The 52,061-nt window shown below is 70.7% G+C and carries 47 protein-coding genes and 2 pseudogenes; 17 read left to right on the top strand and 32 right to left on the bottom strand.

The features are described from left to right. Positions 1–22 precede the first annotated feature (22 nt). The 3 genes and pseudogenes from QZ772_RS02000 to QZ772_RS01990 form a co-directional block, all read left to right on the top strand. Positions 23–952 carry a tripartite tricarboxylate transporter substrate binding protein gene (locus QZ772_RS02000; RefSeq protein ID WP_295522534.1) on the top strand — a complete coding sequence of 310 codons (930 nt, stop codon included), beginning with the start codon at positions 23–25 and terminating at the stop codon, positions 950–952. A gap of 38 nt (positions 953–990) precedes the next feature. Next, positions 991–2,283, top strand: coding sequence for a porin (locus QZ772_RS01995; protein ID WP_295522530.1), 1,293 nt, complete (start codon positions 991–993; stop codon positions 2,281–2,283). Positions 2,284–2,358: 75 nt separating this feature from the next. Further along, a pseudogene (locus QZ772_RS01990) lies at positions 2,359–2,550 on the top strand (gluconate transporter); the annotation flags it as partial. A 36-nt stretch (positions 2,551–2,586) separates the two neighbouring features. Here QZ772_RS01990 and QZ772_RS01985 read toward each other — a convergent pair. Together QZ772_RS01985 and QZ772_RS01980 are read right to left on the bottom strand one after the other, a co-directional pair. After that, complete coding sequence (locus tag QZ772_RS01985; RefSeq protein WP_295522529.1) at positions 2,587–3,222, bottom strand: response regulator transcription factor; 636 nt, start codon at positions 3,220–3,222, stop codon at positions 2,587–2,589. Then, on the bottom strand, positions 3,219–4,277 hold the full coding sequence (locus QZ772_RS01980; RefSeq protein ID WP_295522528.1) for an ATP-binding protein: 1,059 nt from the start codon (positions 4,275–4,277) through the stop codon (positions 3,219–3,221). Before QZ772_RS01980 ends, QZ772_RS01985 begins: the two co-directional genes overlap by 4 nt. 260 nt (positions 4,278–4,537) lie before the next feature. On the opposite strand from QZ772_RS01980, the gene QZ772_RS01975 reads away from it, so the two are divergent. After that, the gene (locus QZ772_RS01975) at positions 4,538–6,724 is read left to right on the top strand and encodes an ATP-binding protein (RefSeq protein ID WP_295522527.1); all 2,187 of its coding nucleotides are present in this window, start codon (positions 4,538–4,540) and stop codon (positions 6,722–6,724) included. A gap of 53 nt (positions 6,725–6,777) precedes the next feature. On the opposite strand, the gene QZ772_RS01970 is transcribed toward QZ772_RS01975, so the two are convergent. From QZ772_RS01970 to QZ772_RS01935, 8 genes are all read right to left on the bottom strand, one after another. Continuing rightward, positions 6,778–8,082 carry a carbohydrate porin gene (locus tag QZ772_RS01970; protein ID WP_295522526.1) on the bottom strand — a complete coding sequence of 435 codons (1,305 nt, stop codon included), beginning with the start codon at positions 8,080–8,082 and terminating at the stop codon, positions 6,778–6,780. Between the two features lie 89 nt (positions 8,083–8,171). Then, a complete protein-coding gene (locus QZ772_RS01965; RefSeq protein WP_295522525.1) occupies positions 8,172–8,744 on the bottom strand; it encodes a hypothetical protein in 573 nt (190 codons plus the stop codon). Positions 8,745–8,825: 81 nt separating this feature from the next. Further along, positions 8,826–10,274, bottom strand: a complete 1,449-nt coding sequence (locus tag QZ772_RS01960) for an efflux transporter outer membrane subunit (RefSeq protein ID WP_295522533.1) — start codon at positions 10,272–10,274, stop codon at positions 8,826–8,828. A 26-nt stretch (positions 10,275–10,300) separates the two neighbouring features. Next, positions 10,301–13,417 carry a CusA/CzcA family heavy metal efflux RND transporter gene (locus QZ772_RS01955; protein ID WP_295522524.1) on the bottom strand — a complete coding sequence of 1,039 codons (3,117 nt, stop codon included), beginning with the start codon at positions 13,415–13,417 and terminating at the stop codon, positions 10,301–10,303. Next, positions 13,410–14,558: an efflux RND transporter periplasmic adaptor subunit gene (locus QZ772_RS01950; RefSeq protein WP_295522522.1), complete on the bottom strand. Its 1,149-nt coding sequence runs from the start codon at positions 14,556–14,558 to the stop codon at positions 13,410–13,412. Before QZ772_RS01950 ends, QZ772_RS01955 begins: the two co-directional genes overlap by 8 nt. A 479-nt stretch (positions 14,559–15,037) precedes the next feature. Beyond that, positions 15,038–16,015 (bottom strand): tripartite tricarboxylate transporter substrate binding protein, encoded by a 978-nt coding sequence (locus QZ772_RS01945; RefSeq protein WP_295522520.1) that lies wholly within the window; start codon positions 16,013–16,015, stop codon positions 15,038–15,040. A gap of 39 nt (positions 16,016–16,054) precedes the next feature. Next, positions 16,055–16,879, bottom strand: a complete 825-nt coding sequence (locus QZ772_RS01940; RefSeq protein ID WP_295522518.1) for a 3-keto-5-aminohexanoate cleavage protein — start codon at positions 16,877–16,879, stop codon at positions 16,055–16,057. Further along, complete coding sequence (locus QZ772_RS01935) at positions 16,876–17,862, bottom strand: 3-hydroxyacyl-CoA dehydrogenase NAD-binding domain-containing protein (RefSeq protein ID WP_295522516.1); 987 nt, start codon at positions 17,860–17,862, stop codon at positions 16,876–16,878. The genes QZ772_RS01940 and QZ772_RS01935 overlap by 4 nt, the downstream gene beginning before the upstream one ends. Positions 17,863–17,927: 65 nt before the next feature. Between QZ772_RS01935 and QZ772_RS01930 the strand changes: the two genes are divergently transcribed. Beyond that, positions 17,928–18,896 (top strand): LysR family transcriptional regulator, encoded by a 969-nt coding sequence (locus QZ772_RS01930; RefSeq protein ID WP_295522532.1) that lies wholly within the window; start codon positions 17,928–17,930, stop codon positions 18,894–18,896. A 73-nt stretch (positions 18,897–18,969) separates the two neighbouring features. On the opposite strand, the gene QZ772_RS01925 is transcribed toward QZ772_RS01930, so the two are convergent. From QZ772_RS01925 to QZ772_RS01900, 6 genes are read right to left on the bottom strand one after another with little or no spacing between them, the layout of a single operon-like run. Beyond that, complete coding sequence (locus QZ772_RS01925) at positions 18,970–19,758, bottom strand: crotonase/enoyl-CoA hydratase family protein (protein WP_295522514.1); 789 nt, start codon at positions 19,756–19,758, stop codon at positions 18,970–18,972. A 15-nt stretch (positions 19,759–19,773) separates the two neighbouring features. Next, positions 19,774–20,802 (bottom strand): acyl-CoA dehydrogenase family protein, encoded by a 1,029-nt coding sequence (locus tag QZ772_RS01920; protein WP_295522512.1) that lies wholly within the window; start codon positions 20,800–20,802, stop codon positions 19,774–19,776. Positions 20,803–20,813: 11 nt separating this feature from the next. Continuing rightward, positions 20,814–21,974: an acyl-CoA dehydrogenase family protein gene (locus QZ772_RS01915; RefSeq protein WP_295522509.1), complete on the bottom strand. Its 1,161-nt coding sequence runs from the start codon at positions 21,972–21,974 to the stop codon at positions 20,814–20,816. Between the two features lie 8 nt (positions 21,975–21,982). Next, on the bottom strand, positions 21,983–23,005 hold the full coding sequence (locus QZ772_RS01910; RefSeq protein WP_295522507.1) for a tripartite tricarboxylate transporter substrate binding protein: 1,023 nt from the start codon (positions 23,003–23,005) through the stop codon (positions 21,983–21,985). Between the two features lie 55 nt (positions 23,006–23,060). Next, positions 23,061–23,558, bottom strand: a complete 498-nt coding sequence (locus tag QZ772_RS01905; RefSeq protein ID WP_295522505.1) for a MaoC family dehydratase — start codon at positions 23,556–23,558, stop codon at positions 23,061–23,063. Further along, complete coding sequence (locus QZ772_RS01900) at positions 23,555–24,793, bottom strand: CoA transferase (protein ID WP_295522503.1); 1,239 nt, start codon at positions 24,791–24,793, stop codon at positions 23,555–23,557. The genes QZ772_RS01905 and QZ772_RS01900 overlap by 4 nt, the downstream gene beginning before the upstream one ends. 97 nt (positions 24,794–24,890) lie before the next feature. On the opposite strand from QZ772_RS01900, the gene QZ772_RS01895 reads away from it, so the two are divergent. After that, the gene (locus QZ772_RS01895; RefSeq protein WP_295522500.1) at positions 24,891–25,790 is read left to right on the top strand and encodes a LysR family transcriptional regulator; all 900 of its coding nucleotides are present in this window, start codon (positions 24,891–24,893) and stop codon (positions 25,788–25,790) included. 186 nt (positions 25,791–25,976) lie between these two features. Here QZ772_RS01895 and QZ772_RS01890 read toward each other — a convergent pair whose 3' ends face one another. Then, a complete protein-coding gene (locus QZ772_RS01890) occupies positions 25,977–27,629 on the bottom strand; it encodes an FAD-dependent oxidoreductase (protein WP_295522498.1) in 1,653 nt (550 codons plus the stop codon). Further along, complete coding sequence (locus tag QZ772_RS01885) at positions 27,626–28,615, bottom strand: tripartite tricarboxylate transporter substrate binding protein (protein WP_295522495.1); 990 nt, start codon at positions 28,613–28,615, stop codon at positions 27,626–27,628. Before QZ772_RS01885 ends, QZ772_RS01890 begins: the two co-directional genes overlap by 4 nt. Positions 28,616–28,766: 151 nt before the next feature. Here QZ772_RS01885 and QZ772_RS01880 point away from each other — a divergent pair, with 151 nt between their 5' ends. Beyond that, entirely contained in the window at positions 28,767–29,663 is an 897-nt protein-coding gene (locus tag QZ772_RS01880; RefSeq protein WP_295522493.1) for a LysR substrate-binding domain-containing protein, read from the top strand. Positions 29,664–29,781: 118 nt separating this feature from the next. On the opposite strand, the gene QZ772_RS01875 is transcribed toward QZ772_RS01880, so the two are convergent. Next, a complete protein-coding gene (locus QZ772_RS01875; RefSeq protein ID WP_295522492.1) occupies positions 29,782–30,246 on the bottom strand; it encodes an antitoxin Xre/MbcA/ParS toxin-binding domain-containing protein in 465 nt (154 codons plus the stop codon). Positions 30,247–30,474: 228 nt separating this feature from the next. Here QZ772_RS01875 and QZ772_RS01870 point away from each other — a divergent pair, with 228 nt between their 5' ends. Continuing rightward, positions 30,475–30,828: a hypothetical protein gene (locus tag QZ772_RS01870; RefSeq protein WP_295522490.1), complete on the top strand. Its 354-nt coding sequence runs from the start codon at positions 30,475–30,477 to the stop codon at positions 30,826–30,828. A 16-nt stretch (positions 30,829–30,844) separates the two neighbouring features. Here QZ772_RS01870 and QZ772_RS01865 read toward each other — a convergent pair whose 3' ends face one another. The 11 genes and pseudogenes from QZ772_RS01865 to QZ772_RS01815 form a co-directional block, all read right to left on the bottom strand. Next, the gene (locus QZ772_RS01865) at positions 30,845–32,311 is read right to left on the bottom strand and encodes an efflux transporter outer membrane subunit (RefSeq protein ID WP_295522488.1); all 1,467 of its coding nucleotides are present in this window, start codon (positions 32,309–32,311) and stop codon (positions 30,845–30,847) included. Further along, the gene (locus tag QZ772_RS01860) at positions 32,308–33,357 is read right to left on the bottom strand and encodes an efflux RND transporter periplasmic adaptor subunit (protein WP_295522531.1); all 1,050 of its coding nucleotides are present in this window, start codon (positions 33,355–33,357) and stop codon (positions 32,308–32,310) included. Before QZ772_RS01860 ends, QZ772_RS01865 begins: the two co-directional genes overlap by 4 nt. 14 nt (positions 33,358–33,371) lie before the next feature. After that, complete coding sequence (locus QZ772_RS01855) at positions 33,372–33,587, bottom strand: DUF1656 domain-containing protein (protein WP_295522486.1); 216 nt, start codon at positions 33,585–33,587, stop codon at positions 33,372–33,374. After that, entirely contained in the window at positions 33,584–35,749 is a 2,166-nt protein-coding gene (locus QZ772_RS01850; protein WP_295522484.1) for an FUSC family protein, read from the bottom strand. Before QZ772_RS01850 ends, QZ772_RS01855 begins: the two co-directional genes overlap by 4 nt. A 1-nt stretch (position 35,750) precedes the next feature. Further along, a complete protein-coding gene (locus tag QZ772_RS01845; protein WP_295522482.1) occupies positions 35,751–36,242 on the bottom strand; it encodes a MarR family transcriptional regulator in 492 nt (163 codons plus the stop codon). A gap of 266 nt (positions 36,243–36,508) precedes the next feature. Further along, a complete protein-coding gene (locus QZ772_RS01840; protein WP_295522480.1) occupies positions 36,509–37,387 on the bottom strand; it encodes an ABC transporter permease in 879 nt (292 codons plus the stop codon). Next, on the bottom strand, positions 37,384–38,280 hold the full coding sequence (locus tag QZ772_RS01835; protein WP_295522478.1) for an ABC transporter ATP-binding protein: 897 nt from the start codon (positions 38,278–38,280) through the stop codon (positions 37,384–37,386). Before QZ772_RS01835 ends, QZ772_RS01840 begins: the two co-directional genes overlap by 4 nt. A gap of 67 nt (positions 38,281–38,347) precedes the next feature. Further along, positions 38,348–38,668 (bottom strand): hypothetical protein, encoded by a 321-nt coding sequence (locus QZ772_RS01830; protein ID WP_366510519.1) that lies wholly within the window; start codon positions 38,666–38,668, stop codon positions 38,348–38,350. A 283-nt stretch (positions 38,669–38,951) separates the two neighbouring features. Next, positions 38,952–39,572, bottom strand: a pseudogene (locus QZ772_RS01825) (sulfonate ABC transporter substrate-binding protein); the annotation flags it as partial. Between the two features lie 58 nt (positions 39,573–39,630). Beyond that, positions 39,631–40,641 (bottom strand): ABC transporter substrate-binding protein, encoded by a 1,011-nt coding sequence (locus QZ772_RS01820; RefSeq protein WP_295522477.1) that lies wholly within the window; start codon positions 40,639–40,641, stop codon positions 39,631–39,633. 116 nt (positions 40,642–40,757) lie between these two features. Next, complete coding sequence (locus tag QZ772_RS01815; RefSeq protein WP_295522475.1) at positions 40,758–41,651, bottom strand: TauD/TfdA family dioxygenase; 894 nt, start codon at positions 41,649–41,651, stop codon at positions 40,758–40,760. A 296-nt stretch (positions 41,652–41,947) separates the two neighbouring features. Here QZ772_RS01815 and QZ772_RS01810 point away from each other — a divergent pair, with 296 nt between their 5' ends. The 9 genes from QZ772_RS01810 to QZ772_RS01770 all read left to right on the top strand — a co-directional run bounded on the left by QZ772_RS01810 (position 41,948) and on the right by QZ772_RS01770 (position 50,552). After that, positions 41,948–42,916, top strand: coding sequence for a sulfonate ABC transporter substrate-binding protein (locus QZ772_RS01810; protein WP_295522472.1), 969 nt, complete (start codon positions 41,948–41,950; stop codon positions 42,914–42,916). A gap of 29 nt (positions 42,917–42,945) precedes the next feature. Continuing rightward, positions 42,946–43,779, top strand: coding sequence for an ABC transporter permease (locus QZ772_RS01805; RefSeq protein ID WP_295522470.1), 834 nt, complete (start codon positions 42,946–42,948; stop codon positions 43,777–43,779). Positions 43,780–43,782: 3 nt separating this feature from the next. Further along, on the top strand, positions 43,783–44,604 hold the full coding sequence (locus QZ772_RS01800; RefSeq protein ID WP_295522468.1) for an ABC transporter permease: 822 nt from the start codon (positions 43,783–43,785) through the stop codon (positions 44,602–44,604). 48 nt (positions 44,605–44,652) lie between these two features. Further along, complete coding sequence (locus QZ772_RS01795; RefSeq protein ID WP_295522466.1) at positions 44,653–45,447, top strand: ABC transporter ATP-binding protein; 795 nt, start codon at positions 44,653–44,655, stop codon at positions 45,445–45,447. A gap of 30 nt (positions 45,448–45,477) precedes the next feature. Continuing rightward, positions 45,478–46,419 (top strand): TauD/TfdA family dioxygenase, encoded by a 942-nt coding sequence (locus tag QZ772_RS01790; protein WP_295522463.1) that lies wholly within the window; start codon positions 45,478–45,480, stop codon positions 46,417–46,419. Between the two features lie 48 nt (positions 46,420–46,467). Then, complete coding sequence (locus QZ772_RS01785) at positions 46,468–47,577, top strand: ABC transporter substrate-binding protein (RefSeq protein ID WP_295522461.1); 1,110 nt, start codon at positions 46,468–46,470, stop codon at positions 47,575–47,577. Beyond that, positions 47,574–48,905: a sulfatase-like hydrolase/transferase gene (locus QZ772_RS01780; RefSeq protein WP_295522459.1), complete on the top strand. Its 1,332-nt coding sequence runs from the start codon at positions 47,574–47,576 to the stop codon at positions 48,903–48,905. The genes QZ772_RS01785 and QZ772_RS01780 overlap by 4 nt, the downstream gene beginning before the upstream one ends. Before the next feature lie 89 nt (positions 48,906–48,994). After that, complete coding sequence (locus tag QZ772_RS01775; RefSeq protein WP_295522457.1) at positions 48,995–49,318, top strand: XRE family transcriptional regulator; 324 nt, start codon at positions 48,995–48,997, stop codon at positions 49,316–49,318. After that, positions 49,311–50,552: a type II toxin-antitoxin system HipA family toxin gene (locus QZ772_RS01770; RefSeq protein ID WP_295522455.1), complete on the top strand. Its 1,242-nt coding sequence runs from the start codon at positions 49,311–49,313 to the stop codon at positions 50,550–50,552. Before QZ772_RS01775 ends, QZ772_RS01770 begins: the two co-directional genes overlap by 8 nt. A gap of 98 nt (positions 50,553–50,650) precedes the next feature. Here the strand turns inward: QZ772_RS01770 and QZ772_RS01765 are convergent, their stop codons facing one another. Beyond that, entirely contained in the window at positions 50,651–51,466 is an 816-nt protein-coding gene (locus QZ772_RS01765; RefSeq protein ID WP_295522453.1) for a MetQ/NlpA family ABC transporter substrate-binding protein, read from the bottom strand. A gap of 116 nt (positions 51,467–51,582) precedes the next feature. Beyond that, on the bottom strand, positions 51,583–52,061 hold a 479-nt coding region (locus QZ772_RS01760), incomplete at its 5' end, for a tripartite tricarboxylate transporter substrate-binding protein (protein WP_295522451.1).

Below are 52,061 nucleotides of genomic sequence, written 5' to 3'. Positions count from 1 at the left end.
CCTCGCGGCCGCCGCCGCCGCTCTGACCGTGCTGCCGGCATGGGCCCAGAACGGCAAGTTCCCCGACAAGATGATGCGCATCGTCGTGCCCTTCGCGGCCGGGGGCGGTGTGGACCAGACGGCGCGCGTGCTCGCCACGCAGCTGGGGCACCAACTGGGCGTGTCGGTGATCGTCGAGAACAAGCCCGGTGCCAGTGGCGTGCTGGGCGGGCGGTTCGTGCAGACCGCCCCGGCCGATGGCTACACCCTGCTGTTCTCGGCCGCGACCCATGTGCTGGCGCGCGAGGTCCTCAGCAATGCGCCCTACGACCCGCAGACCGACTTCGCGCCGGTCGCGCGCGTGGGTGAGGCGCCGCTCATGCTGGTCATCGCGCCCACGCTCGCGCCACAGAAGCTGCAGGACCTGACCGCGGCGATCCGCAAGGAGCCCGAAAAATGGTCGACAGGCATCCCGGGCGCGGGCGCGCCCAGCCATCTGGCCACCCTGCTGCTGGCCCAGCAGGCCAAGCTCAAGCTCACCTACGTGGCCTACAAGGGCACCCAGCCGGCGCTGGTCGACGTGGCCGGTGGCCACATCCAGATGCTGCTGGATTCGATGATCTCGCTGCTGCCGCTGGCCAAGTCGGGCAAGGTCAAGCCCATCGTCATCACCTCCACCGCGCGCAGTCCGCTGATGCCCGACGTGCCCACGGCGCAGGAAAGCGGCATGCCCCAGTTCAGCTATGCCTCGTGGTACGGCGTCTGGGCGCCCAAGGACACGCCGCCCGAGCGGGTGAAGCTGCTGTCGGCCGCCATCGCGCAGGCCGTCGCCGAGCTGGGCAAGCAGGGCGCGCTCGCCAATCTGGGCGTCGATCCGGCACCCCTGGAGCCGGAGGCCTTCCGCCGCTACATCGCCGGCTATGTGACCCAGAGCGCCGAGCTGCTCAAGGGTGCGGGCTTCCGCCCCGAGTGATTCCTTCCCCCATCCACAACAACGAGGAGACGAAATCCATGAAGACCCCCCATCGCCTGCTGGTGCTGGCCGCCGCCGGCTGCGCGGCCGGCGCCCATGCGCAGTCCAGCGTGACCGTGTTCGGCGCGCTCGACGCATCGGTGAGCCACTACAGCAGCAAGAGCAGCTTCTACAACAACACCACGGCCCTGGTGGTGCCGCAGCTGACCCAGCACCGCAGCCAGACGGCCCTGGCCAACAGCGCCACCACGCCGAGCCGGCTGGGCTTTCGGGGCACGGAGGACCTGGGCGGCGGCCTGGCGGCCAGCTTCTGGCTGGAGGCGGGCCTGAACAACGACACCGGCCTGGGCGCGGTGGGCGGCAACCTGGCCTTCAACCGGCGCTCCACCGTGAGCCTGTCCGGGCCCTTCGGCGAGCTCCGGCTGGGCCGCGACTACACGCCGACCTGGTGGAACGATGCCCTGTTCAGCCCCTTCAGCACGCTGGGCGTGGGCACCAACGTGGTCTCTTCGGTGGGCAGCAACCTGCAGACGGCCAAGGGGCCCGGCTCGGCCGTCTCGGCCAGCGACAACTACATGCGCACCAACAACAGCATCGGCTATTTCCTGCCGAAGCTGGGCGGCTTCTATGGCCAGCTGCAGTACGCCTTCCACGAAAACGCCGGTCAGGACAACCTCCCGGGCACGCCCAGCAGCAAGGGCCGCCAGGTGGGGGGGCGGCTGGGCTATGCCAGCGGCCCGCTGGACGTGGCGCTGGCCTATGCCGACAGCACCGCGGCCGACGCCACCACGCTCAACGCCCAGAATCTTCCGACCGGCGCGCGCTTCAAGGAGCACATCCGCACGCTCAACCTGGGTGCCAGCTACGACTTCGGCAGCTTCCGGCTGATGGGGGAGCTGTCGCAGATCCAGGACGTGAGCCGCACCACGCGGCCGGCGGCGGGTCTGGGCCTGGTGACCACGCCCGAGAAGGACAAGTATCTCGGCGGCCTTCTGGGCGTGACCGTGCCGGTCGGGGTCGGCCTGATCAAGGCGGCCTACTCGTGGGTGAAGTTCGACAACGACCTGGGCGCGGCCGCCACGCCCTTCTCGCCCGCCCGCGACGCCTCGGTGGCCAAGCTGGCCCTGGGCTACGAGTACAACCTGTCCAAGCGCACCGCGCTGTACGCCACCGTCGCTCGCATCCGGATCAAGGACGGGCAGAACAACCCGGCCATCATGGGCGCGATCGCAGGCGGCACCGCCAACTACGCCTCGACCGGCGCGGGCACTTTCGGGCTCGCGCCGCGCAGCGCTGCCGGCTACGACATCGGGCTGCGGCACACGTTCTGAGCGTCCCACCAGGCAGGGCCCGGTCCTGGCTCACTGGGCTTCCAGCATGCCCGACAGCATGCGGCGCTTTGACGGGTGGCGCTGGCCATCGGCTGCGGCTCGCCGTTCTTCAACTATGCCAACCATGCGGGCTTCTGGCTGGTCAAGGAATCCTTCGGCATGAGCATGGGCGAGGCCACCAGGACCATCTCGGTGGTGCAGTCCATCGTCGCCGTGGTGGGCCTGGTGATGGTGCTGCTGCTCAACCTGTTGCCGCCCCTGGGCTGAACGGCTCCACCCGCGGCAGCGGCACGGACGGGGCGTTCACGCCGCGTCGCCCAGCCGGTCCACCATGCGCACCAGCTCCGGCAGAGAGGACGCCTGCATCTTGCGCATGGCCTGGCCGCGGCGCACCTTCACCGTCACCTCGCTCAGCTGCAGCTGCCAGGCGATCTGCTTGTTGAGCTGGCCCTGTACCACCAGGCGCACGACCTCCTGCTCGCCCGGCGTGAGCGTGGCCCAGCGCGCGCGCAGCTCGGCGCCGGCGGCCTCCTGCGCCAGCCGCTGACGGTCGCGGGCGATGCCGTTCTGGATGGCGTCGAGCAGGTCCTGGTCGCGGAAGGGCTTGGCCAGGAACTCGATGGCGCCGGCCTTCATGGCGCCCACCGCCATGGCCATGTCGCCATGGCCGGTGATGAAGACCACCGGCAGCGGGATGCCGAGCGCGCCCAGCTGGCGGTGGAAGTCCAGGCCGCTCTGGCCCGGCATGCGCACATCCAGCACCAGGCAGCCCGGCGCGTTGTCGCGCGGATGGGCCAGGAAGTCGCGCGTGGCGCCGAAGCATTGCGCGCGCAGTCCCACGGAGGCGAGCAGGTCTTCCAGCGCGGCCCGCACGGACGGGTCGTCGTCGACGACGTAGACGATGGGGTCGGCGGTGGCCGGCGTAGTCGGGCAGGTCAAGAATGCTTCTCCTGGGAGGCCATGGGCAGGCTGAACCGGAACACCGCCCCCAGCCCCGCGCCGGGCTCGGCCCAGATGCGGCCGCCGTTGGCCTCGACGATGGTGCGGCTGATGCTCAGGCCGATGCCGATGCCCTGCGGCTTGGTGGTCCAGAAGGCATCGAACAGGTGCGCCTGCACCTCGGGCGCGAGGCCGACGCCCGAGTCGCGGATGGTGAAGACCAGGGTGTCGCCCTCACGCGCGGTGCCGATGTGCACCTCGCGGCGCGCCTCGCGTGCCGCGGGCATGGCGTCCAGGGCGTTGAGCAGCAGGTTGCCGATCACCTGCTGCACCTGTACCGGATCGGCCCAGACGGCGGGCAGGTCTGCCGGCAGCTGCAGTTGCAGGTCGATGTCCTCGTCCTCCAGCCGGGCCTGCGACAGCGCCACGATCTCGCGCACGCTCGCGTTCAGGTCGAAGCGGCTGGCCTGGGGCGGTTCGCCGCGGGTGAGGCTGCGCACGCGCGCGATGATGCTGCCGGCGCGCTCGGCGTCGCCCAGCATGCGCTGCAGGGCCTGGCGCGCCTTGTCGATCTGCGGCGGATCCTGCGCCAGCCAGCGCTGGCCGGCGTGGCCGCTGGTCACGATGGCGGCCAGCGGCTGGTTCACCTCGTGGGCGATGGAGGTGGTCAGGCCGGACAGGTTCTGCGCGCGGGCGATGCGCTCGAGCCGTGCCTGGGCGGCCTGCGCGGCGGCGCGGGCGCGCTGCATGCGCAGCACCAGCCAGGTGACCATGGCGATGGCGGCGGTGCTCAGGCCCATGTTGATCAGGCCCGCGTGGTAGTGGCCGCGCGGCGTGAGCACGAAGCTCAGAACGGTCATTGCGATGCAGGCGAGGCCCAGTGCGCGCAGGGCCGGCGGCTTGAGCGTCCGCTCGGCCGACAACACCACCACGGCATAGAGCACCGCAGCCGCCACCTCGTAGTTGGTCAGCGTGTCGGCCACGAAGATGGCCACCATCGCGGTGGCCACCAGGGCAGCGCGGAGGACGGATCGGGTTCTGACCGAAAGCAGCATGGCGTGGGGCGCAGCGGAGACAGGCATGCATCTCCGTGGAGTGGCATGCGCCAGGCTGCATTGTGCGCGAGGCACCGTGGCGCCTTCGAACCACGACACCGCGCTGGCGCCCGGCGCCCGATGCGCGGGCGGGTTCGTGATGCGCGCGTTTCTCGACCTCGCTCGTCTGTGAAATGACGTGTCCAGCAACGTTGCGGTCTGACACGCAACGTGATAATTGCTGGTTTCCGCCCCGTGCAACAAAACCCGTCGAGCAGGCCTTGTCTTCTGTCGCAGTTACCCTGGAGAACTGTGATCGCGAGCCGATCCACATTCCCGGCTCCATCCAGTCGCACGGTGCGTTGCTCGCCTTCGATTCGGCCCGGCGCCTTGTCCATTGCAGCGCCAACGCCAGGCAGTTCATCGGTGCCGGCCTGCCTCTGACCGGAAAGGCGCCGGCCGCCGACTGGGCCGCCGCCTTCCCGGCCCTCGGCAAGGCCCTCGATGACGCCCTCCACGATGCGGACCCCCAGTTCTCGTTGCAACATGAAATGCACTGGGACGGTCGCACGGCGGACCTGCTCGTCCACCGCAGCGGTGACCTTGTCGTGCTCGAGCTGGAGGCCCGTAATGCGGCGGATGAGCAGGTCCTCGGCTATGCGCTCAAGGCGCACCGCACCATCGATCGCCTGAAGCGACAGCCGGACATCGACGCCCTGCTGCAGATGGCGGCCACCGCGGTGCGCGAGCTCGCCGGCTTCGACCGCGTGATGGCCTATCGCTTCCTGCCGGACGGCAGCGGCGAAGTCGTGGCCGAGGACCGGCAGGAGACGCTGGAGCCCTTCGCGGGCCGCCGCTATCCCGCCAGCGACATCCCGGCCCAGGCCCGGCGGCTCTACCTCGTGAACACGCTGCGCCTCATCGCGGACGTCGACGCGCCCGCCATACCCGTCGAGCGCTGGGCCAACAGGGCAGGCGACCTCGATATGAGCCATTGCGTGCTGCGCAGCGTTTCGCCCATCCACATCGAATACCTGCGCAACATGGGCGTGCGGGCATCGATGAGCATCTCCATCGTGGTCGAGGGCGAACTCTGGGGCATGATCGCCTGCCACCACCAGCAGCCCCGGCTGGTGCCCTATGCCATCCGGATGGCGTGCGACGTTCTTGCGCAGGTGCTTGCCGCCAATGTCCAGAGCCTGCTGGCCCGCCAACGCGCACGCGCGGCCGAGATGGGCGCCCAGTTGCGCGCCCAGGTGACCCAGGCTGTTCTGCATGGCGACGAACTGTTGGCGGCGCTGGCCCCGCTGGTCGAGCCGATCGCGCGTGCATTCGACGCCCAGGCGGTCGTGCTGGCGCAAGAGGGCAAGCTCGTGGTGCACGGCGAGCTTCATCATGAGATCGCCGCCGGCCTGGTGCAGAGCCTGCAGAACGCCCAGTTCTCCGAGCGCGACCTCATCGTCACCCAGGCCATGAAGCATGTGCTGCCGCCCCCGGTCCCGGTCACGGGCCCCTGGTGCGGACTGCTGGGGCTGCGCTTCGATGCCCTGCAGAACGGCTGGGTGCTGGTGCTGCGCAAGGAGCAGATCGAAACCATCAACTGGGGCGGCAAGCCCGAGAAGGAGTACGCCACCGGCCCGAACGGTCCGCGCCTGACCCCGCGCGGCTCCTTCGACCTGTGGAAGCAGGAAGTGCGCGGTACCAGCGCGCCGTGGACCGAGTTCGAGCAGGGCTTGGCCCGTCAATTGCTGGAAGAGCTGGTACGTGCGCATTCCAACCGCCTGGCCGAGATGCATCGCGCACGCACTCAGCTTCTCGCCATGCTGGGCCATGATCTTCGCGATCCCCTGCAGTCCATTGCCATGGCCGCGCGGGTGCTGGAGCGCGGGGCGGAAGCGTCGGGCGCCCCCAATGCGAAGCTGGGTCAGCGCATCCAGTCCTCCAGTACCCGGATGGCGCGGCTGATTGCCCAGGTGCTGGACGCGTCGCGCCTGCAGGCTCAGCTGGGCCTGCAGATCCGGCGGGTGCCCGTCGACCTGTCGCGCATCCTCGAGGACCTGCTCGACGAGACCATCGTCGCCTACCCGGGCGTGCGGCTGCTCAAGGACATCCCGCCCGAGCTGCATGTCGAGGCCGACCCCGACCGCATGTCCCAGCTCTTCGGCAACCTGCTGAGCAACGCGCGGCACCATGGGCTCGCGGGCGAGCCGGTGACCGTACGCTTGCTGGGCGAAGGCGAGCAGGTGCGCTTCGAGGTGCTGAACAAGGCGCCGCCGATCGCGCCGGAACTGCTGGCCGATCTGTTCAGTGCGTTCAAGCGCGCTGCGCAGCCCAATGCACGCAACAAGGGCGGGCTCGGCCTGGGTCTGCACATCGCCCAGGCCATCGCGCTTGAACACGGCGGCGACATCCAGTACGAGTACCGCGACGGCCAGGTGTGCTTTGTTGCTGTCATGGCGGCTCGTTAGGCTGTCGTGGCGACTACGCTTGAACAGCGGGGCCGGCTCGCGCCGGACTTCGATCAGAACTCCGTGTGCAGCCGCACCGAGCCCACATGCACCGGCCCGCGGTCGGCGTTGTAGCCGGGATGGCGGATGTGCTGCCAGTCCAGCGTCACCCACAGCGCCTTGGCCAACTGAATGGCGTAGAACACCTCCGCCACCGTCTCCGTGCCGTAGCGCAGGGCGGCATCGCCCAGGAAGGTGCCGATGCCGCCAGCGGACAGGTAGTCGCGTCGCGCGCGAGAGAGGCCATTGGCCGCCACGGCCACGCCCACGGTGTCCTGCCCGCGGCCCCAGGCGCTGCCGCGCAGCAACGCGCCGGCCGAGAGCGAGCGGTCGATCTCGGTGAAGGCGTAGGTTTCGGTGCCGCCGTCGGCGCGGCTCCATCGTGCGAACACGCCCAGGTCGTCGCCCACGGCCTGCTCCAGCCCCAGGCCGATGCCGTGCTTGCTGCGGTCGGGGCCACGCACGGCGTCGAGGCTGGGGGCGTCGCCCGTGGCCTGCGCCAGGTCCAGGGCGTCCTGGAAGCTGGCCATGCGTGCCCGGTTGCGGAAGACCAGCAGCCGCAGCTTGCCGGGCTGGCCGCCCAGCTGGAGCGCATGCTCCAGCTCGACCTGGTCGCCGTAGTGGCGCAAGAAGCGCGGATCCAGCGGCTGGCCGTTGGGCTCGTAGGGCTGGATGAAGCGTCCGGCGCGCAGGGCCCAGTCGTCGTGGTGGCGCTCGAGCACGGCGCCCCAGGAATAGCCGCGCCCGTCCGCCGCATAGTCATAGGCGCCGTAGGTCATGAAGGACCAGTTGAGGAACTGCGTGCGCGGATCGTGGCTGTAGGCATTGCCGTCGAACAGGTCCAGCACCGACAGGTTGCCGGCGGTCAGCACCCAGCGGCGCCGGTCGGCGGTGCCGGCGAGCTGGGTGAGGCCGGGGGCCTGAACCTCCTCCCCGCCACCCTCGCCCCAGGTCTGGCGCAGGAAGAGGCGGGCGCGGTACAGGCCCAGGTTGGGTGTGGCGGAGCGGGCCATCTCGCCATTGGTGAAGCCGCCCAGGCCCGTGAGGCCCGACAGCGGCACGCCCTGGGCACCTTCGGCATTGAAGTACAGCTCGCCGCCCTGCCAGGGCCGCATGCCGACCATGGCCGTGACGGTGAAGGAATAGCTCAGCGCCCGCTCGGTGCCCAGGCTGTTGGGGCCGGAGTAGGCGGCGGGGAAGGCGGACTTGTCCTGCCAGACATAGGTGGACTGGAAAGCCGTGCCCCAATCCTGCGAAGGCGCGGCGGCTTCGGTGCCTGACGACTGGGCCCGCGCGGCGCCGGCCAGCAGCAGGGCCATGGCGATCGCGAGGGCAGGCGTGCGGTGCGGCCCGCCGTGGCCGTGCATTCGAAGAAGGGCGGCACTTCGTGCCTGGGCGATCGATGACTTCATTTCGTCGGTCGCGCCGCGTCAAGCCGCAGATCGGCCACCAGCCGTGTGCGGCGTGCCCGGGCCTGCAGCACGGCGTCGGGCTCGAGTTCCCAGTCATAGTCCGTGTGCCAGAGCCCGGCCACGGTGGCGATGTGCAGGTGATGCACCTCGCCCGCAAGCCCGTCCAGGGAGATGGCGTGCGGCGGGTGACCCTCTGCCTGCAGCGTGAACGCATGCGCACCCGGTGGCATGCGAAGGCGCAGCGTGGTCGAGGGCAGGGTGTCGGCCAGCGGCCGGCCGTCCATCCATACCGCCAGACGGTGGGGGCCGTCGCTCCAGTTCTGGCGCACCACATAGACGGTCAGGGCCCGCGGGTCGGGGGCGAAGTGCCAGGCATCCTGCGCCGTGTCGGCATCGGGCAGCGGGCCGTCGAGGCAGGGGCCGTGCCGGCCGTGGGCCAGCGGGTTGAGGAAGCAGTAGGCGCCGCCGGCCTGTGCTTCGCGGCCGGGCAGGGCGGCGCAGCCGGCCAGGCCGAGCAGGGCACCTGGCAGGATGAGCAGGGCGAGCCCGCGCCAGTGTGAAGAGGTCATGGTCATGTCTCCGGATCGTGAGGGCGTCTCACCGGGCCGGGCGCGGGGCAGGGGGTGCAGCCACGCCGTGGCCCGATCGGCCTAGTGCCCTGAGCTGTCGGCCACCTGCCACCAGCCGCCCAGGGCCTGGTAAAGCGCCACGCTGTCAGCCAGCCGTGCCGCGCGGGCCTGTGCGGTGGCGAGCGCGGCCTGCTGCAGGGTCTGCTGGGCCAGGATCAGGTCGGACTGCGCCGCAGCACCGGCCTCGCGCTGGCGCTGCACGGCCGTCAGGCTGCGCCGGGCGGCGGCCTCGGCGGCGGCGGTGGCGCGCAGCGTGTCCGCATCGCTGACGATGGCCTGCAGCGTGTCGGCCGTGTTCTGGAAGGCGGTCAGCACGGTGCTGCGGTACTGCGCCTCGGCCTGCTCGTAGGCGGCCTGCGCGGCGCGCTGCTGGTGCAGCAGCGCGCCGCCATGGAAGACCGGCTGCAGCAGCGTGCCGCCCACCGACCAGAAGCCGCCGCTGCGCAGCAGCTGCGACACCCCCAGCGCCGAGCTGCCCAATGTGGCCGTGAGCGTGAGGTTGGGCAGGCGCGCCGCCGTGGCCACGCCCACCTGGGCGGCGGCCGCATGCAGCTGGGCCTCGGCGGCGCGGATGTCGGGGCGCTGTTGCACCAGTTGGGATGGCAGGCTCACCGGCAGTTCGGCCGGCAAGTGCAGCGCGCTCAGCGCGAACTGCGCCGGCAGCGGGTCGCCGGGCAGCCGCCCGGTGAGCACGGCCAGCCGGCTGCGCTGCGCGGCCAGCTGCTTCTGCAGCGGCGGCAGTGTGGCCTGCACCTGGGCCAGGGCGCTTTCCTGGGCGGCGATGTCCGCACCGCCGATCTGGCCCGCCGCATGCTGGCGCCGGGCGCCCTCGAGCAGGCGGGTGGCCAGGTCGACCAGCTGCTGCGTGGCGTCGATCTGCGCGCGCAGGGCGGCCTCCTGGATCGCCGTGTTCACCACGTTGGTGACCAGCGTGGTGCCGACGGCTTCGCGCTGCCAGCGCTGCACGTCCACCTGCGCGTCCTGCGCCTCGACCGCGCGTCGCGTGCCGCCGAAGACGTCGGGCGCATAGCCGATGCTCAGCTGCGCCGTGTGCAGCGTGTAGCGGGTGATGTCGCCATCGGCCAGCGGGCTGGAGAGCGCGGCCGAGGTCTTCTGGCGCGTGGGCGAATAGCTCGCGTCCACCGAGGGCCAGAAGGCACCGCGCTGGGCCAGCGCCGTCTCCTGCGCATTGCGCAGCGCGGCCTCGGCGGCCTGCAGGTCGGGGCTGGCGGCCAGGGCGGCGTCGACCAGCGCATCGAGCTCGGAGGAGCCGAAGGCCTTCCACCATTGGGAGACCACACCCTGGCCGAGCGCGAAGCGCTGGGCCCCGCCGGCCGGACCGTCGGCCTCGGCCGTGCGCGCGGGCAGCGGCGCCGCGGCCACGGAGGGCGTGGCGGGGGCGGCCGGCGTGTGGAAGTCCGGGCCGACGGCGCAGCCTTGCAGCAGGCCCACCAGCGCGAGCACGGGCATCGCAAGAAGAGGATGGGGTCGGGCGATCACGGCTGGGCCTCCTGCGTCTGCATGTCGTTTGCAGCGGGTGCAACTCGGCGCCTGTCCAGCCGCGCCTCGATCAGGTGATACAGCGCCGGCAGCAGCGCCAGCGTCAGGACCGTGGCGCTGACCAGCCCGCCCACTACCACGGTGGCCAGGGGCCGCTGCACGTCGCTGCCCAGGCCGGTGGCGAGCATGGCCGGCGTGAGGCCCAGGGCGGCCACGGTGGCGGTGGTGAGCACCGGGCGCATGCGGCTGCGCGCGCCCTCCATCACCGCCTCTCGAAGTGGCCGGCCTTCTTCGGTGCGCAGGCGGTTGATCTGCGACAGCATCAGCACGCCGTTGAGCACGGCCACGCCGAAGAGCGCGATGAAGCCCACGGCGCTCGACACGTTGAGCGTCATGCCCCGCAGGTGCAGCGCGGCCAGCCCGCCCAGCATGGCCAGCGGCACCGCGGCCAGCACCAGCAGCGGCTGGCGCAGGTTGCCGAAGGCACCGAAGAGCAGCAGGAACATCAGGCCCAGCGTCATCGGCAGGATCAGCGCCAGGCGCGCCTGGGCGCGCTCCAGGTTCTCGAACTGGCCGCCCCAGCGCAGCTGCACATGCTTGTCGGCGGGCGTCACATCGTGCGCGACGGCGGCCTGTGCGTCCTTCAGGAAGCCGGCCAGGTCGCGGCCGCGCACGTTCAGCCGCACGATGATGTTGCGCTCGGCCATCTCGCGCACGATGACGCTCTCGCCGGCCACGGTGCTGACCTTGGCCACAGCGGAGAGTGGCACACGCTCGCCGGTGGACGACTTCAGCGTGAGGTTGCCGATGGCGTCGACGCTGGCGCGCGCCTTTTCCGGAAAGCGCACCGTCATGTCGTAGCTCTTCTCGCCCACGTAGAGCCGGCCGATGGGCGTGCCGCCGACGCCGGTGGCGATCAGGTCGGCCACGGCGGCGGCGTTGATGCCATGGCGCGCCGCGGCGGCGCGGTCCAGTTCGATCTTGAGGTTGGGCAGCGGCGGCTCCACGTCCACCGCCACATCGGCGGCGCCGGGCACGTGACGCAGCGTCTGCGCCACGCGATTGGCCACCGTGCGGATCTGCGCCAGGTCTTCGCCGAAGACCTTGACGGTGAGGTCGCCGTGGGCGCCCGAGAGCTTGTCCTGAACGCCGTCGATCATGGGCTGCATGAAGCCCACGGTGTAGCCCGGCATCTGCGCGAAGCGCTGGGCCATGCGGTCGATCAGCGCCTGCTTGGTGAGGCCCGATGTCCATTCGCTGTACGGATGCAGCCCCACGCTGGCCTCGATGTGCGAAGGCGTCCAGTAGTCGGTGCCGTCGTCGTTGCGGCCGGTCTGCGTGACCACGTACGACACCTCGGGGAAGGCCAGCGTGGCCTTGCGCAGCTCGTCGGCCATGGCCGAGGCCCTGGCCAGCGTGATGCCCGGCGGCATCTGCACCTGCAGCCACAGGGAGCCTTCGTCCAGGTAGGGCAGGAAGTCGTGGCCGGTGGTGACGAACACGCCGACCAGCGCCACCAGCGCCAGGCCGCAGGCCGCGAGCACGCCGTGCGCGCGGCCCACCGTGTGGGCCAGGAAGCGCCCATAGCGCACCGCCAGCCATCCGAGCACCGGGTTGTGCACGATGCGACGCGGCTTGCGCAGCGCCAGCCAGGCCAGCCCCGGAATCAGCGTGAGGGCCACCAGCAGCGCGCCCGCCAGCGCCGCGCCCACCGCATAGGCCATGGGCGAGAAGAGCTTGTACTCGATGCGCTGGAAGGCGAAGAGCGGCAGGTAGGCGCACACGATCACCACCATGCCGAAGAAGATCGGCCGCGCCACCTGCAGCGTGGCCTCGATGGCATCGCTGGCCGAAAGCGGCCGGCCCTCGGCCTCCTCGCGGCGGCGCAGGATGTTCTCCACCAGCACCACCGCGCCATCCACCAGGATGCCGAAGTCGATGGCGCCCAGCGACAGCAGGTTGGCCGGGATGTGGAACTGGTGCATGAAGATGAAGGCGATCAGCAGCGCCAGCGGAATCGTCAGCGCCACGATGGCCGCCGCGCGCGGACTGCCCAGGAAGAGCAGCAGCACCACCGCCACCAGCACCATGCCCTCCATCAGCGTGGACGAGACCGTGTGCAGCGTGGCCTCGATCAGCGAGGTGCGGTCCAGGTAGGGCACCACCTTCACGTCCTTGGGCAGCAGGTGCTCGTTAAGATCCTGCACCGCTTCGTGCACCGAGGCCAGGGCCGTGGAGGGGTTGCGGTCCTTCAGCAGCAGCACGATGCCTTCGATGGTGTCGGGGTTGGCGTCCTTGCCCAGCACGCCGCGACGCTCGACATTGCCGTAGGCCAGCCGGCCCAGGTCCTTGACCAGCACGGGCACGCCGGCCTTGGTCTTGACCACCACGTTGCCCATGTCGTCCAGCGAACGCAGCAGGCCCACGCCGCGCACCACGTAGCTCTGCTCGCCACGGTCGACGATGCTGCCGCCGCCGGTGGCGTTGTTGTTGTTGAGCGCGTCCTTCACGTCCTGCAGCGACAGGTCGTACTGCTGCAGTCTGTCGGGCTCCAGCTCCAGCATGAACTGGGTCGTGAGGCCGCCGAAGTTGGCCACGTCCACTACGTCGGTGGCTTTCTTCAGTCGCGGGATCACGGTCCAGAACTGCAGCTCCGACAGCTCGCGCAGGCTGCGCGTCTTCGATTCGAGCGTGTAGCGGTAGATCTCGCCGGTGGGCGAGGTGTAGGCGTCCAGGCCCGGCGATGCGCCGTAGGGCAGCGTGACCGCGTTGATGCGCTCCTGCAGCCGCTGGCGGGCGAAGTAGCCGTCGGTGCCGTCCTCGAAGACGACGGTGATCAGCGACAACGCGAACAGGCTGCGCGAGCGAAGCACGTGCATGCCCGGCGTGCCGAGCAGCGCGCGCTCCAGCGGCACGGTGATCTGCTGCTCCACCTCTTCGGCGCCCAGGCCGGGCACCTGCGTGACGATCTGCGAGCTGACGTCCGCGATGTCCGGATAGGCCTCGATGGGGAGCTGCTTCCAGCTCCAGTAGCCGTACAGCGCGACGAAGACGAACAGCAGCCAGGCGATGCCGCGCCGCTGGAAGGCGAGGGTGACGAGCTTCTCAATCATTGAGCAGCACTCCGCCCTGCACCACGATGCGCTCCCCGGCCTTCAGGCCCGAAATGACTTCCACCTTGTCGTCGGACGAGCGGCCCAGCACCACCAGACGCGATTCGTACTGGAAGGGGGCCTGCTCGACGAAGACGCGCGTGGCCAGCCCGCTCTGCAGCACGGCGGTCGCCGGGATCAGCAGCGCCGGCTGCGCGGGCCCTTCCAGCGTGGCGTGCGCATACATGCCGGGCTTGAACAGCCGCTCACGGTTGTCGATGGCCACGCGCACGCGCACGGTGCGGGTGTCGGTATCCACCATGTCGCCGATGTAGCGGGCCTTGCCCTCGAAGCTGCGGCCGGGATAGGCATCGAGCGCGATGTGGACCGGCTGGCCCACCGACAGGGCGGCAATGTCCTTCTCGGGCACGCTGGCCGTCAGCCAGACGGTGGACAGGTCGGCCACCGTCATCAGCGAGGCCGTGGTGTCGTTCCAGTAGCCGCCCAGGGCGCCGCTCATGTCGACCACGCGGCCGGCGATGGGGGCGCGCAGCACGTACTCGCGGCGCGATGCGGCATCCACGGGCGCGCCCAATTGCGCCAGGCGCTCGCGCGCGGCGCGGGCATCGCTCTCGGCGGCAGTGAGTGTCTGGCGGGCGGCCTGCAGGTCCTTGGCGGCGGCGATGTCGGCCTGGTTCAACGTCTGCTGGCGCTCGAAATCCTGGCGTGCCTGCAGCAGGGCGGCCTGGGCCTTGGCGTCGTCCCGATAGGCGGCGCCCAGGTCGGGCGAATCCAGCGTGACCAGCGGATCGCCTGCCTTCACCGCATCGCCCAGCTGGTGGTGCAGCCGCACGATGCGGCCGGCCAGCGGCGGCACGATCTTCACCAGCCGCTCGGGTGCGGCCTCGATGGTGCCGGGGGCTTCGAGCGTGGGCGCGAAGGGCTGTGGTGCGACCGCGGCCACCACGAGGGCCTGGCGCAGGGGCGCGCCTTCGGGCACGCGGATGACGGTGTCGTTGTGCTGCAGGCTGGTGTCGGACGGTGCAGCCGGCGCGGATGAGGCCGCGACTGCACCGGCCGTCGGTGCGGAATGGCCGGCGTTGCAGCCAGCCAGCACCACGGCGAGGGTGGAGGTCAGGACAAGGGCGGGGATCGGCTTCATGGGCGTCTTCCGGGCGTGGCGAAAACGGGGACCATGGCGCAGCAGCCACCCGACTGTGGGCCGGGGGCGACCGCACGGGTCGGGGGTGAATGGGCATCGGCCGAAGGGCCGCAAGGGACCCCGCGCATCGGCACGGCGGTGTGGCCGGGACCCACCGCGATGGGTCGGCCCACTGGCAGTCGCTACGACGCGCCGACCTGGAAATGGTCGCAGCCGCGCGCCGCAAAGGCCATCGTGCGAAGGGCTTGCGGCAAAGGCTGGAAGGATGGAGGGGCTATACCTTGGTATAGCGGTCGTGCCGTGGTGGATGCAGCCCAGCCGGGGGTTTCAATAGCGGCCGGTCACGGCCATTCAGTGACGCCGCAGCTCCATCGCGTCGACCGACGCCGTGAACGACAGACCATCCGCGGTGGCATGGGCGGCAAAGATCAGAACGCCCGGACCGTTCCGTCCCCATTTCGGCCCGTCGAAGCGCCGCCTCAATCCGCCGTCGCCCCCGTCTCCCGCACGATGCGCCCCAGCCGCGCCGTCTCGCTGCGGATCAGCTGGCCGAAGGCCTCGGGCGTGCCGGCCACCACGGGCGTGCCCAATGCCTCCCAGGACTTGCTGAAGGCCGGGTCGGCAAAGATGTCCAGGAAAGTGGCATTGAGCCGCTGCACGGTGGCCGCGGGCGTGCCGCTGCGCACCGCGATGCCGTGCCAGGCCGTCACCTCGAAGCCGGGCAGACCGGCCTCGGCCATGGTGGGCACCTGCGGCAGCGCGGGGCTGCGCGTGGCCGACGTGACGGCGATGGGCATCAGCTTGCCCGCCTGCAGGTGCTGCAGCGAGCTGGCCAGTATGTCGAACATCAGCGGCACCTGCCCGCCCAGCACGTCGTTGAGGGCCGGGCCGGCACCGCGGTAGGGCACGTGCGTGAGCGGCACCTTGGCCTCCCGCGCGAACAGCTCGCCCGCCAAGTGCTGTGGCGTGCCGCTGCCGGCCGAGGCGAAGTTCAGCGGCGCCTTCTGGCTGCCCGCATAGGCGATGAATTCCTTCAGCGTGCGGGCCTTGACCGAGGGATACACCTCCAGCACCAGCGGGAAGGCCGACAGCTGCACCACCGGCAGCAAGTCCTCCTGCGCATTGAAGGGCATGGACTTGTACAGCGCCGCATTGACGGCCATCGGCCCGCTTGCCGCGAGCAGCAGCGTCAGGCCGTCGGCCGGCGCCTGCCGCGCGACGTAGGCGCTGCCCAGGTTGCCACCGGCGCCGCCGCGGTTGTCGACGATGACGGTGGTGCCCAGCCGGCGCTGCAGCTGCGGTTGCAGCAGCCGCGCCATCAGGTCGGTGGGGCCGCCGGGCGGATAGGGCACCACGATGCGCACGGGGCCCTTGGCGGCATCGGACTGGGCGAGGGCGAAGGAAGGGGCGAGCAGGCCGGCGGCCGCGCCCGCCAGCCATTGGCGGCGATCGATCATGGGGTTTGTCTCCGGTTGTCGTGGTTGAGGGGGGCGGGGTCAGCGTGGCCGGAAGCGCTCGCGGATCTGCGCTGCCGTGGCCAGCGGCCGGCCCAGCGTGGCGGCGGCCTCGGCCGCCTGCGCCACGAGGGCCGTGTTGTCGGGAGCGAGGCTGCCGTCGCGCAGCCGAAGGTTGTTCTCGAAGCCCACGCGCGCATGGCCGCCGAAGGCCGCCGCGGCGGTGACGCAGGCCTGCTCGGTGGGGCCGAAGGCGCACACCGCCCAGGGCTCGGGGCCGTCGCCATGGGCGGCCAGGAAGGGCAGCAGGTCGCGTGGATCGGAGGTCTGCCCGGCGCTGTAGCGACCCAGCACGAAGAGCAGGAACCAGGGCGCATCGGGGATGGTGCCCGCCGCGCGCAGCGCCTGCCAGCGTGCCACGTCGGCCGCGTCGTAGAGGATCACCTGCACCATGGTGCCGCGCGCGGCCAGCTCGCCGAAGAAGGCGGCCAGGCCCGCCTCGCCCACGGCGGGCACATCCACCTCGCGCAGGCCGATGGAGACGGCCTCGGGCTGCAGCTCGCGCACCATGGCGATCTGCTGCGGCGCCTGGTAGACGCGCGCCGCCTCGCTGGTGACCTGCAGCACCATCGCATCGCCCACGACTTGGCGTACCACTCGCAGGGCTTCGCGGTAGCCCTCGGCATCCAGGCTGTGGCGGCCTTCGGCATCGCGGATGTGCAGGTGGAGCATGGCTGCGCCGGCGTCCAGGCAGCGGCGGGCCGTGTCGGCCAGCGCCTGGGGCGTCAGCGGCACGGCGGGATGGTCGCTGTGCTGCTTGTAGGCGCCGTTGGGCGCCACGGTGAGGATGAGGGGATCGGCGGTCATGTGGCGTTCCGGTCGGTAGAAGGGGTTTCGACAGCACCCGGCAGCGGCGGCAGTTCGTCGGCCAGCAGCCGCAGTTCGGCCCGCAGCAGGCGGTCGTAGCGCGCGCGTTCGGCCGCACGCTCGGCCTCAGGCCAGTCGCTGAAGCCGGCACCGGCCTTCATGCCGACGCGGCCCGCCTGCACCTGCTGCTGGAGCACCCGCGCGGGTTCCGCGTCGTTGCACAGGCTGGGATAGATGGTGGCGGCGGCGGCGCAGTGCACGTCCAGCCCGGCATGGTCGCGCTGCAGGATCGGCCCGGCCGCCAGAAAGCGGAAGCCGAAGCCGAAACGCACCGCGGCGTCGATGTCCACGGCACTGGCGACACCGGCGTCCAGCAGCGCGAAGGCCTCGCGTGCCAGCGCATGCTGCAGCCGGTTGGCCAGGAAGCCCGGCCGGTCCTTGCGCACCAGCACCGGCACGCTGGCGCAGCGGCGCATCGTCTGCATCAGCGCCTGGGCGGCGTCGGCGTCGCTGTGCGGGCCCATCACCACCTCCACCAGCGGCACCAGGTGCGCGGGCATGAAGAAGTGCAAACCGAACATGCGCTCCTGCGTGGGCAGGCCGTCGGCGATGCGGCTGATGGGCAGGCCCGAGCTGTTGCTGGTCAGCAGGGCCGAGGGAGGCGCCAGCTCGACCAGCCGCGCGAAGAGCTGCTGCTTGGGCGCCAACTGCTCGACGATGCATTCCACCACCAGCCCGATGCCGGCCCAGGCCACGGCCTCCAGCTGCTGCACGACGGTGATCGGCCCGGCATGCGCGGCGCAGCCGGCGGCTTCGAGCTGGGCGCCGATGTAGGCCGGCAGGCCGGCGGCCTTGGCGGCATCGCGCTCCACCAGGGTGACGGGCAGGCCGCCGCGGCTGAGCACCACCGCGACGTCGGCGCCCATGGTGCCGCCGCCGATCACGGCGGCGCCTGGGGCGCGGGGAAGAAAAGGGGTCGTCATGGCGCCGCAGTCTAGGAAGCCGGCACTGATCGGTCCAACGCTATTGCCCGATAGACTGATCGGCGATCATGATCAATCTTTCGCTGCGCGAACTGCAGGTCTTCATCGAACTGGCCGAGACGCTGAACTTCCGGCGCGCCGCGGCGCGGGTGCACCTGTCGCAGTCGGCCGTGTCGGGCGTGATCGGCCGGCTGGAGGAGACGCTGGGCGCGCGCCTGTTCGCCCGCAACACGCGCAGCGTGCAGCTCACCGACGCCGGCCAGGCCCTGCTGGCGCATGCCCGCATCCTGCGGGCGCAGGCCGAGACGGCCGCCAGCGCGGTGCGCGACGTGGTCGAGCTGCGGGAGGGCCGGGTGCGCATCGCGGCGCTGCCCTCGCTGGCGGCGACGGTGGTGCCGCCGGTATTCGCGCGCTTCATGGCCCGGCACCCCGGCGTGCAGCTGGGCGTGGTCGATTCGCTGTCGGGTGCCTCCTTCGACCTGGTGCGCGCGGGCCAAGTCGACTTCGCCCTCACGGCCGAGAACCCGGCCTATGCCGACCTGGCCTACGAGACGCTGGCCAGCGATCCGCTGGTGCTGCTGCTGCCTGCGGACCACGCGCTGGCCGCGCGGCGCGGGCCCCTGCGCTGGGCCGAGGTGGCGGGCCTGCCGCACATCTCGATGCCGGCACCCACCAGCGTGCGGCAGTACGCCGAGGCGGCGCTGCTGTCACTGGGGCAGCGCTTCGCGCCGCGTTTCGAGGTGGAGCACCTGGCCACCATCAATGCGATGGTGGCGGCGGGGCTGGGGGTGTCGGTGCTGCCTGCCCTGGCGGCGCAGGTGGCGCTGGGCGGGCCGGTGGTGCAGCGGCGGCTGACGGCGCCGGATGTGCAGCGGCCCATCGGACAGGTGATGCGGCAGGAACGGGCCTTGTCAACGGCCGCCGCGGCCGTGGCCGAGGCCCTGCGGGCCGAGTTGCTGCGTCAGTTGGGCCAGGCTGCGGCCAGTCCCCGCGCGCAGAAATCGACGCGTGCGCCTCAGGCGCCGCGCGCGTAGGCGGAGGGCAGGGCGAGCACTCGTCCTGGCCGCACGAGCGCTGCGCGATCAGGGATCGATGCGCCTCCCTCTCTCAGTCGAACCGCGCCGCCCGCTTCTCGACGAACGCCATCACCGCCTCCCGGTGGTCCGCCGTCTTGTGGGCGATGGCCTGGTAGCCGGCCGACATCTCCAGCAAGGATTCCAGCGAGGCCTGCTGTCCTTCACGCAGCAGCCGCTTGGTCATGCGCATCACGGCACCGGGGTTGGCGGCAATGCGCTGGGCCAGTGCGCGTGCGGTGTCCAGCAAGGCCTCGGGCGCGACGACGCGGCTGACCAGGCCGCAGGCCAGCGCTTCGCGCGCGTCGATGGCTTCGCCCGTGAAAGCCATCTCCGATGCCTTGGCCATGCCCACGGCGCGCGGCAGCAGCCAGGCGCCGCCGTCGCCGGGCACGATGCCCACGCGCACGAAGCTCTCCGCGAACGTCGCGGTCTCGCTGGCGATGCGGATGTCGCACATGCAGGCCAGATCCAGCCCGGCCCCGATGGCCGGCCCGTTGATGGCGCAGATGACCGGCACGTCCAAGTGGTAGAGCGCACGCGGAATGCGCTGGATGCCCTGGCGGTATTCCTCGCGGATGCGGTCGGGCGTGAGCGCGTCGTCGAAGAAGCGCTGCATGTCCTTGACGTTGCCGCCCGAGCTGAACACCGGGCCGGCGCCGGTCAGGATGACGGCCTTGACGCTGGTGTCGGCGCGGATGGCGTCGCACGCCTGGACGAACTCTTCGACCGCGGTGTTGCCGGTCAGGGCGTTGCGGGTCTGGGGCTGGTCCATGGTCAGGATGACGATGGCGCCTTCGCGGGTGTGGGTGAGGAAGGACATTGGGGCAGCGGGCCTTCAGGCGGGTTGGGACACGGTGGGATCGGTGAGCGTGCGAAGCCAGTCCAGCGTGGTGTGCGCGCGGCCGTCGACCAGCGCGGCCCCGACCACGTCCCACCAGTAGGACTCGGCACCGCCGCACTGGCGCCAGGCATGGAGTCGGCGGGTGTGCAGTTGCAGGTCGAACTCGGCGGTGAAGCCGATGGCGCCATGGATGGCATGGCCGGCCTCGGCCACGGCCAGCGCGGCCTGGCTGCAGCGGGCCTTGGCGACGGCCACGCGCAGCCGGTCGGGCCAGGGTCCCTGTGCGGCGCAGCCCAGTTGCGCGGCCATGCGCGCGGCAAAGACCTGCTCGCTCATCACTGCCAGCTGATGCTGGATTGCCTGGAACTTGCCGATCGGCCGGCCGAACTGCTGGCGCTCGTTGGCATGCGCCAGCGTGCGGGTGAACACGGTCATCAGGCTGCCGGCCAGATGTGCCGCGGCCTGGATGGCGAGCAGCGTGCGGGCGTCGATCCCGGTCGGCGCTTCGATGGCCAGCCGCGGTGCATCGGACAGTGCGCCGCCCGACCAGTGCAGGCCGGCGTCGAGGACGAAGGCCGCGTCGCTCGGCGTGGCGGTGCGCACGGGCAGTAGGTGCCAGCCGTCGGCGGCCTGCACCAGCACATGGGCGGCCACGCGGGCCAGCGCCACGCTCGCACAGCGCAGGCCGCCTTCGCCATCGGGCAAGGCCTCGGCCAGGGCGATGGGACCGGCGGGCGACGCATGGCCCGCCCTGGCGAGCAGCGCCCGCGCCAGCATGGTGGTGCCCAGGGGCAGCGGCAGCGCATGCGCTCCGGCCGACGTCCACAGGCCGAAGACCTCGGGCAGCGAGAGTCCGGCGCCGCCCTGCGCCTCGGGCACGAGGGCATCGGCAAAGCCGGCATCCTCGATCGCTTGCCAGAGGGCGCTGACGTCGCCGCCCGCCTCGATGGCGCGGACGGCCTCGGGGGTGCAGCGGTCGCGCAGCAGTGCCTCGGCCGCGTCGGTCAACAGATCGTCTTGCATGTGTCTTGTCCTCAGCGCAGGCCTAGGCCGCGGGCGATCATGCCGCGCAGGATGTCGCGGGTGCCGCCACGCAGCGAATACGAAGGCGCCACCTCGGTCACGTAGCGCAGCGTGCGCAGCAGCTCGGCGGGCACGTCCACCGCGTCGCGACTGAAGATGTCGTCGGCGATGGCGGCGGGAATGAACTGCTCCAGCGTCGTGCCCAACTCCTTGACGAGCGCGGCTTCGACGATGGGGCTCTGGCCGCGCACCAGCCGGTCCTGAACGGCCACCGACATGGCACGCAGCGGCGCCAGCTCCGTGAGGATGCGTCCGACCAGGCGCAGCGCGGCGTCGCTGCGGCCTTGTGGCGTGCGCACCCAGGCCAGCCATTCGTCGAAGAGCACGATGCTGGAGAACAGCCGCTCGGGCCCGCTGCGCTCGAAGGCGAGTTCGGCCGTCACCTGTTCCCAGCCTTGCCCCTCGCGACCGATGAGCGCGTCGGCCGGCAGCTGGACGTTGTCGAAGAAGACTTCGCAGAAATGCCGGTCGCCCGACAGGTCGGTGATGGGCCGCACGGTCACACCTGGCAGGCTCAGGTCCACGATGACCTGCGACAGGCCCTGGTGACGGTCGGTGGCCTCGCCCGAGGTGCGCACCAGCGCGATCATGTACTGGCAGTGGTGAGCGTTGGTGGTCCAGATCTTCTGGCCGTTGAGCACGAAGCCGCCGCCTTCCCTGGTTACGGCGCGGGTGCGCACGCTGGCCAGGTCGGAGCCGGCGCCGGGCTCGCTCATGCCGATGCAGAAGAAGGCCTCGCCGCGGCAGATGCGCGGCAGGTAGTAGCGCTTCTGTGCCTCGGTGCCGTACTTGAGGATCAGCGGCCCGCTCTGGCGGTCGGCGATCCAGTGAGAGCCCACGGGCGCGCCGCAGGCCAGGAACTCCTCCACCAGCACGTAGCGGGCGAAGGCCGTGCGTCCGCCGCCGCCGTATTCGGACGGCAGGGTGATGCCGATCCAGCCGCGATGGCCCAACGCGCGGCTGAGATCGGTGCTGTAGCCTCCCCACGAGCGCGCCCGCACATGCGGCGGCAGGCCGGCGACGGCCTCGGCCAGGAAGTCGCGCACCTCGGCACGCAGGGCCTCGTCCTCGGCCGGGATGGCGGTGAGTGCGAGCGAATCGAGCAGGCTCATGCCGTGCCTCACTCCAGCGTGACGCCGGTGGCCTTGACCACGCCCGCCCAACGCGCCAGCTCCTTGCGGATGTAGGTGCCGTATTCCTCGGGCGTGGAGCCCAGCGGCTCGGTGCCCTGCTGCGCCAGGCGCTCGCGCACGTCGGGGCTGCGCAGCGCTTTCATGATTTCGGCATTCAGCCGTTGCACGACGGCCGGCGGCGTCGCGGCGGGCACCATCAGGCCCTGCCAGGCACCGGCCTCGAAGCCGGGCATGACCGTCTCGTCCAGCGTGGGCACGTCCGGGAAGAGCGACATGCGCTTGGCGGTGGTCACGGCCAGCAGCTTCATGCGCTTGTCGCGCACGAAGGCCATGACCGAGTTCACCGTGTCGGTCATGAACTGGATCTGGCCGCCGGCCAGGTCCACGTCGGCCGGCGCGCTCCCCTTGTAGGGCACATGCGTGGCCTCGATGCCCTGGGCCCGCACGAACTGGTAGGCCGCCAGGTGCGTCACGTTGCCGTTGCCTGCCGAGCCGTAAGACAGTTTGCCGGGGTTGGCCTTGGCGTAGGCCACGAACTCGCGCACGTTGTTGGCCGGCACGCCGGGGTTGACCACCAGCGCCAGCGGCACCACCGCCGTGAGGGCCACCGGCGCCAGGTCGCGCAGCACGTCGTAGGGCATGCTCTTGTAGAGCGCCGGGCTGAGCGCGACGGACGAGGTGTTGTAGAGCACCGTGTAGCCGTCGGGTGCGGCCTTGGCCACATAGGCCGAGCCGATGTTGCCGTTGGCGCCGGGCTTGTTGTCCACCATCACCGGCTGGCCCATCTGCTCCGACAGCTTCTGCGCCAGCACGCGGGCGATCAGGTCGGTGGGGCCACCGGGCGGGAAGGGCACCACCATCGTGATGGCCTTGGTGGGGTAGCCGACAGGCGCGGCCGGCTGGGCCTGGACCGGCAGGCCGGTGAGGGCGCCGGCAACGGCGGCGGCCAGGGTCAGTGCGGTGCGTCGCCGGTCGATGCCGGGCGGGCGGCGGTTGTGGGGGGCTTGCATGGGTGTGTCTCCGTCGTTGTTCGAAAGTGAAGGCGGCTTCGCGTCTGGCGCGGGATCAGTCGCGACCGGCCAGCAGCCGCGTGGCGGTGTAGGTCATCACCATCGCGCCCTGCTGGTTGTGCACGTCGATGCGGGAGGTGACCACTGCGCGGCCATGGCGGGAGGTGGGGCGGATGGCCGTGACCTCGATCACGGCCTCGATGGTGTCGCCCACCCGCACGGGCGCCAGGATCTTCTGGTGCAGCTCCAGCATGGCCAGGCCCGTGCCCTGGATCATGGTCTGCAGGATGAAGCCCTCGATCAGGGTGTAGGTGAGCGCGCCCGGCACCGGCCGACCGGGCATGGCGCCGCCCTCGTAGCCGTCCTCGATGAAGATCGCTTCCAGCATGCCGGTGACACCGATGAACTGCACGAGGTCGGTTTCGGTGATCGTGCGCCGGAAGGTGCGCATGCGCTGACCGACCTGCAGGTCCTGCCAGACGAAGCCCTGGCCGAGGCGGGGCAGGCTGCGGTCGATGCCGGTGACGGTTGGGGTGGCGGCGAGATCGGTCATGGCGTGGTGGAGGCGGGTCTGACGGAGGCTGGGCCAGAGGTCGGGGTGAGCGGCTCAGGGGTGCGCGGCATCAATGCCATGACTGCGTCGATCTGCGCAGGGCTGCATCCCGCCTCCGCCAGCAGCGCGCGGGTATGGGCGCCCAGGCGCGGCGGCATGGCAATGCCGGGCCTCTGGCCGTCGAAGCGCACCGGCACGCCGGGGAAGCGCACCGTGCCCATGGCCTCGTCCTCCAGCTGCTCGAAGAAGCCCGTCTGGGCCAGGTGCGGATCGTCCGGCAGCGTGTCGAGGCGTCCGATCGGCGCGGCGGGAATCTCCAGGCGCTCGCACACCTCGAGCCAGTGCGCGGTGTCGTGCCGCGGGGTGAACCCGCAGGCCAGCTCCAGCAGCTGGGCGATGTTCGCGGTGCGCGCCGCGATGTCGGCGAAGCGCGGGTCGCCGGCCAGTTGCGGCGCCCCCACCTCCGCGAAGAAGCGCTGCCAGTGCAGGTCGGTGTAGGGCATCATGGCCACGAAGCCGTCTGCCGTCGGGCAAGGCCGCCGCCAAGGCGCCAGCACCCGTGGGTAGCCGGCCGGTCCGCGCGGCGGCTCGAAGTGCTGACCGTACAGATGCTCCACCAGGTTGAAGCCCACCATGGACTCGAACATGGGGATCTCCACGAAGGCGCCTTGGCCCGTGCGCTCGCGCTGCATCAGCGCAGCCAGGATGGCATGAGCGGCGACGTGCGCGCAGGTCTTGTCGGCAGCGATGGTGGGCAGGTAACGCATTTCGCCGCCCTGCCGGGACATCAGGTCGGCCAGGCCCGACATGCCCTGGATCACATCGTCATAGGCCGGTCGGCCCGCATACGGGCCCGGCAGGAAGCCCAGCAGGCTCGCGTAGACCAGGCGTGGATGGCGGGCGCGCAGTTCATCCGGTGCGATGCCCAGGGCGGCGAGCTTCTGCGGCCGCATGCTGTGCATGAACACGTCGGCCGTGGCCACCAGCGCCTGCAGCGCATCGCGGGCCTCGGGCCGCTTCAGATCGAGCACCACGCTCTTCTTGCTGCGGTTGGCACCCAGGAACATGGCGGCCATGCCGGGCTCCACACCGGGTCCGGTGTGTCGGGTCGAGTCGCCCTCGGGGCCTTCCACCTTGATCACCTCGGCGCCATAGTCGGCCAGCACCTGGCTGGCCAACGGTCCGAAGATCACGGTGGACAGGTCCAGCACGCGCAGGCCCTGCAAAGGCGTCATCGCCATGTCTCCGTCGTTGTCGTGAGGCGGATTCTTCGGCTCAGGGCTGGCGCTGTCTAATATCTGATTCCAGCCCTGTGATAGCAGTGAGGTATCAATGGACCCCCGACAGCTGCGCCAGTTCGTGGCGCTGGCCAGCACCCTCAACTACCGCCGCGCGGCCGAGCAGCTGCACATGTCGCAGCCGCCGCTGTCGGCGTCGATCCGGCGGCTGGAGGAGCAGCTGGGCGTGCAGCTGTTCGAGCGCACCCGACGGGGCACCTCGCTCACCGCCGCCGGTCAGGCGGCGCTGGAGGACGCGCAGCGCGCGCTCTTTCATGCCGAGCAGTTCGGACGTGTCGCTGCGGCCGCCGCGCGCGGTGAGGCCGGCGATCTGCGCATCGGCTTCGTCGGCTCGGCCACCTATGCGCTCATGCCGCAACTGATGCCGGTGTTCCGCAGCCGCTATCCGGACGTGCACCTGGTGTTGGCCGAATCCACCACGCGGCAGTTGCTCGACGACGTGGAGCAGGGCCATGTGGATGCAGGCCTGCTGCGCTTTCCGGTGGCACGGGCGACGAAGGCGCGCATCCAGCCGGTGGAGCGTGACCGCTTCGTGGCCGCGCTGCCCGTGCAGCATCCGCTGGCCCGACGCACGCGGCTCACGCTTTCGGCGCTGCAGGACGAGGCCTTCGTCCTGTATTCGGCCAGCGCGGTGCCGGGGCTGCATGCCATGGCATTGCAGGCCTGCCAGCGGGCCGGCTTCATGCCGCGGGTCCAGCAGGAGGCTGTGCAGGTGCAGACGGTGGTGAGCCTGGTCGAAAGCGGCCTCGGCGTCGCGCTGGTGCCTTCGGTGGCCACGCGTCATGCCAATCGCGCCGTGGCGTTCCGGCGCTTGCATGGGCCAGGGGCGGACGTGGAGATCGGCATCGCGCTCGCCTGGCGCGCAGAGAAGGAGACATCCGCCGCAAGACGATTTCGGGAGTGCGTCGTCTCACTGGCGTTGGCGCATGGCTAGGCGCCATGTCTTCCTCACGCATTTCGTTTCACTGCTCTGGACGGGGCGGATGTCGGGTGCCTGCGGCCACACGAGGTCAGCGTGCGCTGGCGGCGCATCCGTCGACGCAGTTCGAGACCCAACGAGACTTTCAGCGCGCGTGACTTTCCGGAGGCTCCCGCCTCGGCCGCGCATTGCGGTCGCGGGCTACGGCGCAGCCTGGTAGCCCGTTCGCAACTTGGGGGTCAGCGCGCCGAAGCGCGGCCAGGCCAGCATCACGCCCTGGCCCTGCAACAGACGCTGGAAGTCCGCCAGCAGTGCCGGCGTGCGGCGAACGGCGCGCGGCGAGGTTCGGCGCAACAGCGCGAAGGCCGCCAGCGATCCTGCCGCTTCGCCGATGCTCCATTCGGTCTGATGTTCCCGGTAGGCGCCGTTGGTCACGCGGGTCGTGCCGATGTTCTTGCAGGCCGGCAGCAGGTTGCCCACCCGCACCGGCAGCAGCGCGCCCAAGGGAATCTGGAAGGGATAGGCGTCGATGTCCACCGTGTTGCGCCCACGCGTGCTGGGGTGCAGGTCGATGCGGTAGCCGCCCAGACCCACGCTGTCCTCGAAATGCTCGGCGCTGTCACGCCCGGGCCGGGCCTGGACGCCGATGTGCTGCTCCAGAACGGTTAACTCGGCCACGATGCGGCGGCCTTCCCGGTAGTAGGCCTGCTTCGCCAGGCCGTCGCTCGTGCCGAGCACGTCACCGCGCAGGCGCAGCTCCGGATAGCCTTCTCCGCCATCGTGGCGGGGTGCCTCGGTCTGCATCCAGTAGAAGAAGGCCAGGCTGAGCTCGCGCGCGCCGTGCAGGGCTCGCTGCTGCGCCGCGGCATCCACGCCGACCACGGGCTGCTCCCAGTAATCCATCTGTGGCCAGTTGGCCAGCGTGATGTCGCTGGCGTAGGCGCCCGGCTCGAAATGCCCGCGCCAGGCGATGCGCCGCGCATGCCACAGGTCGTAGAGCCCTTCCTCATCCGTCGGGCCCACGAACAGCGGCCGGACGCGCGGTTGGTGCGTCACGAAGTCGCTCAATGTCCAGCTCAGCTGCGGGCCGGGCCAGCAGGGCAACTGCAGCGTGCGCAGCCGGTCGTAGTCCTGCGGACGCTCGATCGTGTGGTCCTCGCCCGGCCGCAGGTCGGCCGCCAGGCACCAGGTGATGGCCTGCTGGTCGAGGGGATCGGCCTCGTCCAGCGCATGGAGCTCGCCGGTCTGCGCACGGGCCTCGGCGCCGAACACATGCTCGACGCCGGCCAGGGGCAGCACGTCGCCGATTTCCGTGGCGTCGATGAACAGCGCACCCTGCAGCATGCGAGGGCGTCCTTCGCGCAGGTCGAAGGCGTGCAGTGCCCGAACGGTGTCGCCGTCCACCTCGGCGGCGTCGATGCGGTGTTCGCGCAGCACGACAAGGCGGCCCGCCGCCTCGTGGGGGGCCAACAGCGCATCGATCACCTTCACCGCCACCCAGGGCTCATGGCACAGCGTGCTGACGTTACCCTGCCCGGGGTTGAGGCGCAACTGCAGCCGCGCCTCGGGTGTGAGCGGCAGGTGATCGCGGTAGTAATTCCGGATGCCCTGGCGCAGCTGGGCATAGCTGAGCGAGGCGCTGACATGCTCGATCCACGGATGTTCGTCGAAGGGCACACCCTGTGCGGTCAGCTGGCCGCCGAGCCAGTCGAGCTCCTCGACCAGCACCACGCGCAAGCCCTGGCTCAGCGCAGCCAGCGTGGCGGCGATGCCGCCCAGCCCGCCGCCCACGACCACCAGGTCGGCCTGCAGTTCGTGGCCGAGGCCGCTCCCGCTGTGCGCAGTGCCCGTCATTCGGCCTTCAGTCCCAGGCGTCGGATGGCCTCGCCGTAGCGCGTGGTCTCGGCAGCGATCAGTTGGCCGAAAGCGGCGCTGGTGCCGCCGCCAGGCTCGACGCCCAGCGCCTGCAGGCGCTGCTGTACCGCAGGCTGGGCCAGCGCGGCATTCACCTCGCGGGTCAGGCGCTCCACGATGGCGGGTGGCGTCGCGGCGGGGGCCAGGATGCCGAACCACCCCGCCACCTCGAAGCCGGGCACCGCCAGCTCTGCCACCGTGGGCACCTCGGGCAGCACGGCCGAGCGCTTCGCGGTGGTCACGGCCAAGGCCCGCAGCTTGCCGGACTGGATGTGGGGCAGGGCGCTGGACGGGATGTCGAAGCCCAGGTCCACCTCGCCCGAGAGCAGGGCCGTCAAGGCCGGGCCGGAGCCCTTGTACGGAATCATCTGCATGTCGACCTTGGCCTCGCTCTTGAGGAACTCGGCCGCCAGGCTGGTGGTGGTGGCACCGCCGCCGCCCGCGGCGTAGTTGAGCTTGCCAGGCGACTTGCGGGCCGCATCGAGTACGGCGCGGAAGTCCTTGAAGGGCGAGGCCGCCGGCACCACGACCACCACGGGCGAGGCGCCGACCTTCGCCACCGGCGCGAAGGTCTTGACGGTGTCGTAGTTCAGCTTGGGGTACAGGGTCGTGCTGCCCGGAAAGCCGCTGGTCACGAACAGCAGCGTGTAGCCGTCCGCCGGCGCGGTGGCCACATAGCTGGTGGCGATAGTGGCGCCTGCGCCGGGCCGGTTGTCGACGACCACGGTCTGTCCGAGCGCCTTGCCCAGTGCGTCGCCCATGAGGCGGGCCAGGATGTCGCCGGAACCACCTGGTGCGAAGCCAACCACCAGCGTGATTGGCTTGGCTGGATAGCTTTGTGCCCAGGCCAGGGGCATCAGTGCGGTGGTGCCGAACGCGGTGGCCGCAGCCACGGCCAGCCAGCGGCGGCGAAGCATGTGTTGCATGGATGTCTCCTTGGAATACGTGGGAGCGATCGTAGGAATCGACGGCTGTGGCGACCAATACCAAGGTGTCGGCGGGGTATGTCTGGCTGTTATGGTCGGGCATGCCTGCGAATCCCTCTGGTTCTGGCCTGCGCGGTCGGTGCTCGTCGCCATGAACCTGCGACAGATCGAAATCTTCCGTGCCGTGATGAGTGCGGGCTCCATCACCGGCGCCGCGCGCCTGCTGCACGTGTCGCAGCCCGGCGTCAGCCGCATGGTCAGGCACCTGGAACTGCAGCTGGGCGTCGCGCTCTTCGAGCGGCGCAACGGACGGCTCTTTGCGACACCGGAGGCGCGCGCCCTGCAGGCCGAGGTGGACAAGGTCTATCGCGGCGTGCGCCATGTGCAGGACGTGGCGCAGCACCTGCGCTTCGGCACCCATGCCACGTTGAGGGTGCTCTCCAGCGCCAACACGGCACTGGAGCTCGTGCCGAGGGCCACGGCGCGGCTGCTCGCGCGCTTTCCGGATGCCCAGGTCAGTTTCGAGGCGCTGCCCACGCGGGAGATCGTCAAGCTGTTGGTCGCAGAGGATGCCGATCTCGCTGTTTCGTCAGCGCCGCTCGAGCATCCCGTGCTCGACCTGCGTGAGATCGGGCAGTGGCGCCTGCTGTGTGCCCTCGCGCCTGGTCATCCCCTGCTGGCAGCGCCGGTGTTCGATTTCGACGCGGCCCTGCGCGAGCGGCTGGTTCTGTACAGCCCCGAGGCGCCGCAGAGCCAGGTCATCGAGCGCTGGCTGGCCGAGCGCGACATCGTGCCGCGGCGCGCGGTCGAGGTGCGCTCGGGCCATGCCGCCTGCGCCATGGCTGCCAGTGGCGCCGGCGTCGCCTTTGTCGACGACCTGTCGGCCCGCACCTTTGCACCCGGCCGGCTCGTGCTGGTGCCCGTGCCGCATGCGCCGGCCTTCCCCCTCCTGGCCGCGAGCAACACGCATCGGCCGCTTTCCACGCTGGGGCAGGCGTTTCTGCAGTTCCTGGGTGATGAGTACGCCGCTCTTACGGTGCTCCCTTAGAAGTCATCGATGAAGGCGAGCCACCCGGACGCCGTAGGAGGCGGCGCGCATCGAGATCTGCCTGCCGCAGTGGCGGCTTGGCGGGACGCGTGGTCTTCTTCAGATCGAAGGGTGCAACTCAGGCGCCGCGTGCGTAGGCGGCCAGCAGGGCCAGCACCTTCTCTTCGCCGCGGGGCGTGGCCGCCATCTGGGCCGGCGTCATGCCGCCCAGCAGCGGATGGGCGCGCTTGAGCCAGTCGATGGCGTCGCTGCCCAGCACGCTCTGCGCCCGCAGGTGCACGGCGTCCATCGGCGGCCGGGGTTCCGACCGGGGGGCGGTCACGAAGGGGGCGGGCTTGATGACCGAATGCCGCACGGGCTGTTCGACGGGCGGCGGCGCCGGCCGGGCGCGGGCCTGGAGGGCGTCGATGCCCTCCTGCAGGCTGAACCCGGCGGTGCCCAGCTTCTGGGCAAAGTCGTCGACCAGGGCCTTGAGTTCGTCGACCCGCAACTGCCGCTGCTGGCGTTCGAGGTCACGACGTTCCTGGGTCAGGCGCGCGATTTCGGCTTCCAGTGCTTCGACGCTCGAGGCACGTGCTGTCATGGAGAGGTGTGGACGCCCCGGGGCGCCTTGTTGTGGGTGAAATCTTGCGAGTCTAAATGCCTGGCGGCCGACGCCGGCCCCGCGATTGGCGACATGAGCTGTCCCACCACGGCCTACAGCGCGCCGATGGTGCTACCGACACAGGCTTGTGCGGACGCGCTCGACAGTGCATGCATGGTTGCGGAACAGGCCGTACTGCCGTAAGCAGCCCCGAACCAGGAGGTCGCCATGCATTTGGGCAAGCTCATCGGATCTGCTTCACCACTGCGCGTGTCCAGCGCGCTGGCGAGAGGGCGCACAGCAGGGCTGGCGACGCTGGTACTGGCCTTTAGCACGGCCGCGTTTGCACAGGGTCAGGCGGGAGACCCGCCCCAGGTTCCCGCTGCCGAACTGACGGGCATCCCCTTGTTCACGGCCGACCCACGTCCGTCCCCGATGGGGCCGGCCAAGGTCGCGCGGTCCACGCGCACCTCGCCGACCGCGTCGGAAGCCCGCAGCGCCCTGGCGGAAGGCGGCCACAGCGAATCGATGCGCTCGCCGCCCACGCCCGGTGCGGGCATGGACATGGCCGCGGCGCGCTGAGGCGGCGCGCTGCGCCTCACTCCCAGCCGCCGCCCAGTGCCATGAAGACCGCGACCTGCTCCTGTGCCACGCGCGTCTGCGCCGCGGCCAGGCTGGATTCGGCGCTGGCCAGCGAACGTTGAGCGTCGAGCGTATCGAGGTAGGCGCTGCGCCCGCCCACATACAGGCGCTGGGCCTGGCTGGCGACCTGGGCACTGTCGTCGCGTGCGTGTTTGAGCGCTTCCACGCTAATCAGCTCCTGCCGGTAGGCCGACAGGGCGGTCTCGGTTTCCCGCAACGCCTGAAGCACCGTGCCGTCGAAGCTCGCCAGCGCCATGCGGGCGGAGGCTTGCGCGCTGGCGATGCGCGCCCGCGCGGCGCCGGTGTTGGGCAGGCTCCAGCGGATCAGCGGTCCAAAGTTCCACGCGAAGGTGTCGCGGCCCAGGAAGTCGTTGGCCGGCCCGGTCGAGGTCGCCGACAGGCCGAGCGACACCTTGGGATAGAGCTGGGCCGTGGCCACGCCGATGCGGGCCGTCGCTGCGGCCAGTTGCCGCTCGCTGCGGCGGATGTCGGGTCGGCGACGCAGCAAGGCCGCGCCGTCGCCCACCGGCAGGGCACCGGCCACCTGCGGCACGGTAGCGCATTGCTGCACGTCGGCGGGCAGCGCGCCGGGCGTGCGGCCGAGCCAGGCCGCCAGTTGGTACAGCGCAGCCTGGCGTTGTGCACGCAGCGCCGGCGGCGCGGCCTGCAGCTGTGCCAGCAGCGAGCGCGAGCGGGCCAGGTCGGTGGCGCCGGCCCGGCCGGCATCGTGCAGCCGCTGCACCACGGCCAGCTGTTCCTGCTGCAAGGCCACCGAGCGCTCGGCCACCGCGATCTGCTGGCCGGTGGCGCACGCGGTGGCATAGGCCCGCGCGGTGCCGGCGGCCACGTTCACGCGGGCGAGGTCCACCGCGGCAGCAGCGGCGGCGGTATCGGCCCGCGCGGCCTCTGCGGCGCGTCGCAGTTCGCCGACCACGTCGACCTGGTACGACAGGCCGGCGCCAAGGCTGTAGGCGAACTGGTCGGGCGGGCTGACCTCGGGCGCCAGTTCCGACAGACCCGACACATGGCCGAAGGCGGGCCCGCCGGACAGCGACAGCTGCGGCTCTTCCTCGGCGCGCACCTGGGCCAGGGCGGCCTGCTGGCGCTCCAGGTTGGCGGCCGCCACGCGCAGGTCGGTGTTGTGGTCCAGGGCTTCCTGTACCAGCGTGTCGAGCGTCGGGTCGTGGAACAGGTGCCACCAGCGGGGTGGCAGCGGCTCGGCGGCGATGGCGACGCTGGCGTCGGGTGCCTGCGCTTCCTGAAAGGGCCGGGCGGCGGCCGGGTTCTGCACCGCGGACTCGGGCGGCACCTGGTAGTCGGGGCCGACGGCCAGGCTGCCGCAGCCGGCCAGCAGCAGCGCGGCCAACAGGGCGGGGGTGCGCCGCGCGAAGGTGGCAGCGCGGCGGCGATGGGGTCGCGTCATGCCCGGCCTCCTTGCATGGAGCCGGCGCCGCCCTTGGCGCTCGCCGGCCCGGCATGGCCGCCTGCCAGCGGTTCGGCCGCCGTAGCGCTCGCACCTTTGGCCGCGGGAGGCGCCTCGGAAGGCTTCGGGTTGCCTGCGCCGGTACCTTGGGCGGCGGGCGCATCGCGTTGCGCAACCACCTCCACCAGCACCGTCTGCCCCGCCACCAGGCCCTGGGCTGACGGCGGCGTATCGAGCTGCACGCGCACCGGCACCCGCTGCGCCAGCCGCACCCAGTTGAAGGTCGGATTGACACTGGGCAGCAGGTTGGCGCCCGTCGAGCGGTCGCGGTCGGCGATGCCGGCGGCGATGCTCTGCACCGTGCCCGACAGGGCCTGCCGGCTGCCCATGGGCGTCACGCGCACGGCGTCGCCGGGGTGGATGCGGGCCAGCTTGGTCTCTTCGAAATAGCCTTCGACGTAGAAGGAGCCGCGGTCGACGATGGCCATGGCGCCGCGGCCTGCCGCGGCATAGGCACCGGTGCGCAGGTCCAGGTTGGTGACCCAGCCGTCCACCGGCGCGCGCACCGTCGCGCGCGCCAGGTTGAGTTCGGCCGTGTGCAGATCGACTTCCGCGCGGGCCATGGCGGCGGCGGCGGCTTCCATCCGCGCGCGCGTCTGCTCGCGGGCCTCGCGCGGCACCAGGTCCGACAGGCTGGCATTGCGGGCGTCCTCGCGCCGGGCCTGGGCCAGGCCGACCTGGACCGACTGCTCGCCCGCACGGGCCTGCTGCACCGCGAGCGCGAAGCGGGCCGGGTCGATCTCGAACAGCACGTCGCCCGCGTGCACGGGCTGGTTGTCCTGCACGCGCACCGTACTCACCAGCCCGCTGACATCGGGTGCCACCTGCACGACGTTGGCCCGCACGCGGCCGTCGCGCGTCCAGGGCGCGAGTTCGTAGTGGTCCCACAGCCGCAGGGCGGCCCAGATCGCCAAGGCCACAACGGCCAGGGTCAGCAGCACCCGCAGCAGTTGCGCCCCGAAGGCGCGGGCGCGGGTCGTCGTCATCGTTGTTGTCGAAGTCATGAGAAGAATCCTCCCGAAGCGGTGAGCCGGGTGAGCGAGAACAGGATCAGCACGTAGAGCGCCGTGTCGAACAGGGCGGCATGCCACACCCAGCGGTAGAAGCCCAGCCCGCCCAGCAGCCGGCGCGCCGCCCAGCACAGGCCCCAGGCCAGCACGGCCAGCACCAGCAGCCAGGGCACGTAAACGCCATAGAACGTCGCTTCGCCGGTCATGCCAGGGCCTCCTGCGTGGCAATGGGGGTCAGCCGCCAGGGCCGCGAGGGAAAGAGGTTGCGCCGCAGCCCGACCAGGGCGGCGAGCACGCGGCGGCGGTCATCGGCGGCATCGGCAGGGTCTGTCGACGTGGCCGGTGCCGCCGGCAGAAGCGCCCGCAGTGCCTCGTCGATGCGCTCTGCCAGCTGGGGCTGGGCCTGCGCGGCCTGCTGGGTGGTGGATTGCGCAGGATGCTCGCGGAACAGCCGCGCCACCTGCGCCAGGATCTCCGGCCCCAGCCGGCCCGGCAGCAGTGCGGCATGGCGCTGCAGCGCATGCAGGTCGGTGCCGATGCGCAGGTCCACCAGCGCGTCGTCTGCATTCACGCCGGCCACGGTGCCGCCGGCCTGGGCGATGCGCGGGGCCAGCAGGCCGATGCGGTCGAGCACCCGCGCGGCATGCAGCCGGGCCTGGGCGTCGTCGGCGCTGCGCGGCAGGCGGCCCAGCTCGCGCCAGGTGCGGCGCTGGATGCGACGGGCGCTCCATTCGGCGCTCACCGAGCGCATCAGCGCCGTGACCACCCCGGCCGCCGCGCCGCCCAGCACCTGGGCGATGTTGCTGTTGATGAAGCTGGCGAAATCCGCCTGTCCGGTGTCGTGCAGCGAGAGCGTGCCCATCACACCCGACAGCAGCAGCCCCATGGCCCGCAGCATGGTCGCGGGCCGTGCCAGATAGGCGCCCAGCACCAGGAAGACCGGTGCGCACACCAGGGCCAGCGTGGGCAGGTCCACCACCAGCGGCATCAGCACCAGCACATAGAGCGCGCCCAGCGGAAGCGACATCAGCAGCGCCTTCAGGAAGGCGTAGATGCCCGGCACCGGATCGTCCATGCTCGCGAAGAAGGAGCAGAAGATCGCCGCCATCATGGGCATGGCCGCGCCGCCCGACCAGCCGGTGAGGATCCAGAAGGCCGAGCACAGGCAGATGGCCACCATGGCCGCCAGCGCCGACCAGGCGGCCATGCCCACGTCGCGGTGCAGCACGTCGCGCGCTGCAGGCGCGGCCGTCCGGGCGCTGCGCGCGGCCAGCGGCTGCGGACGGCCGGCCAGGCCGGCGTCGATGCGCTCGCGCAGCTGCACGCAGGCGGCCCAGGCGTCGATCAGCTCTTCCAGTCGCACGGCCAGGCCGGTGCGCAGCGCGCGGGTCCAGTCGTCGGTGGTCGATGTCGCGTCGCCCAGCGAGCGGGCGGCGGCGCGCAGGCGGGCCGCGTCCGCCTCCGGCAGCGGGCGGCCCGCCAGGTCCGGCCCCGCGCGGCCGCTTTCGGTCAGCCGGGCCAGCACGGTGCCGACGGTGCGCTCGACGTCGGCGGGCAGCCGACCGTCGGCATCGCGCAGGGCACGCAGCCGGTCGTCCACGGCCGAGGCGAAGGGCGTGAGCGCGGCCACCTCGTGCTGCAGCGCGCGAATGGCTTCGGCCGTCCACTGGAGGTGGCTGGTGTCGAAGGGCACATGCGTGGCCATCACCCGCAACTGGGAGACGTCGGCGGCCAGTTTGCGGCGGGCGGCCTGCTGCCCCGGCGCGGCAGGGCGCCCGGCGTCTGCGGCCGGCGCCTGCATCATGGCGCGCAGCCAGGCACCGGCGTCGGCCAGGGTGCGGTCCATCATGCCGACCAGGGTGGGGGCCAGACTCACCGGCCACACCAGGCTGTGCACCAGCCCTGCGCAGACGATGCCCAGGCCGATCTCCTGCACGCGCGCCGTGGCCGTGTCGAAGAGGCCGGTGGGCGCGCCCACGGCCGGAAAGCCGATCACCGCCGCCGAATAGCCGGCCAGCATGAAGAGGTAGGCGCGCGGCGTGCGGTCGAGCAGCGAGACGAACAGGCACAGGGCCACCCACAGGGCCAGGGCCAGCGTGAGCAGTTCGGGCGCGTCGACCAGGGCCGGCACCATGAGCAGCGTGGCGGCGCAGCCCAGCAGCGTGCCGAGCAGCCGGAACACGGCCTTGGACCGCACCGCGCCCGCCATGGGATTGGCCACGATGTAGGTGGTCATCAGCGCCCAGAAGGGCCGCGGCATGCCGGCCCAACTCGCCACGCCCATGGCCAGCATCGCGGCCGCGAAGCATTTCGCGGAAAAGATCATCTCGGCCGCGCTGAAGCGCGGCAGCAGGCGGGACAGTTGCATCTCAGGCTTCCGTGGCGGCGCCGCCGCGGTCGGCCTTGCCCAGGCGGGTCCAGAGCGTGCCGAACACGCGCAGGCAGGCGCGCACATCCTCGGCCGGGATGTCCTGGAACAGCTCGGTGCGCAGAGCGGTCAGGGCTTCCTCGATGCGGGCGAGGATGGCGCTGCCGGCCTCGGTCAGGTGCAGGGTGCGCGCGCGGCGGTCTGCCGGGTCCTCACGCCGCTCGACCAGGCCGGCACTGGTCAGCTGGTCCAGCGTGCGGATCAGCGTGGGGCCCTCGATGCCCAGCAGGTCGGCGATCACGCCCTGCCGGGTGCCGTCGCCCTGACGACCGATGGTCAGCAGCGCCCAGCCGGCCGCCTGCGAGATGCCCAGGTGCGCCACCGCCCGGTCGGCCGCGGCGCGATAGGCGCGCTGCAAAAGGTTGAGCGAGAAGGTGAGGGTGCGCAACTCCGCGGGATCGGCCGCGGAAGGGGAGAGGACGTCATCGGACATGCTCTCCAATATAGTTAGCTAGCTATCTATTTGCCGACAAGCAAGGGTTAACCCTTGTCGATGAGGCGGTCTTCACCGCGGGCTGGGCTCGCTTCGCGCAGGTCCATGCGCCGTCCACGGCGCAACGCCAATGATCGAATGGCCGCGGAGCAGGCCACGCCAGGGCACCCGAGGAACTGGCTTTGCCAGGCCTCCGGGTGCCCCCTCTCCAAGCCGAAGGCGCAAGGGAGGGGGAGCCGCGAAGCGGCATGGGGGTGCCTTTCATGTCACCGCTGCTGGCCCCACTTGCGCACCGTCAGCCGCTCCAGCGTGGCGAAGCCCAGCCCTTCCACCAGCAGGCCGATGATGACCACCAGCGCCAGACCGGCGAACACGCGGTCGGTGTAGAGCTCGTTGCGGTTCTGGAAGATGAACCAGCCCAGGCCGCCCTTGCCCGAGCTGGCGCCGAACACCAGCTCGGCCGCGATCAGCGTGCGCCAGGCGAAGGCCCAGCCGATCTTCAGGCCGGAGAGGATCGCCGGCAGCGCCGCCGGCACCAGGATCTGCAGCACATAGCGCAGGCCCCGCAGGCCGTAGTTGCGGCCCGCCATGCGCAGCGTCTCGGGCACGGCCTGGAAGCCCGCATAGGTGTTGAGTGCCAGCGGCCACAGCACCGAATGCACCAGCACGAAGATCAGGCTGCCCTGCCCCAGGCCGAACCACAGCAGCGCCAGCGGCAGCAGGGCGATGGCCGGCAGCGGGTTGAACATCGAGGTCAGCGTGCTCAGCAGGTCGCGGCCCAGCTGGGTGGACACGGCCAGCGAGGTCAGCAGGAAGGCCAGGCCCACGCCCAGTGCGTAGCCCTGCACCAGCACGCCCAGCGAGATGGCGGTCTTGGCCACCAGCTCGCCGCTGGCGAGGCCCTGGATGAGCGCGCGCGCCGTGGCGCTGGCCGTGGGCAGCAGCAGGTCGTTGTCCTGCCAGCGGGCGACCAGCTCCCAGATCAGGGCAAGCGCCAGCAGGATCAGGCCCTTGCGCAGCCAGGCCTGGCGCCACAGCCGCGTGGTCCACGGCAGGGGCCGCTCGACGGCGCTGGCGGTGAAGGGTTCGAGCGCGTGTTCGTACTCGGGCCGCACGGGCGGCAGCGGGGGGAGGAGGGCGCTCATTGCGGATGGTCTCCGTGGACGCCGTGCGGCGGCGCGTCGAACAGCAGGTGGTGGATGCGCTGGGCCGTGGCCTGGAACGCGGGGCTGCCCTGGCTGGCCAGGTCGAAGCCGTGGCTGTTGATCTCGGCCCGCATGCGGCCCGGGTGCGGCGACAGCAGCGCGATGCGGCTGCCCACCACCAGCGCCTCCTCGATGGAATGGGTGACGAAGAGCAGGGTGAAGCGCAGCTCTTCCCACAGGGCCAGCAGCTCTTCCTGCATGCGGCGGCGCGTGAGCGCATCCAGCGCGGCGAAGGGCTCGTCCATCAGCAGGACGCGCGGCTGCATGGCCAGGGCACGGGCGATGGCCACGCGCTGCTTCATGCCGCCCGACAGCTGATGCGGATGCACGTCGGCAAAGCGGGACAGGCCCACGCGGTCCAGCCAGTGCAGGGCGCGCTCCTCGGCTTCGCGCCGGCCCAGCGTGCGCGAGGCCAGCAGCGGGAACATCACGTTCTGTTTGACCGTCTTCCAGGGCGGCAGCTGGTCGAACTCCTGGAACACGACGATGCGGTCCGGGCCGGGGCCCTGGACGCGTCGGCCGTCCAGGTGGATCTCGCCCTCGGCGGGCGGGATGAAGCCGGCGATGGCCTTGAGCAGCGTGCTCTTGCCGCAGCCCGAAGGGCCCAGCAGCACGAAGCGCTCGGCCTGGTGTACATCGAAGCTGACCTGGTGGGTGGCGCGAACCACGTGCTCGGGCGTGCGGTACTCCAGGCTCACGCCCTGCACCTGCAGCAGGGCGGCGGCGCTGGCGGTGTCGGCCGCGGGCCGGCCGGGCTGGCTTCGGGGAAGGGGGGCGGCGGCGCGGGCCGGCGCAGGCGCGGCACGCAGGGTGGCTGTGGCAGCGGCGGTCATGGCAGAGGCGAAGAGGAAAAGGGGGAGCGGGGCGGTCGGACAGGGGCGAGCGGCAGGGCGAGCAGCATCAACTGCCCGGCCGGCTCCACGCCTCCTCGAAGAAGAAGTCCTTCCACGAGGCGGCCTGGTTGCGCAGCACGCCCAGCTTGAACAGCTCGTCGGCATAGACCTGGCTGCGCTGCGGCGAGACGGTGAAGTCGTTCTCCGGGTCCTCGACGATGCGCCGCACCAGGGCCGGGTCGAGCCGGGAGTTCTGCACGCGGATGAAGATGTCCGCCGCGGCGGCCTTGTCGGCCTTGACGAACTGCTCGGCCTCCACCAGCGCGTTGTAGAAGGCCTTGTAGACCAGGCGGTTCTCGTCGCGGTACTTCTGCGTGGTGTAGAGCACGTTGAAGGTCGCCGGCCCGCCTAGGGCCTGTTAGCGCTATGCAAGGGGATCGCGTTGCGTCGCAAAGGGGCTGGATGCAAGGCGCCTGCGCGCAGCAAGGCCGAGGCCTTGCAAGCGCTGGCAACGCCGCAGACGGCCCCTTCGCGGCGCAACCCGAAGGGAAGCGCATCACAGCCCGCCCCTCGGCGTTGCGCTCCTTGTGCGTGTGAACACACGCACGGCGTCGCGCGCCTTGATGGGCGGGCTGTGATGCGCTTCGCGACCCCTTGCATAGCGCTAACAGGCCCAAAATGTCGTAGCTGCTGATCACCTTGTGCACCGCCGGGTTGGCGGCCAGGGCCTGGTAGTAGAACGGCGCGCTGGAGAAATGCGTGTTGATCTCCGAGCCGCCCTTGATCAGCGCCGCCGTCGCATCCGGATGTGGCAGGCTGACCGAGATGTCGTCCAGGCGCTTGAAGTTCTCGCGGCCGAACACGCGCGCCGCCTCGATCTGCAGCACGCGCGACTGAAAGCCCACGCCGGCCGCAGGCACCGCGATGCGGTCCCTGGGGCCCAGGTCCTTCAGCGTGCGCACCTGCGGGTTGTTGCTCAGCAGGTAGTTGGGCAGCGCGCCCAGCGCGGCAACGGCCTTGACGTTCTGGCGGCCGCGCGTTCGGTCCCACATCGTGAGCATGGGCGGCACGCCGGCCGAGACGATGTCCAGCGAGCCGGCCAGCAGGGCCTCGTTCATGGCCGTGGCGCCAGAGATCGACGACCACTCCACCTCGACCACCGGCACACCCAGGGCCTTGGCGTGCTTCTCGATAAGCTTGCGGTCGCGCACCACGTCCAGCAGAAGGTAGCCGATGCCGAACTGCTGCGCGATGCGGATGCGCCCTTCGGCGCGGGCCGCCACTGCGCCCATGCCCAGGGCGGCAGCGGCGCCGGCCTTGAGAAGGTTCCTTCGATGAAGCGAGGTCATGTCAGTTGGATTGGGCATCGAGCACGTCGTCGAAGAAATAGTCCTTCACCGACTGCGGCTGGTTCTTGATGGCGCCCACGCGGTGCATGAACTGGCCCAGCGCCAGCGTGTTCTGCGGCTCGGTCTTGAACTGCACCTCGGGGTTCCTGATGATCTTCAGCAGCAGCGCGCGGTCGGTCTTGGCGCCGCTCACCTTCAGGTAGATGTCAGCCGCCTGCTCGGGCTGGCTGCGGATGAACTGGGCCGCCTCGTCCAGCGCGGCCACGAAGGCCTTGTAGGTCTTGGGGTTCTCGGCCCGGAATTTCTCGGTGGCGTACAGCACCGTGGCCGACGACGGCCCGCCCAGCACATCATAGGAATTGAGCACGATCCGGGCATTGGGATTGCCGGCCAGTTCCTGCTCCTGGAAGGGCGGGTTGCCGAAGTGGCCCGTGATCTCGGTGCCGCCCTTGATGATGGCCGCGGCGGCATCCGGATGCGGCAGCGCGACGCTGATCTTGTCGAGCCGCGCGAAGTCCTTGTCGCCCCACAGCTTGGCCGAGGCCAGTTGCAGCACGCGGGACTGCACCGACACGCCGACGGCCGGCAGCGCGATGCGGTCCTTGTCGGTGAAGTCGGCAATGGACTTCACGTTCGGGTTGTTGGTGACCAGGTAGTAGGGAAAGTTGCCCAGCGAAGCCACGCCCTTCACGTTCTGGCGCCCCTTGGTGCGGTCCCACAGCGTGAACAGCGGGCCGACGCCGGCGCCCGCGATGTCGATGCTGCCCGACAGCAGCGCGTCGTTGACGGCCGAGCCGCCCGACAGCTGCAGGAACTCGACCTTGGCGTCGATGCCCGCGGCCTTCGCGTGCTTCTCGATGAGCTTCTGCTCCTGCGCCACGTTCAGCAGCAGGTAGACGATGCCGAACTGCTGGGCGATGCGGATCTGGCCTTCGGCATGGGCGGCCAGCGAGGCGGTGACCAGGCCGGCGGCGGTGAGCAGCGCGGCCAGGCGGCGGGTGATGGGTTTCATGGGCTTCCTCTCCAGGATGTGGCGGACGGGCGCGGGACTTCTGCGGATGACGGACCTGTGGCCGTCTTTCCGTCCCTGTCGCCCGAGGGAGGCGGCCGCTGGGCCGCCTGGGATGATCAGAAGGGCTGGTCGCCCTCGATGGTGGTGCGGAACAGCTTGCGCGGCAGGTGGTCGGGCGTGCCTGCGGCCAGGTGCGTGACCGAGCGGTTGTCCCAGAACACCAGGTCGTGCGGCTGCCACTGGTGGCAGTACTGCAGCGCGGGCTGCGTGCTGTGCGCGAACAGCTCGGCCAGCAACGCCTGGCTCTCTGCCTCGGGCAGGTCCACGATGCGCGTGGTGAAGTGCTCGCTGACGAAGAGCGCCTTGCGGCCCGTCTCGGGGTGGGTGCGCACCACCGGATGCACCACGGGCCTGACCTCGTCGAGTTGTGCCGCCGTGAGGGCCGGACGCCACGGGCTGCGGGCGCGCAGCTCCTCGTACTTGGCCAGATAGCTGTGCTCGGCCTGCAGCGCGGCCACGCGGTCCTTCAGCGGCGCGGGCAGCGTCTCCCAGGCGGCATGCTGGTCGGCGAAGAGCGTGTCCCCGCCTTCGGCCGGAAGCACCTGCGCATGCAACAGGGAACCCAGGCTGGGCTTTTCCTTGTACGACAGGTCCGAGTGCCAGAAGTGGCCGGCATCGCCCAGTCCGATGGGCGCGCCGTTCTCCTTGATGTTGGAGACGATCAGCACTTCGGGATGGCCGGCGAGCTGGAACTTCTTCTGCACATGGATCTGCAGCGGCCCGAAGCGGCGGCTGAACGCCACATGCTGGGCCGGCGTGATGCGCTGGTCGCGGAACACGAGCACGGGGTGCGCCAAGTGCGCGCGGCGGATGCGGTCGAAGTCGTCGGCGAGCAGCGGCCGGCCGAGGTCGAGTCCCACCACCTCGGCGGCAAAGCTGCCGGGCAGCGGGCGGATGTCGAAGTCCTGCAGCAGGGAATGGGCGTCGTCGAGAAGGGCGTGGGCGGTCATGGCCAGGGCGTCGGGTCGGGGCCACCGGGCGGTGGCGATGGGCATGACTCTAGGGACGCACCTTCGATGCGGGAACGACAGAGTTCTCGCTTGCAAACAAGCGAATCATCTAAAGCGGAAAACGAATTTGCTTATGCGTAGATCGAGCAACAAGCGGCGTCGGTCCGATGCGAGCCTTCGGGCCCGCATTGCGTTGCTCGCTTTGCGCATAAGAACCTGAGAACTGCGCGTTTCCCAAGCAAGGCAGGCGGCCCAAGAATCCGCATCCCTTCCTTGCTGCGAGCGCCTGTTCCGACATGACTTTCCCGCTTCCCCTTTCCCGCCGTCGCCTGCTGCAGGTGGGCACTGCCGCTGCGGGCGGCGTGGCCTTCGCCGGCGCACCCGCCTTCGCCCAGTCCGCTTCGCGCGAGCTGCGCATCGGCAACCAGAAGGGCATCCTGAGCCTGCTCAAGGCCCGCGGCACGCTGGAGCAGCGGCTCGCGCCGCTGGGCGTCAAGGTGAGCTGGACCGAGTTCACGGCCGGCCCCGTGCAACTGGAGGCGCTGAATGTCGGCTCCATCGACTTCGGCGACGTGGGCGAAGCGCCGCCCATCTTTGCCCAGGCCGCAGGTGCGCCGCTGGCCTATGTGGCGGCCACGGTGCCGCGGCCCGCTTCGGAGGCCGTGCTCGTGCCCAAGGATTCGCCCATCCGCAGCGTGGCGGACCTCAAGGGCAAGCGCGTGGCCTACAACAAGGGCAGCAACGTCCACTACTTCCTGGTCAAGCTGCTCGAGAAGCATGGCCTGGCCTACGGCGACGTGCAGTCGGTCTTCCTGCCGCCGGCCGATGCGCGGGCGGCCTTCGAGAAGGGTTCCATCGACGCCTGGGTGATCTGGGACCCCTTCCTCGCCGCCGCCGAGAAGACGCTGGGCGGCCGCATCCTGGCCGATGCCACGGGCGTGGTGGGCAACCGGGCCTACTACTTCTCGTCCTTGCCCTATGCCGAGAAGAACCGTGACATCACCAAGGTGCTGATCGAAGAGATCTCCCGCATCGACAGCTGGGGCGCCGCTAACCGCGATGCCTTCTCGGGTGAGCTGGCGGCCATCTGGGGGCTGCCCAAGCCGGTGGTGGACACCACCTTCGCCCGGGTGCAGTTCGGCACCGGCCCCATCACCCGCGCCATCCTGGCCGAGCAGCAGCAGATCGCCGACACCTTCTACGCCCTCAAGCTCATTCCGAAGCCGATCAAGGTGCTGGAGGCCGCAGCCTCGGGCCTGGCGTGAGCGGCGAGTTGCCTGCCTCTCTGCCCGCGATGAGCACACCGGCACTGCACCTTCCCCTGCCGGCGCGTGCCGCGCCGGGACCTTCGGCCTGGCGCCAGCGGCTGAAGGCTTCAGCGTGGCGCCTGGCCGGCTGGCCCTTTCCGCTGGCGGTCCTGCTGCTTTGGTGGGTGGCGGCCGAGCGGGCCTGGGTGGCGCCGCAGGTGCTGCCGGCCCCGGCCGCGGTCTGGACCACGCTGGTCGACCTGGTGCGCACCGGCGAGCTGTGGCCGCACCTGGGCGTGAGCCTGGCCCGCGTGCTGGCCGGCTTTGCGGCCGGCACGGCCATCGGCCTGCCGCTGGGCGTGGCGATGGGCCTGTGGCCGCGCTTCAAGGATTACGTCTACCCCTTCTTCAAGGCCTTCAGCCAGATCCCGGTGCTGGGCTGGCTGCCGCTCTTGATGCTGCTGGTGGGCATCGACGAGACGCTCAAGGTGCTGCTGATCGCCAAGGCCGCGCTGGTGCCGGTGGCGCTCAACACCTTCAAGGGCATCCAGGGCGTGCCCACCCGCTACATCGAGGTGGCGCGCGTGCTGCGCTTCACCCGCTGGCAGCTGCTGTCCAAGGTGGTGTTCCCGGCGTCCTTCGCGCCCATCTGGAATGGCATCCGCTATGGCTTCACCCACGCCTGGCTGGCGCTGGTCGTGGTGGAGCTGCTGGCATCGAGCGAGGGCATCGGCTTCCTCATCGTCTATGGGCGGCAGCTGTTCCAGCTTGACGTGGTGTTGGCGGCCGTGGTGGTGGTCGGCGTGGTGGGCTTTGCGCTCGACCGGCTGCTGGCGGCTGTCGAGTCCCGCCTCACACGCTGGCGTCGCCCGGGGTTCTGAGCCATGAGTGCCTCGTCGAACAACCAGGACGCCACCGCGCGTGCCGACCGCCATCCCGTGCCAGCCGCATTGCGCGGCTGGGTGCTGCCCCTGGCGCTGCTGCTGCTCTGGTGGGCGGCGGTGCAGTTCCGCTGGATCGACTCGCCCTTGCTGGTGTCGCCCCAGGCCGTGTGGCAGCGCGCCGTCACCTACACCGCCAGCGGTGAACTGCGCGTGGCGCTGGGCGCCAGCCTGTGGCGCGACCTGGCCGGCTTCGCCATCGGCGCGAGCGGCGGGCTCGTCTTCGGACTGCTGCTGGGTCTGTCGCGGCCGGCCGAGCGGGCGCTGGGCCCCAGCTTCCACACGCTCAAGCAGATCTCGCTGTTCGCCTGGATTCCGCTGATCTCCGTGTGGTTCGGCCTGGGCGATGCGGCCAAGGTGGCCTTCCTGTCGCTGGCGGCCTTCTTCCCGGTGGTGCTCAACACCTACGAGGGCATCCGCAGCGTGCCGCGCGAGCTGGTGGAGGTGGCGCGGGTGCTGCGCTTCACCCGCTGGCAACTGCTGTGGCGGGTGGTGCTGCCGGGCGCGACGCCCTCGATCTTCGCGGGCATCCATCTGGCGCTCATCTATGCGTGGCTGGCCACGCTCGGCGCCGAGTACCTGCTCGTCTCGGGCCAGGGCATCGGCAACACCATGATCGACGGCCGCGAGCATTTCAAGATGGACCTGGTGCTCTTCGGCGTGGTGGTGGTCGGGCTGGTCGGCTTTGCGCTGAACTGGATCGCCACCCGCATCGAGCGGCGCCTGCTGGCCTGGCGCGGGCAGTCCGTGGCGCGCTTCCAGTGACGGCGTGACGGCCCCGCTCCCTTTCCTCTTCTTCGATCCGGGTTCCCCATGAGCCATTCCGATGCCGGCACGCTGGCCATCCGCCATCTCTCCAAGCAGTACGAGGTCGAGGGCCGGCCGCTGCCCGTGCTGCAGGACATCTCGCTGGACATCGCGCCCGGCGAATTCGTCAGCATCGTCGGCACCAGCGGCTGCGGCAAGTCCACGCTGCTGCGGCTCATCGTGGGGCTGGAGGCCGGCTTCGACGGCGAGCTGCTGCTGGACGGCCGGCCCATCGCCGGCACCGGGCTGGAGCGCGGCATCGTGTTCCAGGAGCACCGGCTCTTTCCCTGGCTCACGGTGCAGGACAACGTGGCGCTGGGCCTGATCAACGCCCCGCTCACCGAATCGCAGAAGGCGCGGCAGGTGGCCGACCACATCGCCCTGGTGGGCCTGCGCGGCTTCGAGCGCGCCTGGCCGCACCAGCTGTCGGGCGGCATGTCGCAGCGCGTGGCCATTGCGCGCGCCCTGGTCAGCCGGCCCGAGGTGCTGCTGCTGGACGAGCCCTTCGGCGCGCTCGACGCCATGACCCGCGCCCACCTGCAGCAGGAGCTGCAGCGCATCTGGCAGGCCGAGGGCATCACCACCGTACTGGTCACGCACGACGTGGAAGAGGCCGTCTTCCTCGGCGACCGCGTGGTGGTGATGGCGCCGCGGCCCGGGCGCATCCAGCGCGTGGTGCCGGTGCCGCTGGCCCATCCGCGGCGTCGCGCGGACCTGGCCTTCGTGCAGATCAAGGACGCCGTGCTGGCCGAGTTCGCCGCCTCGGCCGAGGCCGCGCCCGACGCGGCCCTGGCTGCCTGATCGATTTCCTTCACCCTCCAGGAGAGGTCCATGTCCGTCCAGAAATTTCCCGTCCGCATCGAGCCCATCGACATCGCCGGCCGCTACCGCCACATTCGGCCGCAGCCGCAGCAGCCCAACTTCGCGGCGCGCATCGAGGGCGTGGACCTGACGCAGCCCATCGGCCCCGAGGTGCGCGCCGAGCTGCAGCAGGCGCTGCTGGACTTCGAGGTGCTGTTCTTCCCGGCCCAGCCGCTCACGCCCGAGCAGCATGTGGCACTGGCCGCGGTCTTCGGCGAGCTGGCGCCCGGCGCCTTCTTCCCGCGCAAGGACGGCCATCCCTTCGTCGAGGTGATCGAGTTCGACGAAAAGCGTCCGCCCGAGATCAACATCTGGCACAGCGACCTCACCTGGCTGCCGCAGCCGCCCAACGGCACGGTGATCCAGATCACCGAGCTGCCGGCCCAGGGTGGCAATACCGCCTGGGCCAGCCTGAGCAAGGCCTTCGCCGCCCTGTCGCCCGGCCTGCAGGCCTACCTCGAAGGCCTGACGGCCACCCACACCTGGGAGATCAGCGGCTGGCGCCAGGCGCTCGAGAAGTACGCCGGCCTGCAGGGCCTGACCGATGCGCTGCGCAAGTACCCGCCGGTGTCGCGGCCGGTGGTGCAGATGCATCCCGAATCAGGCCGCAAGGTGCTGTTCGTCAACGAGAACTTCACCCAGCACATCGATGGCGTGCACTTCCGCGAGGGCCGCGGGCTGCTCGAATTCCTGCGCGAATGGATCGTGCAGCCCGAGTTCGTCTACCAGCACAAGTGGGAGCCCCACGGCATCGCCGTGTGGGACAACCGCAGCACCCAGCACTACGCCCTGACCGACTACTGGCCGCACCGCCGGGTGACGCAGCGCGTGACCTTCAATGCCTTCGGCAGCGCGCCCACCACGCAGACCACCCGCGCCGCCGTGGTCGACGAGGCCACGGCCACCGCCTGAGCGTCCGCCGCTCCTTCCTTCCTCATCGCTCCCACAGATCGCATCCGCATGACCACTGCCTTCCTCCGCCGCCGCCGACTCGTGGCCGCCGGCGCCCTCGCCGTCGCCGCCACGGCGCTGTCCTTCGCCCATGCCCAGAACGCGGCACTGCCCAAGGTCATCCGCCTGGCCGCGCCCGAGCAGGGCAGCCAGGGCAAGTCCTTTGCCGGTGCCGGCCCGGTGTCCCTGGCCTATGCGGCCAAGGCCATCGAGGCGGAATTCGCCAAGGACGGCGTGCAGGTCGAATGGAAGTTCTTCAAGGGCGCCGGCCCGGCCATCAACGAAGGCATCGCCACGGGCCAGCTCGACGTGGTCTTCCTGGGCGACCTGGCGGCCGTCATCGGCCGTGCCAGCGGACTCAAGACCCGGCTGGTGGCCGCCTCCGGCCGCGGCGCCAACAGCTACCTGGCCACGGCGCTGGGCAGCAACATCCAGGGCTTCAAGGACCTCAAGGGCAAGCGGGTGGCCGTGCTGCGCGGCACCGCCTACCAGCTGCCCTTCGACCGGCTGCTCAAGGCCGAGGGCCTGACCGAGAAGGACGTGCGCTTCACCAACCTCGACTGGCCCACCTCCAAGGCGGCCCTGGTGAGCAAGGACATCGACGCCACCTTCGGCGGCTCGGACCTGCAGCTGCTCAAGCTGGCGGGCACGGCCGACATCCCGGTCAGCACCAAGGGCCGCGGCGACCTGTACGCCATCCATTCGACCGTGATCGCCACGGACGCCTTCGCCACCCAGCATCCCGAGGCGCTGACCCGCATCGTCAAGGTGCTGGTGCAGCAGGCCCATGCGGCCAGCAGCGGCGCCATCGCCCGCGACGCGCTGTTCCAGCGCTTCGCCGACATCAGCGGGCTGCCGGTGCAGCTCTTCTCGAGCGAGTTCGAGGGCACCGACGTCAAGTCCCGCTATTCGCCGCTGCTGGACGAAGGCTACGTGGCCCACTTCGACGACGTGATCGAGGGCGCCAAGGCCGCCGGCATCGTGCGCCAGAGCTTCGACCCCAAGACCTGGGCCGATGCGCGCTTCGTCAACCAGGCGCTCAAGGAGCTCAAGCTCGAAGGCTTCTGGACGTCCACCAGCGCGGCCAGTGCGCGCGCTGCCACGACCGCCTCCCGATGAGCCGCGCCGCGCCCAACATCCTGTTCATCCTGGCCGACGACCTGGGCTGGGCCGACCTCGGCGTCTATGGCGCCACCGACTTCGCCACGCCCCACCTGGACGCCCTGGCCGGCGAGGGCGTGCGCTTCACCCAGGCCTATGCCAACTCGGCCGTGTGCTCGGCGACGCGCTTCGCGCTGATCACGGGGCGCTACCAGTACCGGCTGCGCGGCGGGCTGGAAGAGCCCATCGCGCGCAGCGGCCATGTGCATGGCCTGCCGCCCGAGCATCCCACGCTGCCCTCGCTGCTCAAGGACCAGGGCTACGACACCGCGCTCATCGGCAAGTGGCACCTGGGCCACCCGCCGGCCTTCGGGCCGCTGCGCAGCGGCTACGACCGCTTCTTCGGCAACCTGGGCGGCGCAGTGGACTACTTCACCCACAAGCCGGGCGTCGGCGCTGCCGTGCCGCGCGACCTGTGGGAGGGCGAGGTGCCGGTCGAGCGCGTGGGCTACTACACCCAGGTGCTGGCCGACGAGGCCGAGGCCTATGTGCGCGGCCGGGCCGGCCAGGCGCGGCCCTTCTTCCTGTCGCTGCACTTCACCGCCCCGCACTGGCCCTGGGAAGGACCGGGCGACGAGGCGGCCGCGCGCGAGCTGCGCGACCTGTTCCACTACGACGGCGGCAGCCTGCGCAAGTACGGCGAGATCGTCGAGGCGCTGGACGCCGCCATCGGCCAGGTGCTGGCGGCGCTGGCGCAGACGGGCCAGGCGCGCGACACGATCGTCGTCTTCACCAGCGACAACGGCGGCGAGCGCTTCTCCAAGACCTGGCCGCTGGTGGGCCAGAAGACCGAGCTGCTCGAAGGCGGCCTGCGCGTGCCCACGCTCTTGCGCTGGCCGGCCCGCATCGCGCCGCAGGTGCAGGAGCAGGTGGCCATCACCGCCGACTGGCTGCCGACCCTGCTGGCCGCCGCCGGCGGTGCGCCGCATCCCGACTATCCGAGCGACGGCGAGAACCTGCTGCCCGTGCTCGAAGGGCAGGCGCCCGTGCACCCGCGCACGCTGTACTGGCGCTACAAGGCGCAGGCCCAGCGCGCCGTGCGCGACGGCGACTGGAAGTACCTCAAGATCAACGACAACGAGTTCCTGTTCGATGTGGTGGCCGATCCACGCGAGCGCGCCAACCTGCGCGAGCGCCAGCCCGAGGTGTTCGCACGGCTGCGCCAGCAGTGGCTGGACTGGAACGAGGGTTTCCTGCCGATTACCGACGAGGTGTTCACTCATGGCGTGACGCCCGACGTGCAGGCGGACCGCTACGTGCCGGAGCGGGCCACGCGGGCGCTGTGAGCGGCGCCAAAACCCATTGACCGTTGTCGGGCGCGGATGCTGTTCAATTAAAATTGAACATATCGAGGTATATGTGAAACAATAATTGCATGTCTCAGCGTGCAGCCGCCCTCGATACCCTGCCCGGCGTGGTGGCCGGCGCGCTGTCGCGCCTGGGGCGCGACCTGGCCGTCGCACGCAAGCGCCGCAAGCAGTCCCTGCGGGCCTGGGCCGCCCGGCTCGACGTGTCGGTGCCCACGCTCATGAAGATGGAGGCGGGCGATCCGGCTGTCTCCATGGGTGTCTATGCGACGGCCCTGTGGATGATCCAGCGGCACGGCGCGCTGGCGGCACTGGCCTCGCCCGCCGAAGACCTGGCCGCGCTGGAGGCCGATGTCCAGGCGGCGCAGGCCCGTGGGGAACGCCATGGCTGAGGCCGCGGCCTATGTGCCGCAGAGCCGTCTTTCGCTCTGGATGCTGGCTGACCCCGCGGCGCCGCGCCATGTGGGCGACGTCGTGCTCGCCGACACGGGCCGTGCGGTGGGCCTGCGCTACGGTGCGGATTGGCGGGCCACCGGCTTCGCGCTCAGCGAGGACCTGCCGCTGGTCGACGAGTTCTTCCTGCCGCCGGGCGGCGAGGGCGCCGCGGGCGCACTCGAGGACGCACGCCCCGACCGCTGGGGCGAGCGCGTCATCCGCCGTTTCGAGCGCTCGCCGCGACTGTCGATTCTGGAGATGCTGCTGTTCGCCGGCGACGACCGCTACGGGGCGCTGGGCGTTTCCACCCAGCCCGACGCCTACGTGCCCTGGCGCACCGGGCCCATGCCCCACCTGGGCGACCTCGAGCGCATGGGCGAGGTGGTGCGCAAGGTCCTGGCCAACGAGCCCGTGGGCGAGATCGAGGCGAGGCTGCTGCGTCCGGGCGTGTCGCTCGGCGGCGCCCGTCCCAAGTCGCTCGTCGCCATCGATGGCGAACCCTGGCTGGTCAAGTTCGGCGAAGGCGAGGACGAGGACACACCGCTGATCGAGCACGCCACCATGACGCTGGCCCGACGGTGCGGCATCAACACGGCCGCGACCCGCGCCCTGCCGCTGCGGGACGGCCATGCGGTGGCGGTGCGCCGTTTCGACCGCGAGGCCGGCGGGCGGCGACGCCATGCGATGTCGGCCCATGTGGCGTTGCGCGCCGCCAGCGAAGACCTGGGCTATCCGCAGTTCGCACAGCTGATGCGCCGCCTGTGTCGCGCCGATGCCATCGCGATCCAGCAGGTGCAGCTGTTCCGTCGCATGGTGTTCAACATCCTCATGGACAACACCGACGACCATGAAAAGAACCATGCGCTGCTGCGCGAGGAGGATGGCAGCTGGACCCTGGCGCCCGCCTTCGACGTGGTGCCCAGCGCGTCGGGTCTGTCGGTCCAGGCCATGGCGGTGGGCAGCGAGGGCCATGCCTCCACGCTGGACAACGCGCTGACGCAGTGCCGCGCATTCGGCCTGCGGCGGCCGGAGGCGCGGCGCATCGTGCAGGAGATCTGCCTCGCAGTGAACGACTGGCAGGCGCACTTCGAAGGGCAGGGCGTCTCGCCGCGCGATCGGGACATGCTGGCTCAGTACCTCGACGGCGAGCGTCTGGGGGGCCAGCGGCGGGCCTTCGCGCGAGGGGGCTGACGACGCGGGGTGGCAATGCGCGAGCCCCCCTCTCCCCAAGCCCTCTCCCGCGAGGGGGAGAGGGGCTCGAGGTGCGCCCCAGGGACTGGCGGCAACGCTCAGAACGCCGGGATCAGCGCGCCCTTGAAGGTCGTCTCGATGTACTGCCTGACTTCGGCCGACTGGTAGGCCGCGACCAGCTTCTTCGCCCAGGGCTTGTCCTTGTCGGCGCGGCGCACCGCGATCAGGTTGGCGTAGGGACTCTGCGGCGATTCCTTGATGACCGCGTCGCGCACGAAGGACAGGCCCGCCTTCTCGGCATAGTCGTTGTTGATCGAGGCGAGGGTCAGGTCGTCCAGCGAGCGCGGCAGCTGCGCGGCGTCCAGCGGCACCAGCTTGAGCTTCTTGGGGTTGGCGGTCACGTCCAGCGGCGTGGCGGTGTTGTTCTTGACCGCCTCGGGCTTGAGCGTGAGCAGGCCGGCGGACTGCAGCAGCAGCAGCGCGCGGTTACCGTTGGACGGGTCGTTCTGGATGCCCACCGAGGCGCCCTCGGGCAACTCCTGCACCGACTTGATCCTGCGCGAGTAGAAGCCCAGCGGCGCGGTGATCGTCAGGCCGACGGGCACGATGTCGTAGCCGCGGGACTTGATCTGGTTGTCCAGGAAGGGCTGGTGCTGGAAGGCGTTGGCATCGAGGTCGCCGGCGGCCAGTGCCGCATTGGGCAGCTGGTAGTCGCTGAACACCACCACCTGCACGTCGAGGCCGTCACGGGCCGCAACCTTCTTGACCACTTCAAAGATCTTCTCGGCGTTGCCGATCGAGATGCCGACCTTGATGGCCGCCTTGTCCTGGGCATGGGCGGCAGGCACGAGGGCGCCGAGGGAGAGGAGCGAGAGCGCGGCGATGGCGGCACGGCGGCGGAGGAAGAGAGGCATGAAGCAGTGGAAAGCAGAGTGTGCGAACACGGGGTCGCCACTTTGCTTCGCGTCGCGCCCGGCACCAACGAATCAAAACGCATGTCGATAGCCGCCGCGCGCATGGCGGCTGCCGGCTACTCCACGTCGATGCGCACCCCGCTTTCCACCAGCGCGCGCAGCTTGCGCGACTCCCCGTCCAGGAAGCTGGCGAACTGCTGCGGCGTGCCGGGGGACAGCTGCAGGCCCGTTTCGGCAATCGCGGCGCGTACACCCGGATCGTCGAGCGCGCGCCGGATGTCGGTGTTGATCTTCAGCGTCAGCGCGTCCGGCACGCCCGAAGGCAGCAGCATGCCGTACCAGGTGGCATAGAGCAGATCCACGCCCTGTTCGCGGAAGGTGGGCACGTCGGGCGCGGCCGGGTGGCGCTGCGGTGCCGCTATGGCGATGGCCCGCAGTTGGCCTGCGCGGGCCAGCGGCATGGACGAGGTACCGTCGAAGATGCCGTCCACGACGCCGGCGATGACGTCGTTCTTCGCCGGTGCCGCACCGCGGTAGGCCACGTGGGTGATGCGCGTGTTCAATGCCCGGGCGAAGAGCTCCAGCGCGATGTGGG

Origin of the sequence: uncultured Pseudacidovorax sp., assembly GCF_913773995.1 — a bacterium.
GTDB lineage: Bacteria > Pseudomonadota > Gammaproteobacteria > Burkholderiales > Burkholderiaceae_C > Xenophilus.
Note: the sequence above shows the minus strand (reverse complement) of the source record. Positions and strands in the feature narration are given on the sequence as shown.

Excerpts from the sequence above, each read along its gene's own strand:
- QZ772_RS01870 (WP_295522490.1), top strand. The coding sequence starts at position 30,475 with ATGCATTTGGGCAAGCTCATCGGATCTGCTTCACCACTGCGCGTGTCC.
- QZ772_RS01865 (WP_295522488.1), bottom strand. The coding sequence starts at position 32,311 with ATGACGCGACCCCATCGCCGCCGCGCTGCCACCTTCGCGCGGCGCACC.
- QZ772_RS01890 (WP_295522498.1), bottom strand. The coding sequence starts at position 27,629 with ATGACGGGCACTGCGCACAGCGGGAGCGGCCTCGGCCACGAACTGCAG.
- QZ772_RS01780 (WP_295522459.1), top strand. The coding sequence starts at position 47,574 with ATGAGCCGCGCCGCGCCCAACATCCTGTTCATCCTGGCCGACGACCTG.
- QZ772_RS01885 (WP_295522495.1), bottom strand. The coding sequence starts at position 28,615 with ATGCAACACATGCTTCGCCGCCGCTGGCTGGCCGTGGCTGCGGCCACC.
- QZ772_RS01945 (WP_295522520.1), bottom strand. The coding sequence starts at position 16,015 with ATGATCGATCGCCGCCAATGGCTGGCGGGCGCGGCCGCCGGCCTGCTC.
- QZ772_RS01795 (WP_295522466.1), top strand. The coding sequence starts at position 44,653 with ATGAGCCATTCCGATGCCGGCACGCTGGCCATCCGCCATCTCTCCAAG.
- QZ772_RS01965 (WP_295522525.1), bottom strand. The coding sequence starts at position 8,744 with ATGACCTCTTCACACTGGCGCGGGCTCGCCCTGCTCATCCTGCCAGGT.
- QZ772_RS01785 (WP_295522461.1), top strand. The coding sequence starts at position 46,468 with ATGACCACTGCCTTCCTCCGCCGCCGCCGACTCGTGGCCGCCGGCGCC.
- QZ772_RS01955 (WP_295522524.1), bottom strand. The coding sequence starts at position 13,417 with ATGATTGAGAAGCTCGTCACCCTCGCCTTCCAGCGGCGCGGCATCGCC.
- QZ772_RS01800 (WP_295522468.1), top strand. The coding sequence starts at position 43,783 with ATGAGTGCCTCGTCGAACAACCAGGACGCCACCGCGCGTGCCGACCGC.
- QZ772_RS01765 (WP_295522453.1), bottom strand. The coding sequence starts at position 51,466 with ATGCCTCTCTTCCTCCGCCGCCGTGCCGCCATCGCCGCGCTCTCGCTC.
- QZ772_RS01880 (WP_295522493.1), top strand. The coding sequence starts at position 28,767 with ATGAACCTGCGACAGATCGAAATCTTCCGTGCCGTGATGAGTGCGGGC.
- QZ772_RS01920 (WP_295522512.1), bottom strand. The coding sequence starts at position 20,802 with ATGCAAGACGATCTGTTGACCGACGCGGCCGAGGCACTGCTGCGCGAC.
- QZ772_RS01815 (WP_295522475.1), bottom strand. The coding sequence starts at position 41,651 with ATGACCGCCCACGCCCTTCTCGACGACGCCCATTCCCTGCTGCAGGAC.
- QZ772_RS01980 (WP_295522528.1), bottom strand. The coding sequence starts at position 4,277 with ATGCTGCTTTCGGTCAGAACCCGATCCGTCCTCCGCGCTGCCCTGGTG.
- QZ772_RS01970 (WP_295522526.1), bottom strand. The coding sequence starts at position 8,082 with ATGGCCCTGCTGCTGGCCGGCGCCGCGCGGGCCCAGTCGTCAGGCACC.
- QZ772_RS01895 (WP_295522500.1), top strand. The coding sequence starts at position 24,891 with ATGGACCCCCGACAGCTGCGCCAGTTCGTGGCGCTGGCCAGCACCCTC.
- QZ772_RS01960 (WP_295522533.1), bottom strand. The coding sequence starts at position 10,274 with ATGCCCGTGCTCGCGCTGGTGGGCCTGCTGCAAGGCTGCGCCGTCGGC.
- QZ772_RS01935 (WP_295522516.1), bottom strand. The coding sequence starts at position 17,862 with ATGACGACCCCTTTTCTTCCCCGCGCCCCAGGCGCCGCCGTGATCGGC.
- QZ772_RS01925 (WP_295522514.1), bottom strand. The coding sequence starts at position 19,758 with ATGTCCTTCCTCACCCACACCCGCGAAGGCGCCATCGTCATCCTGACC.
- QZ772_RS01770 (WP_295522455.1), top strand. The coding sequence starts at position 49,311 with ATGGCTGAGGCCGCGGCCTATGTGCCGCAGAGCCGTCTTTCGCTCTGG.
- QZ772_RS01940 (WP_295522518.1), bottom strand. The coding sequence starts at position 16,879 with ATGACCGCCGATCCCCTCATCCTCACCGTGGCGCCCAACGGCGCCTAC.
- QZ772_RS01845 (WP_295522482.1), bottom strand. The coding sequence starts at position 36,242 with ATGTCCGATGACGTCCTCTCCCCTTCCGCGGCCGATCCCGCGGAGTTG.
- QZ772_RS01835 (WP_295522478.1), bottom strand. The coding sequence starts at position 38,280 with ATGACCGCCGCTGCCACAGCCACCCTGCGTGCCGCGCCTGCGCCGGCC.
- QZ772_RS01850 (WP_295522484.1), bottom strand. The coding sequence starts at position 35,749 with ATGCAACTGTCCCGCCTGCTGCCGCGCTTCAGCGCGGCCGAGATGATC.
- QZ772_RS01790 (WP_295522463.1), top strand. The coding sequence starts at position 45,478 with ATGTCCGTCCAGAAATTTCCCGTCCGCATCGAGCCCATCGACATCGCC.
- QZ772_RS01775 (WP_295522457.1), top strand. The coding sequence starts at position 48,995 with ATGTCTCAGCGTGCAGCCGCCCTCGATACCCTGCCCGGCGTGGTGGCC.
- QZ772_RS01995 (WP_295522530.1), top strand. The coding sequence starts at position 991 with ATGAAGACCCCCCATCGCCTGCTGGTGCTGGCCGCCGCCGGCTGCGCG.
- QZ772_RS01810 (WP_295522472.1), top strand. The coding sequence starts at position 41,948 with ATGACTTTCCCGCTTCCCCTTTCCCGCCGTCGCCTGCTGCAGGTGGGC.
- QZ772_RS01915 (WP_295522509.1), bottom strand. The coding sequence starts at position 21,974 with ATGAGCCTGCTCGATTCGCTCGCACTCACCGCCATCCCGGCCGAGGAC.
- QZ772_RS01820 (WP_295522477.1), bottom strand. The coding sequence starts at position 40,641 with ATGAAACCCATCACCCGCCGCCTGGCCGCGCTGCTCACCGCCGCCGGC.
- QZ772_RS01905 (WP_295522505.1), bottom strand. The coding sequence starts at position 23,558 with ATGACCGATCTCGCCGCCACCCCAACCGTCACCGGCATCGACCGCAGC.
- QZ772_RS01910 (WP_295522507.1), bottom strand. The coding sequence starts at position 23,005 with ATGCAAGCCCCCCACAACCGCCGCCCGCCCGGCATCGACCGGCGACGC.
- QZ772_RS01840 (WP_295522480.1), bottom strand. The coding sequence starts at position 37,387 with ATGAGCGCCCTCCTCCCCCCGCTGCCGCCCGTGCGGCCCGAGTACGAA.
- QZ772_RS01855 (WP_295522486.1), bottom strand. The coding sequence starts at position 33,587 with ATGACCGGCGAAGCGACGTTCTATGGCGTTTACGTGCCCTGGCTGCTG.
- QZ772_RS01950 (WP_295522522.1), bottom strand. The coding sequence starts at position 14,558 with ATGAAGCCGATCCCCGCCCTTGTCCTGACCTCCACCCTCGCCGTGGTG.
- QZ772_RS01860 (WP_295522531.1), bottom strand. The coding sequence starts at position 33,357 with ATGACGACGACCCGCGCCCGCGCCTTCGGGGCGCAACTGCTGCGGGTG.
- QZ772_RS01805 (WP_295522470.1), top strand. The coding sequence starts at position 42,946 with ATGAGCACACCGGCACTGCACCTTCCCCTGCCGGCGCGTGCCGCGCCG.
- QZ772_RS01900 (WP_295522503.1), bottom strand. The coding sequence starts at position 24,793 with ATGACGCCTTTGCAGGGCCTGCGCGTGCTGGACCTGTCCACCGTGATC.
- QZ772_RS01875 (WP_295522492.1), bottom strand. The coding sequence starts at position 30,246 with ATGACAGCACGTGCCTCGAGCGTCGAAGCACTGGAAGCCGAAATCGCG.